Origin of the sequence: Streptomyces sp. CB01881 (assembly GCF_002953255.1) — a bacterium.
In the GTDB taxonomy this organism is placed as follows: Bacteria; Actinomycetota; Actinomycetes; order Streptomycetales; family Streptomycetaceae; genus Kitasatospora.
Genome location: NZ_CP026498.1, coordinates 7,648,274 through 7,704,718 on the forward strand (window position 1 = coordinate 7,648,274; position 56,445 = coordinate 7,704,718).

Annotated in this window: 53 protein-coding genes and 5 pseudogenes (1 of these 58 running past the window's edge); 39 read left to right on the plus strand and 19 right to left on the minus strand. The window is 71.0% G+C overall.

From position 1 onward, the window contains the following. The 5 genes and pseudogenes from C2142_RS40300 to C2142_RS23430 all read left to right on the plus strand — a co-directional run. Positions 1-926 (plus strand): annotated as a pseudogene (locus tag C2142_RS40300) (hypothetical protein); the annotation flags it as partial. Between the two features lie 227 nt (positions 927-1,153). Beyond that, on the plus strand, positions 1,154-2,146 hold the full coding sequence (locus C2142_RS23415; protein ID WP_148644449.1) for a malate dehydrogenase: 993 nt from the start codon (positions 1,154-1,156) through the stop codon (positions 2,144-2,146). 94 nt (positions 2,147-2,240) lie between these two features. Further along, on the plus strand, positions 2,241-3,563 hold the full coding sequence (locus tag C2142_RS23420; RefSeq protein ID WP_148644450.1) for a hemolysin family protein: 1,323 nt from the start codon (positions 2,241-2,243) through the stop codon (positions 3,561-3,563). Between the two features lie 30 nt (positions 3,564-3,593). Further along, positions 3,594-4,634 (plus strand): tryptophan--tRNA ligase, encoded by a 1,041-nt coding sequence (gene trpS, locus C2142_RS23425; protein ID WP_148644451.1) that lies wholly within the window; start codon positions 3,594-3,596, stop codon positions 4,632-4,634. Next, entirely contained in the window at positions 4,631-5,185 is a 555-nt protein-coding gene (locus C2142_RS23430; RefSeq protein ID WP_241002741.1) for a 2'-5' RNA ligase family protein, read from the plus strand. Before trpS ends, C2142_RS23430 begins: the two co-directional genes overlap by 4 nt. A gap of 7 nt (positions 5,186-5,192) precedes the next feature. On the opposite strand, the gene C2142_RS23435 is transcribed toward C2142_RS23430, so the two are convergent. Then, a complete protein-coding gene (locus C2142_RS23435) occupies positions 5,193-7,691 on the minus strand; it encodes a CDP-glycerol glycerophosphotransferase family protein (RefSeq protein WP_162002525.1) in 2,499 nt (832 codons plus the stop codon). Positions 7,692-7,971: 280 nt separating this feature from the next. Further along, on the minus strand, positions 7,972-11,544 hold the full coding sequence (locus tag C2142_RS23440) for a bifunctional glycosyltransferase family 2 protein/CDP-glycerol:glycerophosphate glycerophosphotransferase (RefSeq protein ID WP_148644453.1): 3,573 nt from the start codon (positions 11,542-11,544) through the stop codon (positions 7,972-7,974). Between the two features lie 275 nt (positions 11,545-11,819). Between C2142_RS23440 and C2142_RS23445 the strand changes: the two are divergent. Then, positions 11,820-12,674 (plus strand): annotated as a pseudogene (locus tag C2142_RS23445) (glycosyltransferase); the annotation flags it as partial. Between the two features lie 212 nt (positions 12,675-12,886). Further along, entirely contained in the window at positions 12,887-13,861 is a 975-nt protein-coding gene (locus C2142_RS23450) for a YihY/virulence factor BrkB family protein (protein ID WP_148644455.1), read from the plus strand. Between the two features lie 23 nt (positions 13,862-13,884). On the opposite strand, the gene C2142_RS23455 is transcribed toward C2142_RS23450, so the two are convergent. Beyond that, complete coding sequence (locus tag C2142_RS23455) at positions 13,885-15,111, minus strand: D-alanyl-D-alanine carboxypeptidase (RefSeq protein WP_241002742.1); 1,227 nt, start codon at positions 15,109-15,111, stop codon at positions 13,885-13,887. A gap of 290 nt (positions 15,112-15,401) precedes the next feature. Here C2142_RS23455 and C2142_RS23460 point away from each other — a divergent pair, with 290 nt between their 5' ends. The 13 genes and pseudogenes from C2142_RS23460 (at position 15,402) to C2142_RS23515 (ending at position 24,044) form a co-directional block, all read left to right on the plus strand. Further along, complete coding sequence (locus C2142_RS23460; RefSeq protein ID WP_148644457.1) at positions 15,402-17,168, plus strand: recombinase family protein; 1,767 nt, start codon at positions 15,402-15,404, stop codon at positions 17,166-17,168. Between the two features lie 644 nt (positions 17,169-17,812). After that, positions 17,813-18,172 carry a hypothetical protein gene (locus C2142_RS23465; protein ID WP_148644458.1) on the plus strand — a complete coding sequence of 120 codons (360 nt, stop codon included), beginning with the start codon at positions 17,813-17,815 and terminating at the stop codon, positions 18,170-18,172. A gap of 10 nt (positions 18,173-18,182) precedes the next feature. After that, positions 18,183-18,350: a hypothetical protein gene (locus C2142_RS23470; RefSeq protein ID WP_153882810.1), complete on the plus strand. Its 168-nt coding sequence runs from the start codon at positions 18,183-18,185 to the stop codon at positions 18,348-18,350. Between the two features lie 30 nt (positions 18,351-18,380). Then, positions 18,381-19,100 carry a hypothetical protein gene (locus C2142_RS23475; protein WP_148644459.1) on the plus strand — a complete coding sequence of 240 codons (720 nt, stop codon included), beginning with the start codon at positions 18,381-18,383 and terminating at the stop codon, positions 19,098-19,100. 1 nt (position 19,101) lies between these two features. Further along, positions 19,102-19,407 carry a hypothetical protein gene (locus tag C2142_RS23480; RefSeq protein ID WP_148644460.1) on the plus strand — a complete coding sequence of 102 codons (306 nt, stop codon included), beginning with the start codon at positions 19,102-19,104 and terminating at the stop codon, positions 19,405-19,407. Positions 19,408-20,128: 721 nt separating this feature from the next. Then, positions 20,129-20,392, plus strand: a complete 264-nt coding sequence (locus tag C2142_RS23485; protein ID WP_148644461.1) for a hypothetical protein — start codon at positions 20,129-20,131, stop codon at positions 20,390-20,392. Next, complete coding sequence (locus C2142_RS23490; RefSeq protein WP_148644462.1) at positions 20,364-20,888, plus strand: DUF6879 family protein; 525 nt, start codon at positions 20,364-20,366, stop codon at positions 20,886-20,888. The genes C2142_RS23485 and C2142_RS23490 overlap by 29 nt, the downstream gene beginning before the upstream one ends. Positions 20,889-20,911: 23 nt before the next feature. After that, positions 20,912-21,118, plus strand: a pseudogene (locus tag C2142_RS42005) (helix-turn-helix transcriptional regulator); the annotation flags it as partial. Between the two features lie 84 nt (positions 21,119-21,202). Beyond that, a complete protein-coding gene (locus tag C2142_RS23495) occupies positions 21,203-21,760 on the plus strand; it encodes a DUF5753 domain-containing protein (RefSeq protein ID WP_346766438.1) in 558 nt (185 codons plus the stop codon). Between the two features lie 96 nt (positions 21,761-21,856). Next, the gene (locus C2142_RS23500; RefSeq protein WP_148644464.1) at positions 21,857-22,213 is read left to right on the plus strand and encodes a hypothetical protein; all 357 of its coding nucleotides are present in this window, start codon (positions 21,857-21,859) and stop codon (positions 22,211-22,213) included. Beyond that, positions 22,210-22,371, plus strand: coding sequence for a hypothetical protein (locus C2142_RS23505; protein WP_153882811.1), 162 nt, complete (start codon positions 22,210-22,212; stop codon positions 22,369-22,371). Before C2142_RS23500 ends, C2142_RS23505 begins: the two co-directional genes overlap by 4 nt. A 237-nt stretch (positions 22,372-22,608) precedes the next feature. After that, positions 22,609-23,094, plus strand: a complete 486-nt coding sequence (locus C2142_RS23510; RefSeq protein ID WP_206670999.1) for a hypothetical protein — start codon at positions 22,609-22,611, stop codon at positions 23,092-23,094. A gap of 68 nt (positions 23,095-23,162) precedes the next feature. Continuing rightward, entirely contained in the window at positions 23,163-24,044 is an 882-nt protein-coding gene (locus C2142_RS23515; protein ID WP_148644465.1) for a phosphotransferase, read from the plus strand. Between the two features lie 152 nt (positions 24,045-24,196). Here the strand turns inward: C2142_RS23515 and C2142_RS40305 are convergent, their stop codons facing one another. Next, positions 24,197-24,448, minus strand: a complete 252-nt coding sequence (locus C2142_RS40305; protein WP_241003257.1) for a hypothetical protein — start codon at positions 24,446-24,448, stop codon at positions 24,197-24,199. A 79-nt stretch (positions 24,449-24,527) separates the two neighbouring features. Between C2142_RS40305 and C2142_RS23525 the strand changes: the two genes are divergently transcribed. After that, entirely contained in the window at positions 24,528-24,743 is a 216-nt protein-coding gene (locus C2142_RS23525; RefSeq protein WP_241003258.1) for a hypothetical protein, read from the plus strand. 73 nt (positions 24,744-24,816) lie between these two features. Here C2142_RS23525 and C2142_RS23530 read toward each other — a convergent pair whose 3' ends face one another. From C2142_RS23530 to sdhC, 4 genes are read right to left on the minus strand one after another with little or no spacing between them, the layout of a single operon-like run. After that, positions 24,817-25,590 carry a succinate dehydrogenase iron-sulfur subunit gene (locus tag C2142_RS23530; RefSeq protein ID WP_148644466.1) on the minus strand — a complete coding sequence of 258 codons (774 nt, stop codon included), beginning with the start codon at positions 25,588-25,590 and terminating at the stop codon, positions 24,817-24,819. Continuing rightward, the gene (sdhA, locus tag C2142_RS23535; protein ID WP_148644467.1) at positions 25,590-27,332 is read right to left on the minus strand and encodes a succinate dehydrogenase flavoprotein subunit; all 1,743 of its coding nucleotides are present in this window, start codon (positions 27,330-27,332) and stop codon (positions 25,590-25,592) included. Before sdhA ends, C2142_RS23530 begins: the two co-directional genes overlap by 1 nt. A 53-nt stretch (positions 27,333-27,385) precedes the next feature. After that, the gene (locus C2142_RS23540; protein WP_148644468.1) at positions 27,386-27,877 is read right to left on the minus strand and encodes a succinate dehydrogenase hydrophobic membrane anchor subunit; all 492 of its coding nucleotides are present in this window, start codon (positions 27,875-27,877) and stop codon (positions 27,386-27,388) included. Between the two features lie 8 nt (positions 27,878-27,885). Then, positions 27,886-28,266 carry a succinate dehydrogenase, cytochrome b556 subunit gene (gene sdhC / locus C2142_RS23545; RefSeq protein WP_148644469.1) on the minus strand — a complete coding sequence of 127 codons (381 nt, stop codon included), beginning with the start codon at positions 28,264-28,266 and terminating at the stop codon, positions 27,886-27,888. Between the two features lie 253 nt (positions 28,267-28,519). On the opposite strand from sdhC, the gene C2142_RS23550 reads away from it, so the two are divergent. Further along, positions 28,520-29,281: a hypothetical protein gene (locus C2142_RS23550; RefSeq protein ID WP_148644470.1), complete on the plus strand. Its 762-nt coding sequence runs from the start codon at positions 28,520-28,522 to the stop codon at positions 29,279-29,281. A 7-nt stretch (positions 29,282-29,288) separates the two neighbouring features. Here the strand turns inward: C2142_RS23550 and C2142_RS23555 are convergent, their stop codons facing one another. The 3 genes from C2142_RS23555 to C2142_RS23565 form a co-directional block, all read right to left on the minus strand. Next, complete coding sequence (locus C2142_RS23555) at positions 29,289-29,774, minus strand: 2-oxo-4-hydroxy-4-carboxy-5-ureidoimidazoline decarboxylase (protein WP_148644471.1); 486 nt, start codon at positions 29,772-29,774, stop codon at positions 29,289-29,291. Between the two features lie 294 nt (positions 29,775-30,068). Continuing rightward, the gene (locus tag C2142_RS23560) at positions 30,069-31,715 is read right to left on the minus strand and encodes an alpha/beta hydrolase (RefSeq protein ID WP_148644472.1); all 1,647 of its coding nucleotides are present in this window, start codon (positions 31,713-31,715) and stop codon (positions 30,069-30,071) included. 69 nt (positions 31,716-31,784) lie between these two features. Beyond that, positions 31,785-32,525 carry an SDR family oxidoreductase gene (locus C2142_RS23565; RefSeq protein ID WP_148644473.1) on the minus strand — a complete coding sequence of 247 codons (741 nt, stop codon included), beginning with the start codon at positions 32,523-32,525 and terminating at the stop codon, positions 31,785-31,787. 138 nt (positions 32,526-32,663) lie between these two features. On the opposite strand from C2142_RS23565, the gene C2142_RS23570 reads away from it, so the two are divergent. From C2142_RS23570 to C2142_RS23605, 8 genes and pseudogenes are all read left to right on the plus strand, one after another. Beyond that, complete coding sequence (locus C2142_RS23570) at positions 32,664-34,253, plus strand: methylmalonyl-CoA mutase family protein (RefSeq protein ID WP_148644474.1); 1,590 nt, start codon at positions 32,664-32,666, stop codon at positions 34,251-34,253. Positions 34,254-34,442: 189 nt separating this feature from the next. Further along, positions 34,443-35,717, plus strand: a complete 1,275-nt coding sequence (locus C2142_RS23575) for an amidohydrolase (protein ID WP_148644475.1) — start codon at positions 34,443-34,445, stop codon at positions 35,715-35,717. Between the two features lie 233 nt (positions 35,718-35,950). After that, positions 35,951-37,009 carry a BMP family ABC transporter substrate-binding protein gene (locus tag C2142_RS23580; RefSeq protein WP_148644476.1) on the plus strand — a complete coding sequence of 353 codons (1,059 nt, stop codon included), beginning with the start codon at positions 35,951-35,953 and terminating at the stop codon, positions 37,007-37,009. Positions 37,010-37,261: 252 nt separating this feature from the next. Further along, positions 37,262-38,887: an ABC transporter ATP-binding protein gene (locus tag C2142_RS23585; RefSeq protein WP_277347340.1), complete on the plus strand. Its 1,626-nt coding sequence runs from the start codon at positions 37,262-37,264 to the stop codon at positions 38,885-38,887. A gap of 4 nt (positions 38,888-38,891) precedes the next feature. Continuing rightward, positions 38,892-40,055 (plus strand): ABC transporter permease, encoded by a 1,164-nt coding sequence (locus C2142_RS23590; protein ID WP_148644477.1) that lies wholly within the window; start codon positions 38,892-38,894, stop codon positions 40,053-40,055. After that, positions 40,052-41,317, plus strand: a complete 1,266-nt coding sequence (locus C2142_RS23595; protein WP_148644478.1) for an ABC transporter permease — start codon at positions 40,052-40,054, stop codon at positions 41,315-41,317. Before C2142_RS23590 ends, C2142_RS23595 begins: the two co-directional genes overlap by 4 nt. Continuing rightward, a complete protein-coding gene (locus C2142_RS23600) occupies positions 41,314-41,715 on the plus strand; it encodes a cytidine deaminase (protein WP_148644479.1) in 402 nt (133 codons plus the stop codon). The genes C2142_RS23595 and C2142_RS23600 overlap by 4 nt, the downstream gene beginning before the upstream one ends. A 129-nt stretch (positions 41,716-41,844) precedes the next feature. After that, positions 41,845-43,117 (plus strand): annotated as a pseudogene (locus C2142_RS23605) (thymidine phosphorylase). Between the two features lie 27 nt (positions 43,118-43,144). Here C2142_RS23605 and C2142_RS23610 read toward each other — a convergent pair. From C2142_RS23610 to C2142_RS23620, 3 genes are all read right to left on the minus strand, one after another. Further along, the gene (locus C2142_RS23610; RefSeq protein WP_148644480.1) at positions 43,145-43,699 is read right to left on the minus strand and encodes a Uma2 family endonuclease; all 555 of its coding nucleotides are present in this window, start codon (positions 43,697-43,699) and stop codon (positions 43,145-43,147) included. 42 nt (positions 43,700-43,741) lie between these two features. Further along, positions 43,742-44,416: an alpha/beta hydrolase gene (locus tag C2142_RS23615; RefSeq protein WP_148644481.1), complete on the minus strand. Its 675-nt coding sequence runs from the start codon at positions 44,414-44,416 to the stop codon at positions 43,742-43,744. Positions 44,417-44,506: 90 nt separating this feature from the next. Further along, entirely contained in the window at positions 44,507-45,796 is a 1,290-nt protein-coding gene (locus tag C2142_RS23620) for an MFS transporter (RefSeq protein WP_148644482.1), read from the minus strand. Between the two features lie 119 nt (positions 45,797-45,915). On the opposite strand from C2142_RS23620, the gene C2142_RS23625 reads away from it, so the two are divergent. From C2142_RS23625 to C2142_RS23635, 3 genes are all read left to right on the plus strand, one after another. Beyond that, a complete protein-coding gene (locus tag C2142_RS23625; protein ID WP_148644483.1) occupies positions 45,916-46,869 on the plus strand; it encodes a LysR family transcriptional regulator in 954 nt (317 codons plus the stop codon). Positions 46,870-46,978: 109 nt separating this feature from the next. Continuing rightward, the gene (locus C2142_RS23630; protein WP_148644484.1) at positions 46,979-48,127 is read left to right on the plus strand and encodes an adenosine deaminase; all 1,149 of its coding nucleotides are present in this window, start codon (positions 46,979-46,981) and stop codon (positions 48,125-48,127) included. 204 nt (positions 48,128-48,331) lie between these two features. Beyond that, complete coding sequence (locus C2142_RS23635; protein WP_148644485.1) at positions 48,332-48,691, plus strand: ATP-binding protein; 360 nt, start codon at positions 48,332-48,334, stop codon at positions 48,689-48,691. 128 nt (positions 48,692-48,819) lie between these two features. Here the strand turns inward: C2142_RS23635 and C2142_RS23640 are convergent, their stop codons facing one another. After that, on the minus strand, positions 48,820-49,002 hold the full coding sequence (locus C2142_RS23640; RefSeq protein ID WP_148644486.1) for a PspC domain-containing protein: 183 nt from the start codon (positions 49,000-49,002) through the stop codon (positions 48,820-48,822). 267 nt (positions 49,003-49,269) lie between these two features. Here C2142_RS23640 and C2142_RS40310 point away from each other — a divergent pair. From C2142_RS40310 to aspS, 3 genes and pseudogenes are all read left to right on the plus strand, one after another. Next, positions 49,270-49,392, plus strand: a pseudogene (locus C2142_RS40310) (MerR family DNA-binding transcriptional regulator); the annotation flags it as partial. A gap of 20 nt (positions 49,393-49,412) precedes the next feature. Then, on the plus strand, positions 49,413-49,562 hold the full coding sequence (locus C2142_RS23645) for a hypothetical protein (RefSeq protein WP_153882812.1): 150 nt from the start codon (positions 49,413-49,415) through the stop codon (positions 49,560-49,562). A gap of 342 nt (positions 49,563-49,904) precedes the next feature. Beyond that, the gene (gene aspS, locus C2142_RS23650) at positions 49,905-51,185 is read left to right on the plus strand and encodes an aspartate--tRNA(Asn) ligase (protein WP_148644487.1); all 1,281 of its coding nucleotides are present in this window, start codon (positions 49,905-49,907) and stop codon (positions 51,183-51,185) included. Positions 51,186-51,325: 140 nt separating this feature from the next. Here aspS and C2142_RS23655 read toward each other — a convergent pair whose 3' ends face one another. After that, positions 51,326-51,790 carry a hypothetical protein gene (locus C2142_RS23655; protein WP_148644488.1) on the minus strand — a complete coding sequence of 155 codons (465 nt, stop codon included), beginning with the start codon at positions 51,788-51,790 and terminating at the stop codon, positions 51,326-51,328. 146 nt (positions 51,791-51,936) lie between these two features. Here C2142_RS23655 and C2142_RS23660 point away from each other — a divergent pair, with 146 nt between their 5' ends. From C2142_RS23660 to C2142_RS23670, 3 genes are all read left to right on the plus strand, one after another. Next, positions 51,937-52,581, plus strand: a complete 645-nt coding sequence (locus C2142_RS23660) for a PhzF family phenazine biosynthesis protein (protein WP_148644489.1) — start codon at positions 51,937-51,939, stop codon at positions 52,579-52,581. Between the two features lie 216 nt (positions 52,582-52,797). After that, the gene (locus tag C2142_RS41685; RefSeq protein WP_162002526.1) at positions 52,798-54,240 is read left to right on the plus strand and encodes a hypothetical protein; all 1,443 of its coding nucleotides are present in this window, start codon (positions 52,798-52,800) and stop codon (positions 54,238-54,240) included. Between the two features lie 56 nt (positions 54,241-54,296). Beyond that, positions 54,297-54,671, plus strand: coding sequence for a ribosomal protein L7/L12 (locus tag C2142_RS23670; RefSeq protein WP_162002527.1), 375 nt, complete (start codon positions 54,297-54,299; stop codon positions 54,669-54,671). 50 nt (positions 54,672-54,721) lie between these two features. Here C2142_RS23670 and C2142_RS23675 read toward each other — a convergent pair whose 3' ends face one another. The 3 genes from C2142_RS23675 to C2142_RS23685 form a co-directional block, all read right to left on the minus strand. Beyond that, positions 54,722-55,267 (minus strand): VanZ family protein, encoded by a 546-nt coding sequence (locus C2142_RS23675; protein ID WP_148644491.1) that lies wholly within the window; start codon positions 55,265-55,267, stop codon positions 54,722-54,724. 128 nt (positions 55,268-55,395) lie between these two features. After that, entirely contained in the window at positions 55,396-55,731 is a 336-nt protein-coding gene (locus tag C2142_RS23680) for a hypothetical protein (protein ID WP_148644492.1), read from the minus strand. Further along, positions 55,728-56,445, minus strand: the 3' portion of a protein-coding gene (locus C2142_RS23685) for a HAMP domain-containing sensor histidine kinase (RefSeq protein ID WP_148644493.1). Its footprint extends 794 nt past the window's final position; 718 of the gene's 1,512 nt are visible here — the last part of the coding sequence; its start codon lies off the right edge, out of view; the stop codon is at positions 55,728-55,730. Before C2142_RS23685 ends, C2142_RS23680 begins: the two co-directional genes overlap by 4 nt.

Consider the following 56,445-nt stretch of genomic DNA (forward strand, 5'->3'; position numbering starts at 1 on the left):
CGGCCCGGGTCTGGCCCTCGGGCGGTGAGCGTCCCGGCTCGTCCAACCTCAACTGGACCGTCGGGCGGACCGTGCCCAACCAGGTGGTGGTGCCGGTGGGCGACGACGGTCGCGTCAAGCTCTACAACTCGTCCGGGGACACGGCACACCTGATCGCCGACGTCTTCGGCTACTACTCCGCGGAGCCCTCCGGCGCAGCCTTCACCGCGGTCGCGCCGTCCCGGCTGCTGGACACGCGGGCGGCGGTGGGGCGTCCGGGCACGGATCCGGTGCCGGCCTTCGGCGAGGTGACGTTGCAGGTCGCCGGTCGTGCGGGTGTGCCGCAGACCGGGGTGAGGGCCGTGGTGCTGAACGTGACGGTGACCGAGCCGAAGGCCGACGGCCACCTGACGGTGTGGCCCTCGGGCGGTGAGCGGCCCGACTCGTCCAACCTCAACTGGACCGCCGGGCTCACCGTCCCGAACCACGTGGTGGTGCCGGTGGGCGCGGACGGCAGGGTGAAGCTGTTCAACGCGGCGGGGGACACGACCCACCTGATCGCCGACGTCTTCGGCTACTACTCCGACGACCCGGCCGCCGCCACCTTCCACAGCGCCGGACCCAAGCGGATGTTCGACACCCGGACCACCGGCGCGGTCGCGCCGGGCGCGAGCACCACGCTCGACCTGTCCGGCAGCCGCGACCTCGCCCACGCCAAGGCCGTGGTGCTGAACGTGACGGTGACCGAGCCGACGGACGCCGGGCACCTGACGGTCTGGCCGTCGGGCACCGCGCGCCCGGACGCGTCCAACCTCAACTGGACGCAGGGCAGGACCGTGGCCAACCTGGTGACCGTCCCGGTCGGCGCCGACGGCAAGGTGGAGTTCGCCAACCGCAGCGGGGGCTCCACCCAGGTGATCGTCGACCTCCTCGGCTACTTCGGCTGACGGGGCGTCGCCCGGTACCGGCGGGCCCCGGGGCATTGCCCCCGGGGCCCGTCCCGTCCCGGCCGGATCCCCGTGGTCCGCTGTGACGTATCAGCCACGCCCGCACACGCGGCGTACGCTTCGCTTTGCGATAACCTGACGCGGGTCTCTCGATGTCGAGAGACCATCCTCGGCTCCAGTGCGCCGGTGTGCCTGGGGCACCTGGCGATTTGCTGGAGAAGGTAGAAATGACCCGCACCCCCGTCAACGTCACCATCACCGGAGCGGCCGGCCAGATCGGCTACGCGCTGCTCTTCCGCATCGCCTCGGGCCACCTGCTCGGCGCCGACGTGCCGGTGAACCTGCGCCTCCTGGAGATCCCGCAGGGCCTCAAGGCCGCCGAGGGCACCGCGATGGAGCTCGTCGACTGCGCGTTCCCGCTGCTGCGCGACATCAAGATCACCGCTGACCCCAACGAGGCCTTCGACGGCGCCAACGTCGCGCTGCTGGTCGGCGCCCGTCCGCGCACCGCGGGCATGGAGCGCGGCGACCTGCTCCAGGCCAACGGCGGCATCTTCGGCCCGCAGGGCAAGGCCATCAACGACAACGCCGCGGACGACATCAAGGTCCTGGTCGTCGGCAACCCGGCCAACACCAACGCCCTGATCGCCCAGCGCAACGCCCCGGACGTCCCGGCCGAGCGCTTCACCGCGATGACCCGCCTGGACCACAACCGGGCCCTCGGCCAGCTGGCCCAGAAGACCGGTGCCGGCGTCGCCGACATCAAGAAGGTCACCATCTGGGGCAACCACTCCGCCACCCAGTACCCGGACATCTTCCAGGCCGAGATCGCCGGCAAGCCGGCCTTCGAGGCCGTCGGCGGCGACCAGGCCTGGCTGGAGGGCGACTTCATCCCGACCGTGGCCAAGCGCGGCGCGGCCATCATCGACGCCCGTGGCGCCTCCTCGGCCGCCTCGGCCGCCAACGCCGCCATCGACCACGTGTACACCTGGGTCAACGGCACCGCCGAGGGCGACTGGACCTCCATGGGCGTCGTCTCCGACGGCTCCTACGGTGTCCCGGCCGGCCTGATCTCCTCCTTCCCGGTCACCACCAAGGACGGCAAGTTCGAGATCGTCCAGGGCCTGGAGATCTCCGACTTCTCCCGCGGCCGCATCGACGCCTCGGTCAACGAGCTGGTCGAGGAGCGCGACGCGGTCCAGGCCCTCGGCCTGATCTGATCCGACCTGCTCCGAGCGCAACAGCGCCGAGCCACGCACGGCCCGCCGTCTCCCTCCCGGGAGGCGGCGGGCCGTCGCTCTACACTGACCCCCCGTGAGTGAAACCATTGAGGACGCGGCGCTCGTTCTCGTCTTCATCATGCTGGGCGGCCTCTTCAACGTCGCCGAGATCTCGCTGATCTCCCTGCGGGAGGGCCAGATCCGGTCGCTGGAGGCGCGCGGCACCCGTCGCGCCGCCCGGGCGGCGCACCTGGCGGCCGACCCGAACCGCTTCCTGGCCGCCGTCCAGGTCGGAGTGACCTGCATGGGCTTCCTGTCCGCGGCCTTCGGCGCGGACACCCTGGCGGGCAAGCTGGCCCCGGTGTTCGTCCGGGCCGGCCTCTCCGAGGGCGTCGCCGACGCGGTCTCGCTGGTCGGCCTGACCCTGGTGATCAGCTACGTCTCGCTGGTGCTCGGCGAGCTCACCCCGAAGCGGATCGGCCTCCAGCGCGCCGACTCCATCGCGCTGCTGGCCGCCCCGGTGGTGGACGTGATGTCGGTGGTGCTGCGCCCGGTGATCTGGCTGCTCGGCCACTCCACCAACCTGATGGTCCGCCTGTTCGGCGGCGACCCGGCCGCCGGGCGCGGGTCGATGAGCTCCGAGGAACTGCGCGGCCTGGTCGCCGCCAACACCGAACTCGGCAGCGACGAAAGGGCGTTGATCGCCGACGTGTTCTCCGCGGGGGAGCGCCAGCTGCGCGAGGTGATGGTCCCGCGCACCGAGGTGACCTTCCTGGACGCCGAGCGCCCGCTCGCCGAGGTCCGCGAACAGGCGAGCTCCTCGCCGCACTCCCGCTACCCGGTGGTCGAGGGCAGCTACGACGCCGTGACCGGCTTCGTCCACGTCCGCGACCTGTACGGGGCCCGTGGCGAGCAGGCCGCGAAGGTCCGCGACCTGGCCCGCCCGGTCAAGCTGCTGCCCGGCACCAAGCGGGTGCTGGAGGCGATGGGCGAGATGCGCCGGGAGGGCCACCACCTGGCCATCGTGGTCGACGAGTACGGCGGCACCGCGGGCATCGTCACCCTGGAGGACCTGGTCGAGGAGGTGATCGGCGAGATCCGGGACGAGTACGACCGGCCGGAGACCGCCACCACCCGCCGGCTGGCCGGCGGCGGCATGGAGCTCGACGGCCTGCTGAACCTCGGCGACTTCACCGAGGAGACCGGCGTCACCCTGCCCGAGGGGCCGTACGAGACGGTGGCCGGCTGCCTGGTCGCCGCGCTGGGCCGGCTGCCGGCCGACGGCGACCAGGTCAGGATCCCGGTCGGCGCCGAGGAGGTGCGCCTGACGGTGGCCAAGCTGGAGGGCCGGCGGATCGCCCGGGTCAGGGTGAGTGCGGTCACACTGGCAGAACCTCCAGGGGCGGACGTTTCCTGAGCGACCGGTGTAACTGGAACAATGGCCCGCATGGTCAACGCAGCGGTCACCGGTCCGGTCAAGGACCGTCCCCGGGTGCTCTCCGGCATCCAGCCCACCTCCGGCTCGTTCCACCTCGGCAACTACCTGGGCGCGGTGCGCCAGTGGGTCGACCTGCAGAAGGAGAACGACGCCTTCTACATGGTGGTCGACCTGCACGCGATCACCGTCTCGCAGGACCCGAAGGAGCTGCGTGAGAACACCCGGATCTCCGCCGCCCAGCTGCTCGGCGCCGGCCTGGACCCGGACCACTGCACCCTCTTCATCCAGTCGCACGTGCCCGAGCACGCGCAGCTCGGCTGGGTGATGAACTGCCTCACCGGCTTCGGCGAGGCCTCCCGGATGACCCAGTTCAAGGACAAGTCCGGCCGGCACGGTGCCGACAGCACCACGGTCGGCCTCTTCACCTACCCGGTCCTCATGGTCGCGGACGTCCTGCTCTACCAGGCCGACGCCGTCCCGGTCGGCGAGGACCAGCGCCAGCACCTGGAGCTCACCCGGGACCTCGCCGAGCGCTTCAACACCCGCTACAGCCCGACCTTCACGGTGCCGAAGCCGTACATCCTCAAGGAGACGGCGAAGATCCAGGACCTCCAGGACCCGGGCGCCAAGATGAGCAAGTCCGCCGCCTCGGACAAGGGTCTGGTCAACCTGCTGGACGACCCGAAGAAGAGCGCCAAGAAGTTCAAGAGCGCCGTCACCGACACCGGCACCGTCGTCTCCTACGACGAGGCCCAGAAGCCCGGCGTCTCCAACCTGCTGCGCATCCACTCCGCGCTCAGCGGCCAGTCGATCGACCAGCTGGTCGAGCACTTCGAGGGCAAGATGTACGGCGCCCTGAAGACCGAGCTGGCCGAGCTGTTCACCGAGTGGGTCACCCCCTTCCAGGAGCGCACCCGCACCTTCCTGGACGACCCGGCCGAGCTGGACCGGGTGCTGGCGATCGGCGCCGAGAAGGCCCGCGAGGTGGCGTCGCAGACGCTGGAGGCGGTCTACGACCGGATCGGCTTCCTTCCGGCCGCCAAGCGGTGACTCCGCTGACGCGACTGCCCGATGGTGAGCGGCTCCCCGAGCTGCTCACCATCGGCGTGTCCGTGAGCGTCCCGGAGCCGTTCGGCTCGGCGATCCAGGACACGCGGGCCGGGCACGGCGACCCGCAGGCCCGGTCGATACCCACGCACGTCACCCTGCTGCCGCCGACCGAGGTGGCGGCCGCGGACCTGCCGAAGATCGAGGAGCACCTGGCGCAGGTCGCCGGCGGGCACCGGCCGTTCCGGATGCTGCTGCAGGGCGGCGGCACCTTCCGCCCGGTCTCCCCGGTGGTCTTCGTCCGGGTCGAGGAGGGCGCGCAGGAGTGCCGGCTGCTGGAGGCGGACATCCGTTCCGGCCCGCTGGCCCGGGAGCTGGCGTTCCCGTACCACCCGCACGTCACGGTGGCGCACGGTCTGCCGGAGGACGTCCTGGACCAGGCGTACGAGCAGGCCAGGGGCTTCCGGGCGGCCTTCACGGTGCCGGGCTTCAGCCTCTCGCGGTTCGACGCCGACGAGGTCTGGCGGCCCTGGCGGTCCTACGCGTTCTCCTGACGGGCGCTCAGTCCCCGCGCCCGAGTTCGAGCATCCGGTCGACCACGCGGCGGGCGGCGGCGCCGTCGTCCAGCCCGCAGTGCGTGTCCCGGAAACGGCGGTAGCGCTCCTCGTACCCGGCGGGCAGGGCGCCGCCGCCGTCGGCGAGTTCGCGCAGCCCGGCGAGCAGCCCGGCCGAGGTGGGGACGAGCGGTCCGGGGGCCTGCGGCTCGAAGTCGAAGTAGAAGCCGCGCAGGGTGTCCCGGTAGTGCTCCAGGTCGTAGGTGAAGAAGAGCACCGGGCGGCCGGTGATCACGAAGTCGAACATGATCGACGAGTAGTCGGTGACCAGCACGTCCGCGATCAGCAGCAGCTCCTGCACGTCGGGGTAGTCGCCGCAGTCGTACAGGAAGCCGTCGCCGGCGCCGGGCAGCGGCTCGCGTACGTGCACGTGCGGGCGGACCAGCAGCACGTGGTCGCCGCCGAGGGCGCGCCGGGCGTGGTCGAGGTCGATCCGCAGGTCCAGCCGGAAGCCGTCGCCGTCGCCGCGCTGCTGGTCCTCGCGCCAGGTCGGGGCGTACAGCACGACCCGCTTGCCGTCGGGGATGCCGAGCCGGCGCCGGACGGCCGCGGCGTGCCCGGCGTCCGGCCGGGCCAGCACGTCGCCGCGCGGGTAGCCGGCCTCCAGGATCTCGCCGTCGTAGCGGAAGGCCCGGCGCAGGATCGGGGTGGCGAACGCGCTGGGGGAGAGCAGCAGGCTCCACTGCGGGGTCTCGCGGTCGAGCGCCTCCAGGTAACCGTGGTCGGCCAGCCAGGGGTTGTCGACGTCGTGGGCGATCCGCTTGAGCAGGGAGCCGTGCCAGGTCTGCACGACCACCTGGCCGGGGCGGCGCTCCAGGAAGTCCGGGAAGTGGGTGTTGCCGACCAGGTAACGGCTGGTGGCCAGCGCCCGGTACCACTCCGGGCTCCAGATCCGTACCGCGCGGACCCCGGCGGGTAGCTCGGCCTGGGCGTCGTCGACCACCCAGAGGTGCTCCAGCGGGGCGCCGCGCCGGGCGAGTTCGGCGTGCACGGCGCGCGGTGAGTCGGAGTAGCCGCGGCCGCCGAACACGTCGTACAGCACGGCCTCGCGCAGCGGCTCGCGGCGGGCGGCGGGGTAGCCGTCGGTGCGCTGGCGGGCCTGGGTCCAGGCGCTGCGCTCGGTGGCGCTGAGCACCGGCGTGGAGTCCACCAGCAGGGTGTCGTGCCAGCGGCGCTGGAGCAGGATCCGCTTGCCGCCGGCCCGGGTGGTGGCGGGCAGGGCCGGCAGGACGGTGGGGGCGGCGATGAGCGGCCGCTGCGGGCCGTGGTGGCCGGCCGGCCGCAGCGAGGCCTCCCAGACGCCCTTGCGCAGCGGCAGAGTGGTGCCGTCGGAGCCGGTGCGGGTGGCGGGGAGCCGGATCCGGAACCGGCCGTCGTCGCCGTGCTCCACCGGGTGGCGGACCTCGCGGGCGGTGCCGCTGTGGCGCAGGACCAGTTCGAGCGGGCCGTCGCAGGGGCAGTGGCCGGTGAGTTCGAAGCCCTCCGCCCGGACCGCTATCCGCTCGACGTAGCCGGCGGCGGGCTGGACGCAGAACTGGAGCCGGCCGTCGGCCAGGTGCTTGAGGTAGAGCGCCCGGTCCTGCCGGCCGGGCAGCGGGTGCTGACCGGCCACCGGACCGCCGCGCTCGTCCAGGGTGAGCTGCTCGGCGGAGCCGTCCGGGCGCAGCAGCTCGGCGTCCCAGTGCTCCAGGTCGGCGGCGCCGCGCCCGTCGGCGGTGAACGGCCGGTACGGCAGGTGGACGGCGAAGGTGTTGCCGGTGCGGGCGACCGGTCGTTCGAGGACGGCGTCGCTCTCCCGGTGGCGCAGCCGCAGGAGGGTCCCGGCCGGACAGTGGTCGGCGGTGCCGCGCAGGTCGAGGCCGTCGGGGTCGGGGACGGCGTGGGTGAGCCGGACGCCGGGGCGTTCGAGCCGCAGCCGCAGCCGGCCGTCGGCGAAGTACGGCTGGAGCCGGACGTCGTGGTCGACCCAGCGGGCGGGCGGGTACTCGCCGGAGCCGCACCAGTACGGGCCGAGGGCGCCGTACTGGCGGCGCAGCCGGGTGGGCCGGGGGCGGGTGAAGAGGGTGGTCTCGATCTGCCAGTCGCCGAGCAGCCACTCCTCGCCGCGGCGCAGCCGGCGCGGCTCGATCAGGGCGGTGAAGCCGGACCAGTCGTGGTTGCGGTCGGGTTGCGCGCTGTCGTCGGTCACCTCGGGCAGCCGCCGGGGTCTGGACCGGAGGTGGACGGGCGGCTCGTCCTCGCCGCGGTGCAGGGTGAGCCAGGTCCAGGCGGAGCCGGGGCGGGCGGTGTCCAGGTCGTCGGGGCGGGCGAAGCCGGTGAGTTCGAGCCCGCGGGCGGTCCAGCGGGCGCGCAGCAGGCCGAACGCGGCGTCCTCGTCGCCCGGGGGCAGGCCGTCGCTCGCCCGGGGGTCGGCGTGCGGCAGGACGAGCCGGGTGAGGACTGGCATGCAGTGGCCCTTCGGGACGGGGTCCCGGTCCATGGCGGTGGTCCGGGAGGCCTTCGTGCCGAGGGGGAGGTCGGACGGGGGCCGAATCGATATCCCATACCGAAAGGACATGCGGGGTCAACTGTACGGTCCGGCGGATTTGCTGGGAGATTCGCTTGCGAAACGTGAGTTCGAGGGCAATGCGGCCGCAAAGGACGGGTACTGCCCAGGTAACTCCCAGAAAGCCCGGAGGCGCCCGTCGCGAACCACGCGTCGGGCGCCTCGGGGCGGTGCCGGCGGACTACTGCTGGCGGAGCATCCCGTCCACCACGCGGGCCGCGGCGTGGCCGTCGTCGAGGTCGCAGTACGCCTCGCGGAAGGCCGTGTACTTGTCGGCGTACTCCGCGGTCAGCTCGTCGACCCGGCCGAGCGCGGAGACCAGCTCCTCCGAGGTGGCCAGCAGCGGGCCGGGCGCCTCCGACTCGTAGTCGAGGCTGAAGCCGCGCAGGTTGTCGCGGTAGTGCTCCAGGTCGTGCGTGAAGAACAGCACCGGCTTACCGGTCGCGGCGAAGTCGAACAGCGTGGCCGAGTAGTCGGTGACCAGCACGTCGGCGATCAGCAGCAGCTCGGCCATGTCGGGGTAGCTGCCGACGTCCCAGATGTAGCCGTTGCCGGCGGCGGGGATCTGGCCGCACATCACGCTGTGCCGGCGGACCAGCAGTACCTGGTCGTCGCCCAGCGCGGCCTTCGCCGCCTCCAGGTCGATCCGCAGGTCGATCTGGTAGCCGCCGTTCGGGCGCCGCCGGTCCTCGCGGAAGGTCGGCGCGTAGAGCACGACCTTCTTGCCCTCGGGCAGGCCGAGCCGCTCGCGGACCTGCTCGGCCGTCTTCTCCCGGTCGGGGGCGAACAGCAGGTCGTTCCGGGGCGAACCGCTCTCCAGGATCTCGCCCTTGAAATCGAACGCACGGCGCAGCACCGGCGCCGCCCAGCTGTTCCCGGCCACCAGCACCGACCAGTTCGGAACCTCGGTGGCGACACCCTTCAGGTAGTTGGCGTCGGTGAACCAGACCTTCTCGAAGTCGTACCCGATCTGCTTCAGCGGGGTGCCGTGCCAGGTCTGCACGACCACCTGGCCGGGGCGGCGGACGAAGAAGTCCGGCAGGTGCGCGCTGGTGACGATGTACTTGGCGGTGGCCAGCGCCTCGAACCACTCGGGGCTCCAGAGCCGGATGGCGTTCGCCGTCTGCGGCAGCTCGGCCTGGAGGTCGTCGCTGCCCCACAGGTGCTCCAGCGGCAGGCCCCGGCGGACCAGCTCCTCGTGGATCGCCCGCGGAGAGTCCGCGTAGAGACCGCCGAGCGCGACGTTGTAGAGCACGGTGTCGCGCACCGGGAGCCGGCGGGCCGTCGGGTAGTCGACGGTGCGCAGCTGGCGCTGGCGGTAGCCGCTGCGCTCCTCGGGCAGCAGCGCCGAGTGCGACTCCAGCGAGAGGCCGTCGTAGTAGCGGCGCTCCAGCACGATCCGCTTGCCGCGCGACTCGACCTCCAGCGGCAGGGAGGTGAAGCAGTCGGGCGAGATCAGCGCGTGCCGGACCAGGACCGTGCCGGCCGGCTCGCCGACCGGGCGGAAGAAGACGTCCCAGGTGCCCTGGGCGAGCGGCACCCGGCCGGCGAAGGAGGCCGTCGGCACCGGCGGCAGCGCGGCCCGGAACCGGCCGTCCGCGATCTCCACCGGGTAGACGTGCTCCTCCTCGCGCCAGTTGTGGCGCACGACGAGCTCCCAGCGGTGGTTGCCGGGCAGCGGGAAGGACCCGCTGAACAGGAAGCCGTCGGCGCCGCGGGAGGCGACCTCGTCCACCACCGGTTGGAGCAGCTGGTCGGAGAACTGGAGGTAGCCGCCGGGGGAGGGCTTGGAGTAGAGCGCGCGGCGCTCGTCGGCCGGGGCGTCCGGGTTCAGCGCGACGTGCAGCTGTCCGGGTGCGTTGCGGTCGTCCAGCGCCACCGGCACGGTGCGGCCGTCGGCGAGCAGCAGGGCGGTGTCCCAGCGGTCGCGGCTGCGCTCGTTGGCGACCGGGTCGAGCTCGGCCCAGGCCTGGCGGACGGCGGTCAGCTCGTCCAGCGGGACGGACGCGGAGAACGGCTGGAGCGTGCCGACCGGGGCGGCGAGCTCCAGCGGGTAGAGCAGCTCGCGGTCGGACTCGACGTGGGTGAGCTTGAGGCGGGCCCCGGCGAGGTCCGGGCCGGAGCGGGCCGCGCCGGACACCTCCACCCGGCCGCCGTGGGCGGCCAGGCCGGTCACGCGGGCCCGGACGGTCTCCACCCGCAGGTAGACGTGGCCGTCCCGGACCCACGGCACGATCCGCACGTCCGCGTCGACCCACTGCGCGGGGAGGTACGCGGCGGTGTCGCTCCAGCCGGCCGAGATCCGGCCCTTGTAGACGCCGCCCTTGCCGGCGCCGGCCACCAGGACGCGCCAGTTGCCGTCCTTCCACTGGCCCCGCTGCTTGAGCTTCTTGGGGTCGAGGGCGACGCTGAAGCCGGCCCAGTCGCAGTTGTACAGGTCGTGCTTGGAGCTGGCGGTGGCCTCGGGGCTGTACAGGGTCTTCATCGGCACGGCGAGCACCCGGCGGCCCTTGGTCTCGCGGAGCACCAGCGTGCGGACCATGTCGAGCTTGTTGGCGGCGCCCAGCTGCTCCGGGTAGGCGTGTCCGGTCAGCTCCAGCTTGCCGCCGACCCAGGCGGACTCGTACAGCCGGCTGCGCATCACCAGCGAGTTGTCCAGCTTGAGCACGGAGGCCGGTACGCTCTTGCGCCCGCCGCGCAGGAACGGGTAGTCCGCGTACGGGCGCAGCAGGCCGCGGGCGGCGACACCGCCGTTGCTCTCGCCCTCGTACTTGATCTGCTCGACGAACTCGTCGATCCGGCCCGACAGGGTCAGGTGGTACTTCAGCCGCAGCGGCGCGCGCAGCTTGCGGACCTGCTCGGGGCCGATCGCCCGGAGCAGCCGGCCGACGTTCTTGAGGTAGGCGTCCCGGTACTCCTTGTCGCCGTCCACGACGGACCAGAAGAACATCGGGATCTCCTCGACGAGGGTGTTCTCGTCGTAGGAGCGCAGGTACTCGGCGAAGCGCGGGTCGGTCTGCTTCTTCAGCCAGCCGCGGACCAGCTCCACCGAGGCGACCCGGTCGACCAGGCCCTTGGGGTTGGTCCGCATCTGCGTGATCGACATCTCGCCGACCTCGCGCTCGCGCCAGTGGTAGATCGGCTCGGAGAGCACGTCCACGCTCTTGGCGAGGTAGTGGTGCGGCACGCTGACCGGGGCGTCCTCGTACAGGATGCCCTCGGGGTAGAGCAGGCCGGCCGCGTCGAAGAAGGACCGGCGGTACACCTTGTTCCACGCCGTGCGGTCGGTGACCAGCGCGGGGATCTCGGTGATGTGGGTCTTGAGCCTGGTCTCCTTGAAGGGCTTCACGTGCCCGCCGGACTGGTAGTAGCCCACCGCGCGGAAGCGCAGCACGTTGCCGGTGACGAAGTCGGAGCCGGTCTCGTCCAGCGTGTTGATCATGAGCTCGTACGCGCTCGGCGGCATCGAGTCGTCGCTGTCGACGAAGCAGAGGAACTCGCCGTCCGGGTCGATGTGCCGGATGCCGGTGTTCCGGGCCGCGCCGAGGCCCTTGTTCACCTGGCGGACCAGCCGGAACCGGGAGTCCTGGGCGGCGTACGCCTCGGCGAGCGCCGCGCTGCCGTCCTTCGAACCGTCGTCGACCATGACGCACTCGAAGTCCGTGAACGTCTGGGCGGCGATCGAGTCGAGGCATTCCACGAGGTAGCGCTCGACGTTGTAGATCGGAACGACGATGGAGAGGCGGGGAGCCATCGGCTACGCAGGCCTTTCTTGGGGAAGGAGCGTGGCAGCCCGTTCGGGGCCTGGCCGCACTTGGAACCGGTGCGTACGTGCCCAGCGATCCTACCTTCCGGCCCCGGAGGCCCTCCGGGGCCGCCGAGGGCGGCCGGGCAGGCCCGGAGCCGCGGCCCCGCACCCTACCCGGCCCCGCGGCGGACCGGCCAGGGTGGGACCGGCCGGGGTGGGACCGGCCGGGGTGGGACCGGCCGGGGCGGACCGGCCGGGCGGGCGGCCACTACTCTGTGCCCATGCCCCGCTTCAGCGTCATCGTCCCCGTCCACCGGGTCCAGGAGTACCTCCCCGAGTGCCTCGACTCGGTGCTCGGCCAGGGCGGCCCGGACTTCGAGCTGATCGCGGTGGACGACCGCTCGCCGGACGGCTGCGGCGCGATCCTCGACGAGGCCGCCGCCGCCGACCCCCGGGTGCGGGTGCTGCACCTGCCGGAGAACGTCGGCCTCGGCCGGGCCCGCAATGCCGGCCTGGAGGTCGCCACCGGCGAGTACGTGATCTTCCTGGACAGCGACGACACGCTGACCCCCGGTCTGCTCAAGGCCGTCGACGACCGGCTCGCGGCCGGCGGCGACCCGGACGTCCTGGTCTACGACTACGCCCGCACCTACGCCGACGGCCGGATCACCCGCGCCGCCTCGGCACACGTCTTCGGCGCCGACTCCCCGGACGTCTTCGACCTCGACCGCCGGCCCGACCTGCTCGACCTGCTCCAGGTGGTCTGGAACAAGGCCTACCGCCGCGACTTCATCACCGGGCAGGGCCTCGTCTTCCCCGCGGGCTACTACGAGGACACCCCCTGGACGTACCCGGCGCTGCTCGCCGCCGAGAGCATCACCCTGCTCGACCAGGTCGGCGTGCACTACCGCCAGCGCCAGGAGGGCGGCAACATCCTGGCCACCGCCAGCCGCAAGCACTTCGACGTCTTCGCCCAGTACGACCTGGTCTTCGCCTTCCTGGACGGCCGCCCCGACCTCGACCGCTGGCGCCCGGTGGTCTACGGCCGGATGCTGCACCACCTCAACACCGTCGTCTCCAAGGCCGGCCGCGTCCCGCCCGGCGACCGCCGCGAGTACTTCCGCCGTGCCGCCGCGCACTGCGCCCGGCTGCGCCCGGCCGGCTACCGGCCGCCGGCCGGAGTCGACGGTGTGCGCACCGAACTGCTCAGCCACGGCCGCTACGGCGCGTACCAGGCCGTCCGCGCACTGGCCCGTGCCCGCCGACTGGTCAGGCGCTGACCTGCCGAACCCCGCGGGGCCGCGGAGCCTGACGGCCGTTCGGGCGAACGGCCGGTATAACCGGTCGCGTGGACTTCCTGACCCGCCTCCCGGTGATCGGCCCGCTCGTGGCGCGGGTGCTGCGCAGCCGCCCTTACCGCGTCTACCAGCACTTCGCCACCGCTCGCGGCAACCGGTTGGCCGGCGCGATCACCTTCTTCGGTTTCCTCGCGCTCTTCCCGCTGCTCACCGTGGCGCTGGCGATCGCGGTCGCGACCCTCAGCGACACCCGGGTCGCCGAGCTGCAGAAGCGTATCTCCGACCAGCTGCCGGGCATCTCCGACGCGCTCAACCTGCCCTCGCTGGTGGCCAACGCGGGCGCGGTCGGGCTGGTCAGCGGCGTGCTGCTGCTGGTCTCCGGCCTCGGCTGGGTGGACACCATGCGCACCTCGATCCGGGACGTCTGGCAGCTGCCGGAGAGCGACACCAACGCCGTGCTGCGCAAGGCCTGGGACTGCCTGGTGCTCTTCGGGCTCGGCCTGGTCTCGCTCTTCTCGCTGGCCGCGTCCACCGCCGGGACGACCCTCGCCGGACGGATCGCCGAGTGGATCGGGCTGGGCACCGGCGGGCCCGGCGGCTACCTGCTGACCGGCGTCGGCCTGCTGATCGCGGTCGCCTCCGACATGGTGCTCTTCGCCTACCTGCTGGCGCCCTTCCCCGGGATCGGCGGCCAGCGGCGGCGGGACGTGCTCCAGGGGGCCCTGATCGGCGGGGCCGGCTTCGAGCTGCTGAAGATCCTGCTCGCCTCCTACCTCGGCTCGGTGGCCGGGAAGAGCATCTACGGCGCCTTCGGCGTGCCGGTGGCGCTGCTGCTCTGGATCAACTTCGTCTGCCGACTGCTGATGTACTGCGTCGCCTGGACGGCCACCGCCGACCCGGCCGCCGCCCGCGACCGGGCCCGCGAACGCGCCCGGGCGATGGTGGCCGCCGCCGACGAGGAGGAGGCGGCGCAGACGCAGGCGCCGACGGAGGCGGGCAAGCCTCAGGCCCGGCCCCAGGAGTGAGACCGGGCCTGACGCGGCGTCCGTCAGCCGGACGACGGGCGGCGGCGTCGCAGCAGGAACAGCCCGCCGGCGCCGCCCGCGGCCAGGGCGACCGTCACGGCTGTCCAGCCCGCCGGGCCGAGCCCGTCGTCGCCGGCGTCGGCGGCGGTCATGGCGGCCGCTGCGGCCGGCGGTGCGGTCGTGGCAGTGGGTGACGGGTGCGGCGGCGGCGCGGGCACCCCGGCGGTGCCGCCCGCCTGCCCGGTCGGCGCCGGCTCGGCGCCCCCGGCGGGGGCCTCGTCCACCAGCCGCCCGACCGGGGTGACCTTGTCGGCGGCCGCGAACCCCCAGTCGAGCAGCGCCGCCGTCTCGTCGTACACCTTCTGATACGTCGACGGGTGCATCACCGTCACCAGCAGGGTGCGGCCGTCTCGTTCGGCGGCGCCGACGAAGGTCGAGCCGGCCTCGGTGGTGAAGCCGTTCTTCACGCCGATCAGGCCCGGGTACTTGCCCAGCAGCCGGTCGGTGTTGGCGATCCCGAAGCTGCCGCGCTGGCCCGTGTTCTTGTCCACCGCGCCGGGGAACAGGGCGTCCCGGGTGGCGCAGTACATCCGGAAGTCGGGGTTGCGCAGCCCGGCCCGGGCGAACAGCGTCAGGTCGTACGCCGAGGAGAGCTGGCCGTCCATGTCGTAGCCGTCCGGCGACACCACCTTGGTGTCCTTGGCCTGGAGCGCGTCCGCACGGGCCTGCATCTCGGCGACGGTCTGCGGGACCCCGCCGTTCATGTGCGACAGGACGTGCACCGCGTCGTTGCCCGAGCTGAGGAACACCCCGCGCCAGAGGTCCTCGACCTTGTACTCCAGGTCCTCCTTGATGCCGACCAGGCTGCTGCCGGCGCCGATCCCCTGGATCTCGGCGTCCGCGACCTTGTGCACCAGGTTGCGGTCGAACTTGGGCAGCACGGTGTCCGCGAAGAGGATCTTCAGGGTGCTGGCCGGTGCGAGCCGCCGATGCGGGTTGCTGGCCGCCAGCACCTCCCCTGACGTGGCGTCGGCGACTATCCAGGACTGTCCGGTGAGACCCGCCGGCAGTGCCGGGGCGCCTGCCTGGGGTGCGACCTGGACACCGGAGAGTCCCAGCCGCTCGCCGCCGATCGCCGCCGCCGGGGGCGGCGGCTCGTGCGGGGCCGCGACGGCCGCCCGGGCGGCGAGGAGCGGGAGGGCCGCGACGCAGGCGGCGATCAGGTGTGCGAGCTTAGGGCGTTTGGGCACCAGCAGACCGTACCCAGTCGAGGTCCCCGTCGTCCGCCCCTCCGGGCCGGTAATCCGCAGGAGGGGGTCACCGTACGCCGAACGGACGCCTGCGCATACTGGGAGGGCACACCTTCTTCACGCCACCGCCCGTTGAGGACCCCCATGAAGCTCAGCCGCCGCACCTCCTGGTTCCTGACCGCCTTCGGCGTCTGGTCCATGATCATCTGGACCACCTTTGATGAGAAGGTAACCTGCAAAGCTTAAGCAAAGCGGAAAGCGCAGGTCAGACGGTGCGGCAAGCTCAGAACATGGCAACCTTTCTCGCCCCGAACATCCCCTCGGACCAACTGGACGTCGTCCGGGTCGGGCTGTACGCCCGTCAGTCCAGCAAGCGGCCGGACGCCTCCGAGGCGTCGCCCGAGGCGCAGCTGAGCGCCGGTCACGCGCTGGTCGCCGCACGCGCCACCAGCAAGTGGCAGGTGGTCCGTGAGTACAAGGACGTGGGGAAGTCGGGGTGGGACCCGAAGGTCGTCCGGCCGGACTTCGAGGAGATGATGCGCTCCGTCGAACGCGGGGAACTGGACGTCATCGTCATCAACGAGCTCTCGCGCCTCACCCGGCAGGGCGCCTACGAGGCCATGACGATCGACAAGAAGCTGCGCGAGTACGGCGTGCGGCTCGTCAGCGTCCAGGAGCCGTTCCTCGACACCAGCAACCCCGTCGGCGAGGCGATCTTTGCGCTCATCGCTGCGCTCGCCAAGCAGGACTCCGATATCAAGGCGGCCCGCACCGCCGGAGCGAAGGAAGAGATCCAGGCCGTTGGCGGGCGGCACTCCTCTACTCCGCCCTTCGGTATGAAGGCCCGCCGAGAGGTGATCGGGAAGCTGACCGTCACCACGCTTGAGCCCAATGAGGATCACTGGGACGAAGCGGAGATGGCCTACGCCGACGTGGTCCGGAAGCTGGTTGACCTCGCGTTCAAGGGTTACGCCTACAACCGCATCGCGGCGACCATGAACAAGGAGGGCACACCCGCCCCCGGCACCACCGTTCAGCGGAACACCGATGCGCGTAAGAAAGCGGTCCAGGAGCGCGGGTTCCCCGGCCGGCAGCGGACCGGGATCATCTGGCGGGCGCAGACCGTGCGTCACATCCTCACGCACCCGTGCATCGGCGGGTTCGCCTCGGTGCGCGTTCCCAAGGGGCCGAAAGGCACGCTGGCCAACGTCATTGCCCGGGATGACTCAGGGGCCCCACTGACGCCGCATACGGGAGTCATCCCCGGCCAGACGTGGCTGGAGCTTCAGGAGAAGATCGGTCAGCGCGGGCTCGCCGAGCGGCAGTACGAGAACAGCGTGCCGTCGCTGTTGTCCGGTTGGAAGTTCTCCCGCTGCGCCAAGTGTGAGGGCTCGATGGGCAAGAGCGGGCGCTACTACATGTGCGCAAACCCCATTGGGCATGGCGGCCTGTCCGTGCAGATCACTCACCTTGACGACTTCGTTGCCCGTCGAGTGTGGGCAAAGATCAGCAATGCCGATCTCTCCGACCCGGAAGACCAGGCATGGCTTGTGGCAGCTGCCGTACGGTTTGCAGAGCAGCAGGACCTTGCCGGAGTCGAGGACGAACGGGCCGAAACGCAGGCACACCTTGACCATGTCCAGCAATCCATCACGGAGCTCTATGCGGACCGGAAGGCAGGCGTCTACAAGGGGGAGCGTGGAGCGGCGGCATTCCAGGGCACCATGCTGCAATACCTGGAATACGAGGAGAAGTGCCTTGAGCGCCTTCGGGAACTGAACGAGAAGTCGGCGAATGCAGTGCAAATCCCGTCGGAGTGGTTTTCCGCTGAAGCTGACCCGCTGGGGCCGGAGTCCCCGTGGGCGGGCTGGGACATCATCAAGCGTCGACAGTTCCTCAACTTGTTCCTCTCCGGCGTAGCCGTAGGCCCTGGGCGGCGCGCCGACCGGTCCGTAATCCCTGTTGCCGACCGAGTGGCGCTGGACTGGCGGCCGACGCCTGCACCCGCAGAACTGGCACACGTCATGGGGCACAACCGCCCCCTGGTGATCATCTGACGAGCCGTCGGAATCGGCCCGGATGGCAGATCTGGTCTGCGATTCGGGCCACAATCATGTTCGGGGCCAGTGGCCCTATGGGCGAACAGCGCAAGAGGCGTTCAAAGCACACAGTCACCAAGCGATACAGAGAGTGACTAGAAGACCCTCAAGCCATGTAGGAATGTAGATATGTAGAGGGTCCTCATTCCACCCTAAGAGCTTTTCAGCCTGCCTCATAGGGAGGGAATGAGAGGCCCCCTACATACCTACATTCCTACATGGCACCCAACGGCGGGACGCGCACACAGGGCCCGGCAGGCTTAGGGGCAGCCCCTCCTTAATCGGCCGCCGTAGATCCACATGAAAGCCGCCTAGGCGCTGTGGCCCTGCCAGGCCCGCAGTGAACCAGCGGCATACCGGAGTACGCCGATGCGCCCGGACAACAATAACTTCACAATTCCGGCGCGCGGATCTTTCTCCCGCGCTGGCTTGACCCGACAGGTCGCCTCTCCTTCCCTGTCGGCGAATCGGTGGTTTCTCGCTTCCGCCGATAGGCCCGGTCTCCGGTCGCCGCTTCCAAAGGTTCGTCGGTCCTTTGGTAGAGCGCGCCCGCAGACCGGGCCTTCTTTTGTTTTCCCACGACATAGCTAGGAGCTACCACCGTGGACCGTCATTCGTTCGTTCAGGACGCCGTGAAGCAGGCCCAGGAGTCCATTACGGCTGAGGCTGCTCAGAAGCTCGCTGAGGCCCCGCAGGAGACCGCCCCGGACCTCTCTGCGGTTAAGGCTCAGATCGGGGCGCGTTACGCCCTTCCCGAGATTCTGCGAGACCGCCTCAACGGCAACAGCGCTGAGGAGCTTGAGGCGGACGCCCAAAAGCTTGCTGGCCACTTCCGTTCGCATCTCCACACCATGCCGACCCAGCTCGTAAAGGGTGCAGGTGCCAGTGAGCCGGAGCCCCCGAAGACCTTCGATCCCATCGCGCTGGCCAAGCGAATCCTTGCCCGCCGATTTATGGGCTGAGGGATCTGAATTGACCGAGCAGTCGGCCAGCGCCCCCGAGGCATTTCCCGACACTTCGAATCTGACGATTCGCGTACTCAACCCGCAGGGCGGCACACAGGCCGATCCGGGATTCGGATGGCATTGGGGACCCAAAGGGCAAGACCCCATTCATGAGAACGACACCGACCTGCGCTGAGGCGTATTCACAGGCGGAGAAACTGACGATATGAACGACAACATCATGACTTCTGCCCAGCTTCGTGAGCGGCAGCTTGGCAATCTCTATGAGCGCGCTCAGCGGGCTCTCCCGGCGTACGTGGACGTCCGGACCCCTATGCCTGTTCTGGACGCTCTCAACGCCCTTGACGGCCTCCGTGAGCGGCAGTACGACGCCGATGATGTCGTGGCCACTGCGCGCGCCGAGCTGGCTGCACTGGACGACAAGGACAATCGCGCGCTGCGGGCGGCCCTCCGGGACGGGAAGGCCGCTCCGAAGCCTTCCAACCGTGCTCCGGCTGAGGCCAAGGTCGCTGAGGCCGAGCGAATTCAGACGGCCACCTATCAGGTGATGGCAGAGGCTGCTTCGGGCGTTCGCACCGCCAGTATTGCCGTCCGTGAGGAATGGCGTGCCGATGTGGTTGCCCAGGTCGAGAAGACCCGCGCGGAAGCGCTGGCGCTGGCGACCAAGCTTGCGGCTTCCCTCGATGAACTCACCATGCTGGCAGGGGCAGTTGAAGACATGGATAGTGACCTGAGCCAGCCATGGGACGCGAATTCGGCCCGCTGGACGATCATGTCTGCGCGAGGGGGCCTGTCCTGGGATTACGACCGCCGGGCGCTTCAGCGCATTGTGGACGAGCGACTGAGCTACACCCCGACGGGCCTCGGTGGCATCCCCGAAATTCTCTCGCCCGACTATGCTGCCGACGCTGAGGAGGATTTCTGAGATGGCCAACCACATGAACGATTCGCTTGCAAAACGGGTCGCGCTGGCCATCCTGAACAATGTGCTCCGCACGGAATCCGGCTGCCTCCTTTCCCTGGGGCGGACCGACGGTCGAGGGAAGGCTAGGATTCAGTACAAAGATGACGGCGGATACCGGCGTACAGCGCTCGCCCACAAGGTGATGTTTCGGGCAGCCGTTGGACCTGTTCCGGATGGAATGCCGGTGCTCCGTAATTGCTGGAATGTGCTGTGCGTTGAGCCCTCGCATCTTTTTGCAGCGGACGGCAGCCGGCCTTACGGAGCGTGACTGAGGGGGTGGCGGGGGACCCCCTCCCCGGTCTCCGGCTACCGCAGCGCCTTAGCACGAATCATCCCCTGTACGAGTCTCCCATTTTTAGGTGATCTTGGAGTCCCTTGGGATTACTGGCCAGAGACCCATTTCGCTGCCCGGAAAGGGCGGGCGCAACGCGCGGGTGCACATGCGGGTGCACATGGGCGCGCACGCGAGGGGGACCAGCCGCTAGAACACCCTTAAATCGCTGCCACAGCGGACCGTGGGCGGGTTTTTAGGCGCGGGTAGGGGAGATGGGCCGCCCCGTTCATTTGAAGCTCTCAAATTCCAGTTTCGCGATTCGACGAAAGGCAACCTTGAAGATCGTTCACCCGCCATGTGGTCGAGAGTGGTCCGGCCAACGCGCGGAGCACTGTCCCCAGTGCTGCCAGACGTTCGCAAGCACCCGTGCTGGCGACACCCACCGGACCGGCTCACATGACGCCCGCATGTGTCTGCCGCCTGCCGCCGCCGGGCTGTGGTTGGACGGCCGGGGCGTCTGGCATCGCACGCCGTACCGGGACCGCTGAGCCACCCCACGCCCCCGTTCTGCCCCTCGCTGGGCAGGGCGGGGGTCTCTTTGTGTTGGGTGACGTGAATCCGGCCGATCGGCTGACATTGCGTCGGCGGAGCGGCATGCTAGGGGCCACGGAAAGCCGTGCAAGATCGCGCAAGTGATGTGACAGGGGAGGTCGCAATGAGCGTACGATTCGTCGGAATCGACCCCAACACGGGCACAGCGAACAGCCCAACCGTGTGGGTGGACGACGCAGACGGCACGATCATGATTCAGGGATTCACGGCGAGTGAATCGCAGATTGCGCAGGTCCTTGAGGCTGGGCACGGGCCGGGGCATGAGAACACCATCCCCGCTCATGAAGCGGTGATTCACATTCCGGCACGGATGGTGCCGATTCTGAGGAAGGCGTGCGATGACGCAGAGCGGTCCCAGCTTCATTGATCTCCTGAAGGAGGTCAAGATCAGTGCTGTCCATCTAGAAATGCGTGATTCGTACGGTGTGTCGGATGAGCGCGCCGATTTCGAGCGGTGGCAGCGGACCGGAGAGCGTGATGTCGACCCCGGCTCTGAGTATTGGGGCCTGTGGGTTGAAATCGTTTCGGGTCTCGTTCGGCAAGGTGTGAGTATTCGGCGTGCGCGGATCGTCTCTGAACCGGTGACGGATTACATTCGTTACGAGTACGCGGGCACTGCCGTCAATATCGGCGCTGGCGAGTCCGTTCGGTGGCTCCCTCGCCGGCGGGCCTCTGATATTGCCCTTCCTGGCAATGACTTCTGGTTGCTCGACGGCAAGGTGGTTCGGTTTGGCCACTTCTCCGGCGACGGCGAATATCTCGGCGATGAAATCACCGACGATCCTCGCACCGCCGAGCTGTGTGAATCGGCCTTCGAAGCTGTCTGGGAGCGCGCCACGCCTCACGACCAGTTCTCCATCTAACTCACTCATCGGATAGCTAGCTCATGGTTCTCTCCCCGTCCTCCAGCGCGCAGGCTGCCCGAGAGGCGGTCGCAAAGCGGCTCAAGGAGCTTCGCCTAGACGCCGGAATCTCCGGACATGAGCTAGCTATTCGGTGTGAGTGGAGCGATTCGAAATCCAGTCGGATTGAGAATTCCAAGACACCTCCCTCGGACGCTGACATTCGAGCATGGTGCGCGGCATGCAATGCGAACGATCAGACTGCCGACTTGATAGCTGCGAATCGCGCGGCAGACTCGATGTACCTGGAATGGCGGCGGGTTCACCGTAGTGGTATGCGCCGGTCGCAAGAAGAGATTATTCCCCTGTTTGAGCGCACCCGCTTGTGTCGCATATATTGTTCCAACGTTGCACCGGGACTGATTCAGACCCGAGAGTATGCGCATGCGCTGATGTCTTCTATTACGGCATTTCAGGGTACGCCGAATGATGTCGACGAAGCCGTGGAGTCCCGGCTTGCAAGGTCGCGATTCCTCTATGAGGGCGATCACCGCTACGCCATTCTGATTGAGGAAACAGTCCTTCGCTACAGGGTGGGCGACAAGGGTGCCATGGTTGGGCAATTGCGGGCGATGCTGGATGTCATGGGTCTGCCGCGAGTTAGCTTCGGGGTGATTCCCTTTACTGCTGAGCGCCACATTTGGCCCTTGGAGGCGTTCCTTGTATTTGACGACAAGCAGGTCACTACGGAACTCCTGTCGGCAATTGTGAACATCACCGCACCCAGCGAGATCTCCGTTTACGACAGGGCTTTTCGGCAGCTGGCGGGCATGGCGGTCTACGGTGCTGCCGCACGTGAGTTGATCAATCAGGCCATTGCTGCACTTGAGTGAGGCCGTGCAAGACGGTGCAAGAAGGTGGAACGAGAACATCGCTCCCTCCTACCGTCGTGGTGACGGCGCATCACATTGTGAGGGGAGCGGCAGCGCATGACCGAGCTGGAGACGGAGGCCGAGCGCCTGCGGCACCATCGCGTAGAGGCGGAGGAAGCGACCGAGGCGCTGGAGACGGCTATCAAGGTCGCGGGCTTGCCGCCGCTCGTCAGCCTCTCGCCGGTCTACGCGGCCAGTGGGTTGCCCGACGGCGCGCACGTCCACATCGGCGGGTGTAGCGCCACGACGGCCCTCGCGCTGGCCGACGTGCTCACGGAGTACGCCAGGCTCACCGGCCGACTGATCGACGGCGGGTCTCAGCGCCTTATGGTTCGCGTGCTCGCCGACCACGGCGTAATGCCTGCGCTGCCAAGCGACGGACTGTACGTCGTAGCAAGAGAGTTGGGCGCATGAGCGCCCCCGTGCAGGCCGAGCCGGCCGGGGCTCCGGAAGAGCGCCCCTTGCTGACGCCGAACGAGCACACCGACCAGCCCCTGACGCCGTCCGAATGGCAGCGCCGGGCGGTACTGCTGGCTCGGGTACGCGCAGCCAACCACCCGCACCGGCGCTGATGGGCCCGTACGCCGTGCCCGTGTTCGGCATTGGCGGCCTCTGGGCGGGCCAGCGCCGGGCGCGCGACGGCTTACCGGCCCCGGTGCCCTGGTGGCAGCAGAACCAGCCCGCGTGGGCCCCACAGACCCCGTCCGCAGCGAGCGACCTGAACAGGGTCGCCGACTGCGAGGAACGGGTAACGAAATCCCAACCCGCATAGGCGGGTTGGGCCCGAACCAGAGCTAGGAGAGTCCGCAGTGACTTCGATCAGCACGGAACGGATCATCGGCCGGTCCCTGGTGGACCCGGCGCTGTTCGGGCGCTTGGCGGCCCGAATCGTCAAGGACGAGGACATGGACCAGGCGCTTGCCGAGCGCGTTACGGACCAGGCCCTTGCTTTCCTGGGGGCGTGCGCCGTCAATCCCAACGCCGGACTGTCCCCGTCGGGCCTGGTGGACATCGGGTGGCACACGTTCATCCTGCACACCGTGGACTACGCCGAGTTCTGTCGCTCGGTGGCCGGGCGATTCCTGCACCACGTCCCGACCAACGGCCGGGACGAGTCCACCAAGGGTGTGAGCATCGCCGCCACGGTGGCCATCATCGAGGCCAGCGGGTACGCCGTGGACTCCGAACTGTGGAGCATGTCCGCCGACTGCTCCGAGGGCAGCGGGGGCGACGGTAGCGACACCAGCGGAAGCGGCAACTGCGCGCAGTGCCACCGTGGTTGCCACAGCAGCTAGGAACTGATCTTCGGCCCGCCCCCTCTGCCATCCGGAGCGGGGCGGGCCCCAATCCAAAGGACCGCACGATGGGCTACGCCTGGAACGATCTGCCGTTCGAGCTGCGGACAGGCATTGAAGGGCAGACCGGTGCGGTGACCGGCGCTGAACCGCCGACGGCGGGGACTGTCTCGGACTTCGCCGCCACCTTGGAAACGACCGGTGGACAGGTGTTCTGCAAGGCTGTCCGCGAGGACAACACCAAGGCATGGATGCACCGCCTTGAGTCGGTCGTGAACACCGTGCTCCCGCCGAACATCGCCCCCCGCATGCTGTGGAAGGTCGAGGCCGCCGGATGGCTGGCCCTCGGCTTCGAGCGCGCTCCGGGCAGGCACGCGGACCTATCTCCGGGTTCGGCCGATCTGCCGCTGGTCGCGCAAACGCTGGAAACGCTCGCCGAGACGCTGACTCCGGCCCCGCCCCTGCGGGCATTCAGCCTGGCCGACCGGTGGTCCGGTCAGGACTTCTGGCACAAGCTGGGCGACCAACACCGTGACCGGCTCGACTCGTGGACGATGGAACGGCTGGACACACTGATCCTGGCCGAACGCGAAGCACCCGACCTGATCGACGGCAAGACCCTGGTACACACCGACCTGACCGGCCCCAACATGCTCGTGGACGGCCACACGGTGCGGGTCATCGACTGGGCATTCCCCGCCCCCGGTTCACCATGGGCCGACACGGCATACGTGGTCATCCGACTGATCGAGGCAGGGCACGCCCCCGCCGACGCAGAGAAGTGGGCCGACAGCGTGTCCATGTGGCGCGAAGCCTCCCCGAGGCCCGTCACGGCCTTCGGAGCGATCCTCACCGGCTTGTGGACCAGCCGCGCCGTCGAAACCCCGGGCGCGCCGTGGGACGGGCTCAGCGCCAACGGGCTGGCCTGGCTGCGCCACCGACTGAGGTAGCTAACCCCTGACCGGCCCGGCTGCCTACGTCCCCCGTGAGGTGGCTGGGCCCCTTGCTCCCGCTGCCGGGGAAGGCACGCCGAGCGCAGCGGGAGCGCCCTGTCCGTGCGCTTCCCCCGTGGCGCATGGGCGGGGCTGCTGCATGCGGTCCCCTACTTGTCGGCGCGACGGGCCGCGAGAATGCCCCGGAGGCCGATGACGCCGACGGCCGTACCGAGGAAGAATGAGGTCACGGCGAGCAGCAGATGGACCCAGAAGAAGGCAGTGGGCTGCGAGTGGTCGCCGTTCACGAACGCTTGCCCGCCGGAGTCCTTCCAGAGGTTCTTAGCGAAGGTCGACCAGATCACCCAAGACCACACGCCGAACGCTGCCAGGAACCAGGAGACGGGACGGCTGAGCTTCATGGGGATGTCCTTCATGCGGGGGAGGCGGTCCCTCCAGTATGTGGCGTGTACCCGTCCGGCCTGCCTTGGGGGTGCCTCGATTCTCCTGGGTAGCTTCCCTTCAACGACCTTCGTCAAGAACCTCTGGAAGGACTCCGGCGGCCAGGCCTTCACCAACGGCGACCACTCCCAGCCCACCGCCTTCTTCTGGATCCACCTCCTGCTCGCCGTGACCTCCTTCGTCCTCGGCGTCGCCGTCGGCGCCGTCGGCGTCCGCGGCCTGCGCGCCACCCGCCGCGAGCCGGCCGCCGGCTGACGGCGGCCGCCCGGAACGACCGAGGGCCCGTCCGATCACAGGATCGGACGGGCCCTCGGTGTTCGGCGGTGGATCAGAAGCGGCGGGTGACCAGCGCCCGCTTCACTTCCTGGATCGCCTTGGTGACCTCGATGCCGCGCGGGCAGGCCTCGGAGCAGTTGAAGGTGGTCCGGCAACGCCAGACGCCCTCACGGTCGTTGAGGATCTCCAGCCGCTGCTCGGCACCCTCGTCACGCGAGTCGAAGATGAAGCGGTGCGCGTTGACGATCGCGGCCGGGCCGAAGTACTGGCCGTCGTTCCAGAAGACCGGGCAGGACGACGTGCACGCGGCGCACAGGATGCACTTGGTGGTGTCGTCGAAGCGCTCGCGGTCCTCGGCGGACTGCAGGCGCTCACGCGTCGGGTCGTTCCCCTTGGTGATGAGGAACGGCATGACGTCCTTGTACGCCTGGAAGAACGGGTCCATGTCCACGACCAGGTCCTTGAGGACCGTGAGGCCCTTGATGGCCTCGACCGTGATCGGCTTCTCCGGGTTGACGTCCTTGATCAGGGTCTTGCACGCCAGCCGGTTGCGGCCGTTGATCCGCATCGCGTCGGAGCCGCAGATGCCGTGCGCGCAGGAACGGCGGTAGGTGAGGGTGCCGTCCTGCTCCCACTTGATCTTGTTGAGCGCGTCCAGGACGCGCTCCTTCGGGTCCAGGGTCAGCTGGTAGTCGACCCACACCGGGTCCGGGTGCTCCTCCGGGTTGAACCGGCGGATCCGGAAGGTGACGGTGATCAGCTGGACACCGCCCGCCTCGGCCGCGTCCAGAGCGGCCGAGTGCTTCTCCACAGTCGGAGTGCTCATCAGTACTTACGCTCCATCGGCTGGTAGCGGGTCGTGACGACCGGCTTGTAGTCGAGGCGGATGGAGGTGGTGCCGTCCTCGGCAACCTCCTGGTACGCCATGGTGTGCTGCATGAACTTCACGTCGTCACGGGTCGGGAAGTCCTCGCGGTAGTGGCCGCCGCGCGACTCCTCGCGGGCCAGCGCGGAGACCGCCAGCACCTCGGCCAGGTCGAGCAGGTTGCCCAGCTCGACGGCCTCCAGCAGGTCCGTGTTGTAACGGAAGCCCTTGTCCTGGATGGCGACGTTCTTGTACCGCTCACGCAGCGCGGCGATGTCCTCGACCGCCTGCTTCAGCGTGGCGCCGGTGCGGTAGACCATGGCGTTGGTGTCCATGGTCTCCTGCAGCTCCTTGCGGATCTGCGCCACGGACTCGGTGCCGGTGGACTCGCGCAGGCCGTCGACCAGCGCCTGCACCTTCTCGGCCGGGTTCTCGGGCAGCTCGGTGAAGTCCACCGTCTGCGCGTAGTCGGCGGCGGCGATGCCGGCCCGCTTGCCGAAGACGTTGATGTCCAGCAGCGAGTTGGTGCCCAGGCGGTTGGCGCCGTGCACGGACACGCAGGCGACCTCGCCGGCCGCGTACAGGCCCGGGACGATGTCGGTGTTGTTGCGCAGGACCTCACCCTCGACGTTGGTCGGGATGCCGCCCATGGCGTAGTGCGCGGTGGGCTGGATCGGGATCGGGTCCGTGTAGGGCTCGATGCCGAGGTAGGTGCGCGCGAACTCGGTGATGTCCGGGAGCTTGGCGTCCAGCTGCTCCGGCGGCAGGTGGGTGAGGTCCAGGTAGACGTGGTCGCCGTCCGGACCGCAGCCGCGGCCTTCGCGGATCTCGGTGTAGATCGCGCGGGAGCAGACGTCACGGGACGCGAGGTCCTTCATGACGGGGGCGTAGCGCTCCATGAAGCGCTCGCCGTCCTTGTTGCGCAGGATGCCGCCCTCGCCGCGGGCGCCCTCGGTGAGCAGGATGCCCATGCGCCAGATGCCCGTCGGGTGGAACTGGAAGAACTCCATGTCCTCCAGCGGCAGGCCGCGGCGGTAGACCAGGGCCTGGCCGTCACCGGTGAGGGTGTGGGCGTTGGAGGAGACCTTGAAGAACTTGCCGGTGCCGCCGGAGGCGAACACGACCGACTTGGCCTGGAAGACGTGGATCTCGCCGGTGGCCAGCTCGTAGGCGACGACGCCGGCCGTCTGGCCCTCGTTGATCAGCAGGTCGAGGACGTAGAACTCGTTGAAGAACTCGACACCGTGCTTGACGCAGTTCTGGAACAGCGTCTGGAGGATCATGTGGCCGGTGCGGTCGGCCGCGTAGCAGGAGCGGCGGACCGGGGCCTCGCCGTGGTTGCGGGAGTGGCCGCCGAAGCGGCGCTGGTCGATCCGGCCCTGCTCGGTGCGGGAGAAGGGCAGGCCCATCTTCTCCAGGTCGAGGACGGCGTCGATGGCCTCCTTGCACATGATCTCGGCGGCGTCCTGGTCGACCAGGTAGTCACCACCCTTGACCGTGTCGAAGGTGTGCCACTCCCAGTTGTCCTCCTCGACGTTGGCGAGGGCGGCGCACATGCCGCCCTGGGCCGCGCCGGTGTGGGACCGGGTGGGGTAGAGCTTGGTCAGCACCGCGGTGCGGCTGCGCTGGGTCGACTCGATGGCCGCGCGCATGCCGGCGCCGCCGGCGCCGACGATGACGGTGTCGTACTGGTGAATCTGCATGGGGGGTTAACTCGCCTCTGGCCTCTGCCGATTGCCGATTAAATGCTGAGTCGTCAGATGTTGGGGTCGAAGGTGAAGATCACCAGGGTGCCGAGCAGCACGGTGAAGACCGTGGCGGCGCCCATGAGGCCCTTCAGCCAGAGCCGGGTGGAGTCCTTCTCGGCGTAGTCGTTGATGACCGTCCGCATGCCGTTGGCGCCGTGCAGCATGGCGAGCCAGAGCATCAGGAGGTCCCAGCCCTGCCAGAACGGCGAGGCCCAGCGGCCGGCCACGAAGGCGAAGCCGATCTTCGAGACGCCGCCGTCGAGCACCAGCATGATCAGCAGGTGGCCGAGGATCAGCACCACGAGGACGATGCCGGACAGGCGCATGAAGAGCCAGGCCAGCATCTCGAAGTTGGTGCGGGTGCGGCGCGGGGTCTTCTTGGTCCGCTGGCGGGCCGGCTCGATGACGAACTCGTCCGCCGGGTTGCCGGTGCCGAGACCCTTGCCGGTGTGCGCCTGGACGGAGGGGACCACCAGGGCGTCGGAGATTTCCGTGGACATGTCTCAGATCACTTCCCGAACCAGGTGAGCAGGGTGTGTTCGAGGATGTTGTAGAAGGAGCCGGCCAGCAGGACGACCCACACCCCGACCACGGTCCAGAGCATCTGCTTCTGGTACTTCGGGCCCTTCGACCAGAAGTCGACGGCGACGACCCGCAGGCCGTTGAGAGCGTGGAACAGGATGGCGGCCACCAGGCCGTACTCCATCAGGTTCACCAGCGGCGTCTTGTACGTCTGAATGACGGAGTCGTACGCCTCGGGCGACACTCGCACCAGCGCGGTGTCCAGGACATGAGCGAACAGGAAGAAGAAGATGAGGACGCCGGTGACTCGATGAGCCACCCAGCTCCACATGCCTTCCCGGCCGCGGTACAACGTTCCAGCCGGCACGGAAAAACCCTCCGGAAGCGATTGGGGGCTCGGCCGGCTTCGGTGTCGGTCAGCCCGGCCGGGTACGGTCCACCGGCCGCGAGCATCCTATCGACGCCGTCTCGGTAACCGCCTCCGGGGGCCCGAGGTGTGATCAATCAGGCACGACTGGCCTAGTCGGGCGGGAACTGCGCTCCGTTCGGGGACCCAGGGTGACCGTCCGGTTGCGCTACGGTGGCGGCCCCTCCCGCGCCGACACCCTGCCGAGGCCGCCGTGCCGCTCCGCCAGCCCCGCCCGTCCGCCCCCGCCGTCGTCTGCGCCCTGCTGCTCGTGGCGGGCTGCACCACGGTCGGCGGCTCCGCCGACCGGGCCGGGCCGGGGCGCGAGCTGTCCGCCGCCGAGCTGCGGGCGGCCGCGGTGGCCGACGCCGACCTGGGGCCCGGCTACACGGTGACGGTGATGACGTCGGGGCACGGTGAGACCGGGTCGGGCGGTGCGCGGGAGGTCTCCGGCCTGCCGGCCTGCCAGCCGCTGCTGGACGCGGTGACCCCGGCCGTTCCGCCGGGCGCCGCCTCGGCCTCTCCCGGGCCGGGGGCCCCGTACGCCGAGACCGATCTGGGGGTGGCGCGCGCGGCGGACCCGCAGGGCGGCGTGTACGGGGGGCTGCTCGGTTACCGGGCCGGGCGGGCGGCGCAGCTCCAGGCGGAGCTGGAGAAGCTGTTCGGCCCGTGCGCCTCGTTCACCTCCACCGCGCCGCCGCCGGTGGACAAGGCGCGCAAGGGCGTGCGGACCAGGTACCGGCTGAGCCGGGAGGACGCGCCCACGCCCGGGGGAGCCGACGCGGTGACCGGGTTCACCCTGACGAATGAATCGGGTTCGGTGATGCTCTCCCGGCGTGCGGTGCTGGTCCGGGTCGGCCCGGCGCTGGCGGTCTTCACCACGGTGGGCGTCGGCGCGGAGCCGGCCACGGCACCGGACGAGCGGATCGTCCGGCAGCAGGTGGCGAAGCTCCGCGCCGCGCAGGCGAAGAGGTGAGCCGGGTTCAGCGCGCGCCGGCCTCCGAGTGGGTGGCGACCAGGTGCTCCAGCCGGGTCAGGGCGATCCGGCGCAGCTCGTCCGAGGCGATCAGCCGCTCCTCGTCCGGGTCGTTGGCCAGCCGGGTGCGGATGGAGGTGAGCACGGTGTCGAGCATCTCCTCGGGGGCGACGCCCTCCAGGCAGACCACGAAGACGTGCCCGAACCGCGCCTCGTACGCGGCGTGGGCCGCCCGCAGCGCGGTGTGCGCAGCCTGGCTGCCGGGGGCGCGCATGCCGAGGAGCGGCTGCGGCATCCAGCTCTCGTCCGCCAGCGCCTCGGCGAGGTCCGCCGGGCGCAGGTCGTAGGAGGCCTCGCTGGCGGCGGCCAGCAGGGACTCTATGTCGGGGTAGGGCCGGTGCGCGGTGAGCCGCAGGGCCCAGCGGTGGCTGCCGCAGCAGGCCAGGAGGGCCTCCTCGGCGGCGCCGGCGTCGGCCTCGTTGAAGCGGTGCAGTCCGAGGAGAGTCGGCTCGGAGCTGGGATCGAGCCGCTGCGGCGGGATGTCGCTGGCCAGCGGGTCCTCCTCGTGAGGGCGGGAAGGTGCCGGTGAAAGGGGAGGTGGAGCAGGTGAAGTATCGGACTGCGGGGCGGCGTCCAGCGCCCGCCGGGCAGTGACTCAACGGTAGTTGAGCAGTCATCAGTTGGGGAGGGCGCACGCGGAATTCATCCGATCGAGCTATCAAGTTGTGACGTTGACACCTCGGTGTCAGCGCCCTCCCCGTCCTCATCTGCTAATAACGCCGGCATCTCAGGAACAACGCGTCCCGGCCGCCGGCAGCTTGCCGTCGACCAGGTAGGCCTCCAGTGCGGCGTCGATGCAGGTGTTCCCCTTGCCGAACGCGCCGTGGCCCTCGCCCACCCGGGTCAGCAGGGTGGCGGCGGCGAAGCCCTTGGCCAGCGCCTCGGCGGAGGCGTACGGGGTGGCCGGGTCGCCGGTGGAGCCGACGACCAGGATCGGGTCGGCGCCCTCGGCGCGGATCGTGTGCGCCTTCTCCGGGGTCTTGAACGGCCAGTACGCGCAGCCCGGCTCGCTGTAGTCGTCCACCGTGACGCCCCTGGAGAACAGCGGGGCCTCGGCCTGGAGCTTGGCCACGGCCTGCTGGGCCTTCTCGGGGGTCGGGGCCGGGGCGGCGTTGTCGGCGCACCTGATCGCGCCGTTCGCCTCCTCCATCGCGTTGTAGTGGCCCTTCGCGTCACGGCCGTTGTACTCGTCCGCGAACGCCAGCAGGGCGTCGGCCTTGTTGGCGACCATCGCCCAGCCGAGCGCGTTGCGCAGGTACTGCCAGGTCGTCTTCTCGTCGCCGTACAGCAGCTGGGTGGTGCCGGTCCAGGCGAGGTCCCGGCCGAGCTTGCGGCCGTCCTTGGCGGTCATCGGGTGGTCGTGCAGGCCGTCGAGGAAGTCGGCCGCCTTCTTGGCGGCCTTGGCCGGGTCCTTGCCGAGCGGGCACTCGGCGGCGTGGTTCTGCACGCAGTCGGCGGCGAAGCGCTCGAAGGACTTCTCGAAGCCGACCTGCTGGTCGATGCCGTGGTCCAGCTGGTCCTGGGCGGGGTCGACGGCGCCGTCCAGGATGAGCCGGCCGGCGTTCTTCGGGAACTCCTCGGCGTAGACCGCGCCGAGGTAGGTGCCGTAGGAGACGCCGAGGTAGTTCAGCTTCTTGTCGCCGACGGCCGCGCGCAGCACGTCCAGGTCCCGGGCGGTGTTGCGGGTGCCGACGAAGGGCAGCAGCTTGCCGGACTTGGCCTGGCAGGCCGCGGCGTGCTCGGTGGCGTTCTTGACGTGCTCGGCCTTGCGGACCGCAGGGTCGAGCGGGTCGTCGGCCTCGTTGCGGGCGTCCTTCTGCTTGTCGTCGAAGCAGACGACCGGCGAGCTGTCGCCGGTGCCGCGGGGGTCGAAGCCGATCACGTCGAAGCGGTTGTGCAGGGCGCCGTCGAAGTCCTTGGCGCCGTACTTGACCATCTCGATGCCCGAGGCGCCGGGGCCGCCCGGGTTGACCATCAGCGAGCCGACCTTCTGGTCCGGCTTGGCGGCCGGCAGCTTGATCATCGCGATGTCGAGGGCGTCGGCGGCGGGGTGGGTGTAGTCGAGCGGGACGTGCAGCTTGCCGCAGAGCAACCCGGATATGTCGATCTTGGCCTGCTCGGCCTGGGGGTCGGCCGGGCAGGCGGCCCAGGCGATCTGCTGGCCGTAGAAGGACTTGAGCGCCGGGTCGTCCGCCCCGGTGGGCGTCGGCGTCGGCGTCGGGGTCGCCGTCGGGGTGGCGGCCGGGGAGGTGGCCCCGGCGGCCTGGTCCTGGGCGGGCTTGGTGCTGTCGTTGCAGGCGGAGCTGAGGAGCAGGGTGCCGGCCGCGAGTGCGGTCAGCAGAACCCGCGGGCGGGAGGCCCGGAGAGATTTCATCGCACGTATGTACCACTCTGGGGTGACACGTCCGATCACTGCCCCCCCGGGCTGCCCGCCCGTCCTGCGTCAGGCCCGGTGCACCTTGTGGTTGGCGGCCTGGGCGCGCGGGCGGACCACCAGCAGGTCGATGTTGACGTGCGGGGGCCGGGTGACCGCCCAGGCGACGGTGTCCGCGACGTCCTCCGAGGTCAGCGGCTCGGCGACGCCCGCGTACACGGCCGCCGCCTTCTCCTCGTCACCCCGGAACCGGGTCACCGCGAAGCCCTCGGACCGCACCATGCCGGGCGCGATCTCGATCACCCGGATCGGCTCGCCGCACAGCTCCAGCCGCAGCGTCGCCGCGATGGTGTGCGCCGCGTGCTTGGCCGCCACGTAGCCGCCGCCGCCCTCGTAGGCGGTCAGCGCGGCGGTGGAGGAGAGGACGAGGACGGTGCCGTCGCCGCTCGCCCGCAGCGCCGGCAGCAGGGCCTGCGTCATGTGCAGCACGCCGAGCACGTTGACCTCGTACATCGCCAGCCAGTCGGCCGGGTCGCCGGTCTCCACCGACTCGGCGCCGATCGCCCCGCCGGCGTTGTTGACCAGCACGTCCACCCGGCCGATCGCGGCCGCGAAGGCGTCCACGGCCGCCCGGTCGGTGACGTCCAGGGTGTACGCCCGGCCGCCGGTCTCCTTGGCCAGGGCCTCGATCCGGTCGGTCCGGCGGGCGGTCAGCACCACGTCGAAGCCCTCGGCGGCGAGCCGGCGGGCGGTCGCGGCGCCGATCCCGCTGCTCGCACCAGTGACCACGGCCACCTTCTGTTCGGTCATTGCCACTCCTCGGAAGCGTGGGGTCGGAAGCGATTCGGTCGCTCACCCGATCATCTCAACGGTGTCGGCGCCGCCCGTCACCGCCTAGATTCGAAAGGGACGAGTGTGCACCGCCCCGCCGATCCCGCGGAGGACACCATGGCAGCCGAGCCGCGCCGCACCGAGTCGGGCTTCCCGTTCGCACCGCTCTACGGCCCCGGGGACCTGGCCGGCTGGGACCCGCGGGAACGCCTCGGCAGCCCGGGGGAGTACCCGTACACCCGGGGCGTCTACCCGACGATGTACACCGGCCGGCCGTGGACGATGCGCCAGTACGCCGGCTTCGGCACCGCCGCCGAGTCCAACGCCCGCTACCGCCAGCTGATCGCCGGCGGCGGCACCGGTCTCTCGGTCGCCTTCGACCTGCCCACCCAGATGGGCTACGACTCGGACGCCCGGATCGCGGCCGGCGAGGTCGGCAAGGTCGGGGTGGCGATCGACAGCGTCGAGGACATGGGCGTCCTGTTCGACGGCATCCCGCTGGGCGAGGTCTCCACCTCGATGACCATCAACGCGCCCGCCGGCCTGCTGCTGCTCCTGTACCAGCTGGTCGGCGAGGCCCAGGGCGTCGCGCCGGCCCGGCTGACCGGCACCGTGCAGAACGACGTGCTGAAGGAGTACATCGCCCGCGGCACCTACATCTTCCCGCCGAAGCCCTCGCTGCGGCTGGTCGCGGACGTGTTCCGGTACTGCCGGGCCGAGATCCCCCGCTGGAACACCATCTCGATCTCGGGCTACCACATGGCCGAGGCCGGGGCGGGCCCCGCGCAGGAGATCGCCTTCACCCTCGCCAACGGCATCGCGTACGTGCGCACCGCCGTCGCGGCCGGCATGGCGGTCGACGACTTCGCGCCCCGGCTCTCCTTCTTCTTCGTGGCCCGCACCACCCTGCTGGAGGAGGTGGCCAAGTTCCGCGCCGCCCGCCGGATCTGGGCCCGCGTCATGCGCGAGGAGTTCGGCGCGCAGGACCCGCGCTCGCAGATGCTCCGCTTCCACACCCAGACCGCCGGGGTGCAGCTGACGGCGCAGCAGCCCGAGGTCAACCTCGTCCGGGTCTCGGTGCAGGCGCTGGCGGCGGTGCTCGGCGGCACCCAGTCGCTGCACACCAACGGCTTCGACGAGGCGATCGCGCTGCCCACCGAGAAGTCCGCCCGGCTGGCGCTGCGCACCCAGCAGGTACTCGCCCACGAGACCGACGTCACCGCCACCGTCGACCCCTTCGCGGGCTCGTACGTGGTCGAGTCGCTGACCGACGAGGTGGAGGCCGCCGCCCTCGCCCTGATGGCCAGGGTCGAGGAGCTGGGCGGCGCGGTGGCCGCGATCGAGGCCGGCTACCAGAAGGCCGAGATCGAGCGCACGGCCTACCGCGTCCAGCAGGAGACCGACTCGGGCGAGCGGACGGTCGTCGGCGTCAACCGCTTCCGGCTGGACGCCGAGGAGCCGTACCAGCCGCTGCGGGTGGACCCCGCGATCGAGGAGCAGCAGGCCGGGCGGCTGGCCCGGTTGCGGGCCGGGCGGGACTCCTCGGCGGTCGCCCGCTCGCTCGGCGCGCTGCGCCGGGCGGCCGGGGGGCGCGACAACGTGCTGTACCCGATGAAGGAGGCGCTGGCCGCCCGGGCCACGCTCGGCGAGGTCTGCGACGCGCTGCGCGAGGTGTGGGGGACGTACACGCCGGACGAGCGGTTCTGAAGGATCGTCACACCGCCGCGGCGCGGGCCGTGACCGCCGGCGCGGGCGGTCGTTGCACAGGACACGCAACCCGGGGAAGGCGGCTAAAACGAGATGTCATACCCACCTGCTCGGCCGGTATGCGCCCATCCGGGGACTACTTTCGGGGAAGTCGGGCCAAATCCCCCCAACAGGCCTACTCTTGTTGAGATGAACCGTCCTGAGTCCGCCCAGTCGGCCGTCACGCTCACCGCTGCCCGCCCCTCCGCAGACCTGCGCGGCCGGGTCAGGGCGCTGGAGCCGGAGCTGATCGCCTTCCGCCGCGATTTGCACCGGCACCCGGAGCTGGGACGCCAGGAGTTCCGCACCACCGGCCTGCTGCGCGACCGGCTGACGGCGGCGGGCCTGGCCCCCCGGGTGCTGCCCGGCGGCACCGGGATGACCGTGGACATCGTCCCGGACGGGACCCCGCGCGGCGCCGAGTTCCTGGCGTTCCGCGCCGACATCGACGCGCTGCCGATCGACGACGCCAAGACGGACGTCCCGTACCGCTCGACCGTCCCCGGCCGGGCGCACGCCTGCGGCCACGACGTGCACACCTCCGTGGTGCTGGGCACCGCCCTGGTGCTGGCGGAGGCCGCTCGCACCGGCGAGCTGCGCCGGCCCGTCCGGCTGGTCTTCCAGCCGGCCGAGGAGGTCATGCCGGGCGGGGCGCTGGACGTGATCAACGCCGGCGGGATGGACGGCGTCGGCCGGATCTTCGCGGTGCACTGCGACCCCAAGGTGGAGGCCGGGCGGATCGGGCTGCGCACCGGGGCGATCACCTCGGCCTGCGACCGGCTGGTGCTGCACCTGGACGGCCCGGGCGGTCACACCGCCCGCCCGCACCTGACCACCGACCTGGTGACGGCGATCGCCCGGATGGCCGCCGACCTGCCGGCCGCGCTGGGCCGCCGGATGGACCCGCGCTGGGGCGTCAGCCTGGTCTGGGGCCGGATCGCCTCCGGCTCCGCGCCCAACGTGATCCCGCAGCACGCCGAGCTGGAGGGCACCGTCCGCTGCCTGGACCTGGCCGGCTGGCGCGAGGCGCCGGACCAGCTGCACGAGCTGATCGCCAAGCTGGCCGAGACCTACCGGGCGAAGTGGACGCTCGACTACCACCGCGGGGTGCCGCCGGTGGTCAACGAGGCGGTCTCGGTGGGTCTGCTGGAGGCCGCCATGACGGCCCGGTTCGGCCAGGACGGCCGCCAGGTGGTGGAGGAGACCGAGCAGAGCCTGGGCGGCGAGGACTTCTCCTGGTACCTGGAGCACGCCCCGGGTGCGCTGGCCCGGCTGGGCGTCCGCGCCCCCGGCGACGCCACCGTGCGCGACCTGCACCAGGGCCGTTTCGACGTGGACGAGCGGGCGATCGGGATCGGCGTGGAGCTGTTCGTGGCGTTGGCGCTGGACGGGGGGCCCGGCGGGCGGCAGGTGGACGGGGAGTAAGGCTCACAGCGGCCCGGTTTGCCTGAAGTCTGGCTTTATGTCCGGTTACGTAAACTGGGCTGGGCCAGTTTCAGTCACCGTCCGCCAGGGGAGAGGGGAGCCGGGATGGTTGTCAGACCACGGTTTGATAACAACCCGAATGCTCCGGCGGCCCGTAACACAACCGTGTTCTACGCGCGTTACGGTGGCGTCCGACCACGCTAATCGGGTGCGTGTGAGAAGGAGATATTCCCTTGCGCCGTTCAACTAAGCTCGCCGCGGTTGTGCTCTCGGGTTCCCTGGGCATTGCCTCGCTCGCCGCTTGCGGCGCAAAGAGCAACGACACCAACACCTCCTCGGGCTCCTCCGAGGGCGGCCTGAAGGTCGGCATGGCCTACGACATCGGCGGCCGTGGCGACCAGTCGTTCAACGACTCCGCCGCCCGTGGCCTCGACAAGGCCAAGGCCGACCTCGGCGTCTCCGTCACCGAGGCCGACGCCAAGACCGGTGAGGCCGAGGCCGACAAGGAGACCCGCCTCAAGAACCTGGTCACCTCCGGGTACAACCCGATCATCGCGGTCGGCTTCGTGTACCAGGCCGCGGTCGAGAAGGTCGCCAAGGAGAACCCGAACACCAAGTTCGCGATCATCGACTCGGCCTCCGACACCCAGCCGAGCAACGTCACCTCGCTGACGTTCTCGGAGCAGGAGGGCTCGTACCTGGCCGGCGTGGCCGCCGCCCTCAAGAGCAAGACCAAGCACATCGGCTTCATCGGCGGCGTGCAGTCCGAGCTGATCAAGAAGTTCGAGGCGGGTTACAAGGCCGGCGCGAAGTCCGTCACCCCGGACATCGCGATCGAGACCACCTACCTCACCACGCCCCCGGACTTCTCCGGCTTCAACTCGCCCGACAAGGGCAAGGAGGCCGCGAACGGCCAGCTGGACAAGGGCGCGGACGTCATCTACTCCGCGGCCGGCTCCTCCGGCAACGGCTCCATCGAGGCCGTCGCCAACGCCGGCAAGCTGGCCATCGGCGTCGACTCCGACCAGGCCGCCCAGCCGGCCCTGGCGAAGTACAAGAACAGCATCCTCACCTCGATGGTGAAGAACGTCGACAAGGCCGTCTACGCCTACATCGAGTCCGCCAAGAAGGGCTCCCCCTTCACCGGCGTGAAGAACTTCGACCTGAAGGCCGACGGCGTCTCGCTCGCCACCACCGGCGGCAAGATCGACGACATCCAGGGCAAGCTCAACGACGCCGCCACCGCCATCAAGAGCGGCGCCACCACCGTCCCGACCGACCCGTCCAAGTAAGGACGCGGCGGGACGTCGCTGCCGCTGCCACCTGCCCGGCAGCGCAATGATTGACACGGCATCAGGGAGGGGCCCGGCAGGGTGCGCTCAGTGCGCACCCCCGGGCCCCGTCCTGTACCTCATCGTTTTTTCTTGGCCCTCCAGCGCAACGACGCGCCTCCAGACCACCAGGAGATCGCCATCACCGCATCCGACCCTGCCCTCAACAAGGGCGGTACCCCCAGCGCGGGGACGGCGACACCGGCCGTCGAACTGCGCGGCATCACCAAGCGCTTCCCCGGTGTCGTGGCCAACCACGACATCAACCTCACCGTCCGCACCGGCACCGTGCACGCCCTCATGGGTGAGAACGGCGCCGGCAAGTCGACGCTGATGAAGATCCTCTACGGCATGCAGAAGCCGGACGAGGGCACCATCGCGATCAACGGCGAGCTGTGCGAGTTCAACACCCCGGGCGAGGCCATCGCGCGCGGCATCGGCATGGTGCACCAGCACTTCATGCTCGCCGACAACCTGACCGTCTGGGAGAACGTCGTCCTCGGCGGCGAGAAGCTCTACGGCATCGGCGCCAAGGCCAAGGCGAAGATCAAGGAGCTCTCCGACCAGTACGGGCTGGGCGTGCGCCCGGACGCCCTGGTCGAGGACCTCGGCGTGGCCGACCGCCAGCGGGTCGAGATCCTCAAGGTGCTCTACCGCGGCGCCAAGATCCTCATCCTCGACGAGCCCACCGCGGTGCTCGTCCCGCAGGAGGTCGACGCGCTCTTCGACAACCTGCGCGAGCTCAAGGCCGAGGGCGTCACCGTCATCTTCATCTCGCACAAGCTGCACGAGGTGCTGGCGGTGGCGGACGCGATCAGCGTCATCCGGCGCGGCACCACGGTCGGCGACGCCGACCCGGGCACCGTCTCGGCGCGCCAGCTCGCCGAGATGATGGTCGGCGCCGAGCTGCCCTCCCCGGAGAGCCGCGAGTCGACCGTCACCACCAACGAGATGCTCGACGTCCAGGGCCTGCGGATCGCCAAGACCGACGCCGAGGGCATCGAGCGCGTGGTGCTGGACGACATCTCGCTGCGCATCCACAAGGGCGAGATCCTCGGCATCGCCGGCGTCGAGGGCAACGGCCAGGCCGAACTGGTCGAGGCCATCATGGGCATGCTCCCGCTGGACGGCGGGACGGTCACCCTGGACGGCAAGGACCTCTCCGGCTCGCTCACCCGCTCCCGCCGCGAGGCCGGCATCGGGTACATCCCCGAGGACCGCCACCGGCACGGCCTGCTGCTGGAGGCCCCGCTCTGGGAGAACCGGATCCTCGGCCACGTCACCGAGAGCCCGAACTCCAGGGGCGTGCTGCTCGACCCGGCCGCCGCCCGCAGGGACACCCAGCGGATCGTCGACGAGTACGACGTCCGCACCCCCGGCATCGAGGTCACCGCGGCCTCCCTCTCCGGCGGCAACCAGCAGAAGCTGATCATCGGCCGCGAGATGAGCCACCAGCCCAAGCTGCTGATCGCCGCCCACCCCACCCGCGGTGTGGACGTCGGCGCGCAGGCGCAGATCTGGGAGCACATCCGGACCGCCCAGCGGGCCGGCCTCGCGGTGCTGCTGATCTCCGCCGACCTGGACGAGCTGATCGGCCTCTCCGACACCATCCGGGTGATCTACCGCGGCCGTCTGGTCGCCGATGCCGACCCGGCCACCGTCACCGCCGAGGACCTGGGTACCGCCATGACCGGTGCGGCCCGCGGCCACATCGAGTCCGAGGCGGACGCCGTGGAGGAGTTCCACGCCACCCTGGCCGAGGGCACCGAGGCCGCCGCAGGGGACGACGCCCCGTCCGAGACCCCCACCGACACCGCCGACCCGCAGGCGGGGGAGTAGCCACATGACCAGTCCCAACCCCGCCGCCCCCGCGGCCAAGAGCTCGCTGGCGCAGCGGTTCAGCGTCGAGAAGATCGTGCTCGCCCTCGCGGCGCCGGTGCTCGCCGTCGTGCTGTCGGTGGCGATCTGCTCGGTCCTGCTGGCGACCTCGGGCAAGAACCCGTTCGACGCCTGGAACGTGATGGTCACGTTCGGCACCAAGGCCGACGGCCAGGTGCTGATCCTGAACCGGGCCACCACGTACTACCTGGCCGCCGCGGCCGCCGCGTTCGGCTTCCGGATGAACCTCTTCAACATCGGTGTCGAGGGCCAGTACAAGGTCGCGGCGCTGTTCGCGGCGTACGTCGGCAGCCGGCTCGACCTGCCGTCGTTCATCCAGATCCCGCTGCTGCTGATCACCGCCATGCTGGTCGGCGGCCTGTACGCGAGCATCGCCGGTCTGCTGAAGGTCTTCCGCGGCGTCAGCGAGGTCATCTCGACCATCATGCTGAACGCGATCGCGATCGCCATCGTCGGTCTGCTGCTCGTCCCCGGCATCTTCGCGCCGGAGAAGGGCGGCACCACCAACGCGATCCAGACCGCCCCGGTCTCGCAGTCCAGCCACTTCTTCGCGCTGGACACCAACGGCGGCCCGCTCTACGGCTTCCTCTTCATCGCGATCCTGGTCGGCGTGGCGTTCCAGTTCACCCTGACCCGCACCCGCTTCGGCTTCGACCTGCGGGCCACCGGCCGCTCGGAGTCCGCGGCCACCGCGTCCGGCGTGAACGTCAAGCGCATGATCGTCATCTCGATGCTGGTCTCCGGCGCGCTGGCCGGCCTGATCGGCCTGCCCGAGCTGCTGCAGAACTCGTACTACTTCGGCCAGAGCTTCCAGCCCGGCCTCGGCTTCCTGGGCATCTCGGTCGCACTGCTGGGCCGCAACAGCCCGATCGGCATGGCCTTCTCGGCGCTGCTCTTCTCCTTCCTGGACACCACCGGCGCGCTGCTGCCGAACCAGGGCGGGTTCCCGCAGGAGATCGTCCCGGTCATGCAGGGCACCATCGTCATCTGCGTCGTCGTCGCGTACGAGCTGGTGCGCCGTTACGGCCTCAAGCGCCAGCAGCAGAAGGTCGGCGCCGAACTCGCCGCCCAGGCCGCCGCCAACGAGAAGAAGGAGGTGTCGGCATGAGTACCGCCACCGCTGCCCGTGCGAAGGCGCCGGGCGCCCCCGCCAAGAAGCGCAAGATGTCCTGGCCCGTGGTGCTGCTGCTGATCGCCGGCGCCCTGGTCCTCTTCTCCGCCGTGGGCGTGGCCACCGGCAACCACTCGCTGACCTCCTCCGGGCAGGTCACCGCCGCGCTGAGCGCCGCCGTGCCGATCGGCATGGCCGGTCTCGGCGGTCTCTGGTCCGAGCGGGCCGGCGTGGTCAACATCGGTCTCGAAGGCATGATGGTCGCCGGCACCTTCTGCGGCGCCTGGGCCGGCTACCTGTACAACCCGTGGGTCGGCCTGCTGGCCGGCATGCTCGGCGGCGCGCTCGGCGGCCTGCTGCACGCCGTCATCACCGTCACCTTCGGCGTCGACCACATCGTCTCCGGTGTCGGTATCAACCTGCTGATCCCCGGCATCTGCGCGTACGTCAACCGGATCTACTACAAGGACTACATCTCCGTCGGCGCCGGTGCGAACCAGTCCCCGCCGGCCGATCCGCTGCCGTACATCACCATCCCCGGTCTCTCCTCGTGGCTGAAGGACATCGAGACCAACCACTGGTTCCTGGTCTCCGACGTCGCGGGTGTGCTCGGCGGCCTGGTCACCAACATCTCCGTGGTGGTGCCGCTGGCCGGTGCGCTGATCGTGGCCACCTACTTCATCCTCTGGCGCACGGTGTTCGGCCTGCGCCTGCGCTCCTGCGGCGAGAACCCGACCGCGGCCGAGTCGCTGGGCGTCAACGTCTACAAGTACAAGTACTACGCGGTCGTCGCCTCCGGTGCCTTCGCGGGCCTCGGCGGTGCGTACCTCTCGCTGGTCGCCGCGCACTTCTACAAGGACGGCCAGACCCTCGGCCGGGGCTTCATCGGCCTCGCGGCGATGATCTTCGGCAACTGGCTGCCGGGCGGCCTCGCCATGGGCGCCGGCCTGTTCGGCTTCACCGACAGCCTCCAGCTCCGTGACCCGGAGTCGGTGCACGTGCTGATCCTGACGGTCGCGATCGCGATGTTCCTGCTCGCGTTCTGGCACGTGTACCGCCGGAAGCTCACCTCCGCGGCGATCACCTTCGTGGTCTCCGGCGGCCTGTTCGCCTGGTACGCGACCACCGACGAGGTGCAGCGCCCGCTGATCGTCGCCACGCCGTACGTGATCACCCTGGTGGTGCTCTCGCTGGCCTCGCAGCGGCTGCGGATGCCGAAGGCGGACGGCCAGATCTACCGCAAGGGCGAGGGCAAGTGACGTCCGCGGCGACCCCGGCGGTCGACTGGGAGGCGCTGCGCGCGGCCGCGCGGGAGGCGATGGGCCACGCCTACGCCCCGTACAGCAAGTTCCCGGTCGGCGCGGCGGCGCTGGTCGACGACGGGCGGCTGGTCACCGGCTGCAACGTGGAGAACGCCTCGTACGGGCTCGGCCTCTGCGCCGAGTGCGGCCTGGTCTCCGCGCTGTACGCGAGCGGCGGCGGCCGGCTGACCGCGTTCACCTGTGTGGACGGGGACGGCCAGCTGCTGATGCCGTGCGGCCGTTGCCGCCAGCTGCTGTACGAGCACGGCGGTCCGGACCTGCTGATCGAGCTGCCGTCCGGCGTGAAGCCGATGGGTGACGTCCTGCCCGACGCGTTCGGGCCGGAGCGGCTCTAGTCTTTGCCTTTGTTACGCGCGTAGAGTGTCGCGAGTGGGTCGTAATCCGGCCACCTCGCGACACTCTTCGCTTTTCACAGCCTTTCGAACTCACAGCTTTCGAACCCCTCCGGTAGCAATGGAGCAGCCATGGACGCCATCTCCGTCATCAGGACCAAGCGCGACCGCGGAGAGCTGAGCGACGCTCAGATCGACTGGGTCATCGACGCCTACACCCGCGGCCACGTCGCCGACGAGCAGATGTCCGCCCTCGCCATGGCCATCCTGCTCAACGGCATGAACCTGCGGGAGATCAGCCGCTGGACCGACGCGATGATCCGCTCCGGCGTCCGGATGGACTTCTCCTCGCTGGCGCAGCCGACCAGCGACAAGCACTCCACCGGCGGCGTCGGCGACAAGATCACCCTGCCGCTCGCCCCGCTGGTCGCCGCCTGCGGCGCCGCCGTCCCGCAGCTCTCCGGCCGCGGCCTCGGCCACACCGGCGCTCGACAAGCTGGAGTCCATCCCCGGCTGGCGCGCCCTGCTCTCCAACGAGGAGATGCTCCAGGTGCTGCGCGACGCCGGCGCGGTGATCTGTGCGGCCGGCGACGGCCTCGCCCCCGCCGACAAGAAGCTGTACGCCCTGCGCGACGTCACCGGCACCGTCGAGGCGATCCCGCTGATCGCCTCCTCGATCATGTCCAAGAAGATCGCCGAGGGCACCGGCGCGCTGGTGCTGGACGTCAAGGTCGGATCCGGCGCCTTCATGAAGAACCTCGACGACGCCCGTGAGCTGGCCCGCACCATGGTCGGCCTCGGCACCTCGGCCGGCGTCAACACCGTCGCCCTGCTCACCGACATGTCCACCCCGCTCGGCCTCACCGCGGGCAACGCGCTGGAGGTCCGCGAGTCGGTCGAGGTGCTGGCCGGCGGCGGCCCCGCCGACGTCGTCGAGCTGACCGTCGCCCTGGCCCGCGAGATGCTCGCCGCGGCCGGCGTGCACGGCAAGGACCCGGCCGACGCGCTGCGCGACGGCTCCGCGATGGACCACTGGCGCCGCATGATCGCCGCCCAGGGCGGCGACGTCGACGCCCCGCTGCCCGTCGCCCGCGAGCAGCACGTCATCACCGCCCCGGCCTCGGGCGTCCTCACCACGCTGGACGCGTACGCCGTCGGCGTCTGCGCCTGGCGCCTCGGCGCGGGCCGCGCCCGCAAGGAGGACCCGGTGCAGGCCGGCGCCGGCGTCGAGATGCACGCCAAGCCCGGCGACACCGTGGTGGCCGGCCAGCCCCTGCTGACCCTGCACACCGACACCCCCGAGCGCTACGACTACGCCGTCGAGGCGCTCGCCGGCGGCATCGAGGTCTCCCCGGCCGGCACGGCGTTCACCCCGAACCCGATCGTGCTGGACCGGATCGCGTGAGCCGCACGTCTGCTCACGTACGCCTGATCAGGCGTACGTGAGCAGACTGCTGGTGTCGAGGGTCCACGGGCCGACGGTGATGGTGTCGCCGAAGGCGAACTCCTTGCGCGAGGTGTAGCCGGGCTCCGAGTGCACGATGCCGGTGCCGGTTCGGGGGTCGACGATCAGGTAGAACGGAATGCCCATGGCCGCGTAGTCGTGGACCTTGGCCTGGTAGTCGTTCTTGGGATTGGACTTCGAGACGATCTCGACGACCAGCAGGACCTCGTGCGGTAGGAGCGCAGGCTGGTCGCTTTCGAGGACCTTCTCGGAGAACACCATCAGGTCGGGATTCCGCAGTCGGCCGAGCCCGGCGTCCTCCAGATCGGCGCCAGGGTGCGCGATGTGACCCGGATGCGTCTGCGGGAGCTGGGCGTTGAGTTGCCGGGCGATTCGGATCACGGCGAGCTCGTGCTTCTTGACTGGCGACATCATCATCATGATTTCGCCGTCGGCGATCTCGACCTTCCCTATCCCGGGGATCTGCGGCAGCTGATCGGCGATCTCTCGCAACCGGGCGTACACAGCAGGATCGATGCTCATATTGCGGAGTGTATCGATGCACGCCGACGGCCGGGGCGGGCATCACCCGGCGGCGGCGAGGGTGATCTTGAGGAACTCGTCCGGCGCCTCGCGGACCAGGTCGTGGCCGACGGGGAGGGTGTGGACGGTCCAGGCGGGGTCGTTGCGGACGCGGGCGACCGTCTCCAGGAACGGGGTGTCCGGGAAGCGCTCGGCGTGGATGTAGGTGCGGCGGGTGACGGCGTCGGCCGCACCGGTGAGGGTGACCGGCTGGAACAGGCTGGCCAGCGGGTGGACGGTGGCGCGCGGGTCGAGGAACGGGCTGAGGCCGACCACGGTGGAGCCGTCGCCCGCGGCGGCGCCGGCCAGGTAGCGCTGCTTCCAGACCTCGTTGACGATCTGGTAGGCCGACTCGCCGTCACGCGGGACGAAGGCGTCCGCGTAGACCAGCGCCCCGATCCGCTCCGGCGCCCGGTCGGCCACCCCGGAGGCGACCATCCCGCCGTAGCTGTGCCCGACCAGCACGACGTCGGTCAGCTGCTCGGCCTCCAGCGTCCCCAGTACGTCCCGGATGTGCGTCTCCAGGTTGACCGCCGCGTTGTTCAGGTGCCCGCGCTCGCTCACCCCGGTCAGCGTCAGCGGGTACACCTCGTGCCCGGCGGCCCGCAGGCCGTCGGTGAGCGGCCGGTACCACCAGGCGCCGTGCAGCATGCCGGGGATGAGAACGAAGGTCGCCATGGTGCTTTCCTCTGGTCGGGCCGGCGGGACGAGGGGAAGGCTATGGCGGATACCTGACACCCTGCGTCAGGTATCCGCCGTGAGGTGCGGTCAGTGGGCGGCCCGGACACCGCGGCGGGCGGTGTGGGCCTGGCGGGTGGCGTAGAGGGTGACGGCGGCGGCGAGGGTCATGGCGGTGAGGCCGACGGCGGCGGCGCCGGACCAGCCGGTGGAGTGGTAGGCGTCGGCGCCGACGGTGCCGCCGAGGCTGTTGCCCAGGTAGTAGGCGATCAGGTAGAGCGCGGAGGCCTGGGCGCGGCCCTCGGTGGCGGTGCGGCCGACGGCCGAGGAGGCGGTGGCGTGGCCGGCGAAGAAGCCGGCGGTGATCAGGACCAGGCCGAGCAGGGCGCAGAGCAGCGAGCCGGCGAGGGAGAGCAGCAGGCCGGCGGCGGTCACGCCGATGGCGACGTAGAGGGCGCCGCGGCGGCCGAGGCGGCCGGAGAGGCGGCCGGCGGCGGCCGAGGTGCCGGTGCCGACCAGGTAGACCACGAAGATCGAGGCGGCGACCGACTCCGGCAGGTGGAACGGCGCGGAGACCAGGCGGTAGCCGACGGTGTTGTAGACCGCGCCGAACACGGCCATGAAGAGCAGCCCGAGCGCGTACAGCCGGACCAGCAGCGGGTTGCGCAGGTGCCGGCCGACGGTGCGGGCGAGGGCGCGGGCGTCCACCGGGGCCGGGGTGAAGTGGCGGGCGGCGGGGATCAGCAGCCGGAAGGCGAGCGCCGCGAGCAGCGCGAGGGCGGCGGAGGCGGCCAGGCCCCAGCGCCAGCCGAAGCCGGCCGCGACCCAGCCGGAGAGCAGCCGGCCGCCCATGCCACCGATGCTGTTGCCGGCCACGTACAGGCCCATCGCGGAGGCGAGGGCGCTGGGGTGCACCTCCTCGGCGAGGTAGGCCATCGCGGTGGCGGGCAGTCCGGCGAGGGCGGCGCCCTGGAGGACGCGCAGGACGACCAGGGTGGTGAGGTCCGGGGCGAACGGCAGGGCGAGGGCGAGGGCGGAGGCGGCCAGGGTGGAGGCCGTCATCACCGCGGTGCGCCCGTACCGGTCGGAGAGCGCGCTGGCCGGGAGCAGGGCGAGGGCGAGGCCGAGGGTGGCGGCGGACGCCGTCCAGCTGGCCTGGCCGGGGGTGAGGTCGAGGTCGGCCGAGAGGACCGGCAGCAGGCCCTGGGTGGAGTAGAGCAGGACGAAGGTCGCGACACCGGCGGCGAAGAGGGCGAGGTTGGCGCGTCGGAAGGCGCGCTGCCCGGGGCGGTGGCGGTCGTCCGCGGTTGCGGTGCGGAGGGACGGCTGGGCGAGGGCATCCGGAGTGGCCACGGATGCCCCGGTACTGGAGGGCTGCATGACGTCGACGTTAGGCCTGCCCCAGCTGATGCGTCCAATACATGATCGGCCGATAATCCATACGTCAGCGCATGAGTCGAGGTCGTCGTGGTGAAGGTGGCGCAGAGGTGACGGACGGCATGGCGGAACCCGGGCTGCCCCACCGGCTCGCCGAGTTGGGGCCGGAGGAGCCGGCCGCCCTGCTGGCGCCCCGGCTGGCCCAGTTCGCGGCGGTGGCCCGGCTGGAGCACGTGACGCAGGCGGCCGCGCTGCTGGGCGTGCCGCAGCCGACGCTGTCCCGGGCGGTGGCCCGGCTGGAGGCGGAGCTGGGCGTGGACCTGCTGGCCCGTCAGGGCCGGACGGTCCGGCTGACCAGGGCCGGGCGGCTGCTGCTGGCCTCGGTGGAGCGCGCCCTGGCCGAGGTCGAGCGCGGCGCCGAGGCAGCCCGGGCGGAGGCGGACCCGGCGGCCGGGCGGGTCGCGTTCGGCTTCCTGCACACCATGGGGACGGACGCCGTCCCGGCGCTCCTGCGGGGGTTCCGGGCGGCGCACCCGCAGGTGCGCTTCCAACTGGTGCAGGACTACGTCGGCGCGATGCTGGAGCGGCTGCGCGCCGGCGAGCTGGACCTCTGTCTGGTCGCGCCGGTGCCCGACGACGACCCGGCGCTGGTGGCGCGGCGGCTGGACGAGCAGCGGCTGAACCTGGTCGTCCCGGCCGACCACCGGCTGGCCGGGCGGCGCCGGATCCGGCTGGCCGAGGTGGCCGAGGACCCGTTCGTCGGGCTGGAGCGCGGCTACGGGCTGCGCGCGATCACCGACGGGTTCTGCGCGGAGGCCGGCTTCGTGCCCCGGATCGCGTTCGAGGGCGAGGAGGCGGAGACGCTGCGCGGCCTGGTCGCGGCCGGGCTGGGGGTGGCGCTGCTGCCGCCCGCGCTGGTGCCGCGGCCGGGGGTGGTGGAGCTGGAGGTGACGGCGCCGCGGACCAGGCGGGCGATCGGGCTGGCGTGGGCGGCGGGCCGGCCGCTGACCCCGCCGGTGGCGGCGTTCCGGGACTTCGTGCTGTCGCGGCGGGGGCGGTTGTTGCAGCACGACTGAGGCCTCCGGCGGCGGCGGATCGTCCAGTCGGTGGAATTCCAGGTGCACATCGGCCGAACCGGCGTGTGGGGTGTGGCCTGTCTACGCGCGTAGGAGCTACACTCCCGCAATGGAGAACCAGATCCCTGTCACCACCGCGGGCACCGGCCCCCGGATTCCCGCCCCCGACCAGATCACCCGCGCCCCGAAGGTGCTCCTGCACGACCACCTCGACGGTGGGCTGCGCCCGGAGACCATCGTCGAGCTGGCCGCCGCGGTCGGCTACGAGGGCCTCCCCACCAACGACCCGAAGGAACTCGGCGAGTGGTTCCGCGAGGCCGCCGACTCCGGCTCGCTGGTCCGCTACCTGGAGACCTTCGCGCACACCTGCGCCGTGATGCAGACCCGCGAGGCGCTGATCAAGGTCGCCGCCGACTGCGCCGAGGACCTGGCCGCCGACGGCGTCGTCTACGCCGAGGTCCGCTACGCCCCCGAGCAGCACCTGGAGGCCGGCCTGACCCTCGACGAGGTCGTCGAGGCCGTCCAGGAGGGCTTCCGCCTCGGCGAGGCCAACGCCCGCGCCGCCGGCCACCGCATCCGCATCGGCACCCTGATCACCGCGATGCGGCACGCCGCCCGCTCCTCCGAGATCGCCGAGCTGGCCAACCGCCACCGCGACTCGGGCGTCGTCGGCTTCGACATCGCCGGCGCCGAGGCCGGGTACCCCCCCACCCGCCACCAGGCCGCCTTCGACTACCTCAAGGGCGAGAACAACCACTTCACCATCCACGCGGGCGAGGCCTTCGGCCTGCCGTCGATCTGGGAGGCCCTGCAGTGCTGCGGCGCCGACCGGCTCGGCCACGGCGTCCGCATCGTCGACGACATCACGGTGAACGAGGACGGCAGCGTCGAGCTCGGCCGGCTGGCCGCGTACGTGCGCGACAAGCGCATCCCGCTGGAGATGTGCCCGACCTCCAACCTCCAGACGGCGGCGGCCACTTCGTACGCCGAGCACCCGATCGGGCTGCTCAGCCGGCTGAAGTTCCGGGTGACGGTCAACACCGACAACCGCCTGATGAGCGGCACCAGCATGAGCCGCGAGTTCGAGCACCTGGTGGAGGCGTTCGGCTACACGCTGGGCGACATGGAGTGGTTCACGGTGAACGCGATGAAGTCGGCGTTCCTGCCGTTCGACGAGCGGCTGGCGATGATCAACGACGTGATCAAGCCGGGCTACGCCGAGCTCAAGGCGGAGTGGCTGTTCAGCGCCGGCTCCTGAGGGTGACCGGCATGGTCGGATGAACGCCTTTGTCCCGTAAGGGCGTTGGCGTTCATCTGACTACCCACTCGTGTGGGTTAACCGCCTTTGATCCTCGTGCGATCCAATCACTACGGTGTGCCAGTCACCGCCGACCGGCCGTGGCGGCGGAACCCGCTGCCTGCCGTGAATGTCGGCCACCGACGAGGATCCAAGGGGACGAACATGAAGCAGGCCACTCTCAAGGCCGCCGGCGCCGCCGTGCTCGGCATCGCCATTGCGGCGGTCGGCGCAGGCAGCGCGTCCGCCGACCCCGCTGCGGCGGGTGGCCTCGGGCTTCCCACCGGCGCGGTGACCAACCCGGCCGTCACCGGCGCCGTCGTCGACACCGCCGGCAAGCTGCCCGGCGGTGACAAGGTGGCCGGCACCCTCGGCACCCTCGGCACCCTCACCCCGAGCGCCGGCCAGGCCGTCGCCCCGGCGGCCGACGCCCCCCGCGCCGCCGTCCCGAGCGTTCCCGGCCTGGGCAGCACCCCGCTCGGTGGTCTGACCCAGACCCTGCCGCTGCCCGGCCTCGGCGGCTGACCCGCCCGTCGCGCGGAGGGCCGCCCGTACCCCGGTGATCCCGGGGTACGGGCGGCCCTCCGGCGTTCCGAGGGCTTGCGGGTGCTCCAGGGGCTCCCGGTTCCGCAGGGGCGCAGGCCGTCCCGCGGTCACGGCTCCTGGGGGAGCAGCAGCCAGAGCGCCAGGTAGATCAGGAACTGCGGGCCGGGCAGCAGGCAGGACGCCAGGAAGATGATCCGGACGGTCCACGGCGCCAGGCCGAAGCGCTCGGCGATCCCGGCGCAGACGCCGGCGATGACGCGGTTGTGACGGGGGCGGGCGAGGCGGCTCATGGCGGTCTCCCTGGTCTTCGCGCCTGGTCCGGTCCCTCCGGTCGGCGTACTTCCATGCTCCGCCGCGGCGGCCGCCGGATCCTCAGCCTGGATGGCGATCCCGGCCCGGACCTCCGTCACCTGGAAGACGGACGGACTCTCGGGGTTCACGTCAGGGGCGCCCCGGAGGCCCGCCGCTTCCGGACCGCGCCGGAGGGCCGCTGCTTCCGGACCGCTCCACGCGCAGGCGCTTGCCTCTGCCCCTGGGGCAGGGGCAAGAGTGGGGGCATGCACGAGGACTTGGTCGGTATCGGGGAGCTCGCGGCCAGGACCGGGCTGAGCCACAAGGCGCTGCGGCTGTACGGGGACCGGGGGCTGCTGCCGCCCGCGCACGTCGACCCGCGGACCGGGCCGTCCGCCGGATCCAGTCCGTGGTCAACACGCGCTTCCCCGGGACCGAGCTCCAGGTGGACGGCGTCGTCGGACCCCGGACCGGGCACAGGATGATCCAGATCCTCCGCGACGACTGGACGATCGACCGCGGCTACGCCGACCGCTGCGCCCAGTTCCTCCCGGGCTGACCCGCGCACGGGGCGGGCGGCCGCACCGGCCGCCCGCCCCGCATTTTGCCTTGCGCGGACGGTGGCGCGATGCCTACTCTCCCTGCAACGCGTCGAGGGAGACGAGTACCTCCAGGACCCGCGAGCCGAGAGAGCCGCCACCAGCTGTGAAGGCGGCCTCGCGTCCGGGAGGGAAGACACTCCTGAGTGCGGGGAGGAAATGCCCCGCCGGCCGGCCCCCGTCACCGGGCCAGCAACGAGGCCGCCGTCCTCCTCGGGCGGCGGCGAAGGTGCGGTGGTACCGCGAGTCCCCTTCTCGCCCGCACTTCCAAGGGATCACCACGACGCCCCCGGAGGGCCGCGATGATCCACCCGACGACCGCCCGTGTCCTGGCCGCCGGACTACCCGGCCACATCGGCGAGTCCATCGAACTCTGCGGCTGGCTGCACCGCCGCCGCGCACTGAAGTCCGTCACCTTCCTCGTCCTGCGGGACCGCTCCGGGCTCGCCCAGGTGGTCGCCCCCGAGGGGGAGGCCGACTTCCCCGTGGAGACGGTGCTGCGGGTCCGGGGCACCGTGACCGCCAACCCCCAGGCGCCGAACGGCGTCGAGCTGACCGCCCCCACCGTCGAGGTGCTGTCCAGCCTCGCCGAGGCGCCGCCGTTCAGCCTCTACCGCCCGGACGTCCAGGCCACCCTTCCCGTCATCCTCGACGGCGCGCCCGTCACGCTGCGGCATCCGCGGCTCGCCGCCCCGCACCGGATCTCCGCCGCCTCGGTGGCCGGGTTCCGCGCGGCGCTCGACAGCCTCGGCTTCACCGAGATCCAGACGCCGAAGGTGGTCTCCTCGGCGACCGAGTCCGGCGCCAACGTGTTCGGCCTCGACTGGTTCGGCCGGCCCGCGTACCTCGCCCAGTCGCCGCAGTTCTTCAAGCAGGCCATGGTCGGCGTCTTCGAGCGCGTCTACGAGACCGGGCCGGTCTTCCGCGCCGAACCGCACGACACCGCGCGCCACCTGGCCCAGTACACCAGCCTCGACGCCGAACTCGGCTTCGTCACCGACCACCGTGAGGTGATGGCCGTCGTCCGCGAGGCCGTCGCCGGGATGCTGGAGTCGGTGAAGACCCGGGCCGCCGGCGCCGTGGAGCTGCTCGGGGCGGAGCTGCCCGTCGTCCCGGCGGAGATCCCGCAGATCCACTTCGCCGACGCGATGCGGCTGCTGGGCGCCGACGAGCCGGACCTCGCGCCCGCGCACGAGCGGTGGCTCGGTGAGTGGGCGCTGCGCGAGCACGGCAGCGAGTTCCTCTTCGTGGTCGGCTACCCGATGCGCAAGCGGCCGTTCTACACGCACCCCGAGCCGGGCCGGCCGGAGTACTCCAACAGCTTCGACCTGCTCTTCCGCGGACTGGAGCTGGCCACCGGCGGTCAGCGGCTGCACCGGTACGAGGACTACCTCGCCGCGCTCGCCGCCCGGGGCGAGTCGCCGGAGCCGTACGCCGCCTACCTGCGCTGCTTCGCCCACGGCATGCCCCCGCACGGCGGCTTCGCCCTCGGGCTGGAACGGTGGACGGCGCGGCTGACGGGGGTGGACAACGTCCGCCGCACCACGCTCTTCCCCCGGGACCTGCACCGGCTCACGCCGTGACCGGCCCCTCCGCCCGTCGCACAACCGCGACGGGCGGCCGGACCGGGGCCGCCGGGCGGTACGGCCGCTCCTGATGCTCTCCGCGCTCGTCCGTCAGGGGGAGCGGCGCCCGGTCCGAGTTCTCCGTGCCGGCCCGGGGATCAGACGGCCGGCGGCTGCGGGGCCTGCGGCTGGACGGGCGGCGCGGCCGGTGCCGGAGCAGCCGGGGCGCCCTGCGGCGGGACGGGCGCCGACTGGGCATACGGGTTGTACTGCGCGCCGGGGCCGAACTGCGCGTTCGGGTCGTATGGTGCCGCGCCCGGGGCCGGCTGCGGGACGGGCGTGTTGCCGCGCGCCAGCAGCGACTTCACCGCGTTGGCTATCAGCAGCAGCGGCAGGACGAACGCCTGGAAGAACATCCGGTACTCGCCGCCCTCGAAGACGAACGCGAGGTAGTACGCGTAGCCCGCGAACGCCATGCCGGCGAGCACGTTGACGGCGCGCCAGCCACCGCTGAGCCCACCGCCGATGTTGATGGCGCCGAGGACGACCATGGCGATGCCGCTGATCGCCAGCAGGACGACATACCAGGAGAAAAGGGGCTCGGCGCTGAAGTCGAGATTCACGGAGGCATTCCTGTGGGGAGAGGGGGTGAGGAGCGACTGCTGATGGGGACGAGTGCGCACAGTACTGGAGCCCGCCGACATTCGTCCCCGCCTTTTCATCACGGATCATTGGCCGGTCCGCGCCACGGCCGTGGTTGGCTGGGCGGATGACTGACTATGAGGTCCTTCGCGTCTTCTGCGGCCCCGACGGTGCGCACGGCAACGAACTCGGTGTGGTCCGCGACGGTGCCGCCCTTCCCGGCGAGACGGACCGGTTGGCACTCGCCCGCGAACTCGGCTTCAGCGAGACCGTGTTCGTGGACGACGCGGTGCGCGGCGCCGTCGACATCTACACGCCCAGCGTCCGCCTCCCCTTCGCCGGCCACCCGTGCGTCGGCGCGGCCTGGCTGCTCGGGGTGGACCGGCTGGTCACCGCCGCCGGCGCCGTCGGTGTGCGCCACGACGGCGAGTTCACCCGGATCTCGGCGCGCCCGGAGTGGGCGCCCGGGCGGACGACGAAGCAGTACGGCTCGGCCACGGAGGTGGACGCCCTGGACGTCCCGCCGCCGGGCGAGTGGATCTACGCCTGGGCCTGGCAGGACGAGGCCGCCGGCACCGTCCGGGCGCGGGCCTTCCCCGGCCGCGGCGACGGGATCGACGAGGACGAGGCCACCGGCGCCGCCGCCCTGCTGCTGACCGCCGAGCTGCGGCGCGACCTGACGATCACCCAGGGGCGCGGCTCGCAGATCGTCACGGGGCTGCGGGCCGGGGGCCTGATCGAGGTGGGCGGCAGGGTCCGCGTGGCCGGATAGCCGGGGTGGGGGCGCAGGCCGCCCCCACCCGACCTCTCCCGTTCTTCTCCCGGGACGGAAACCCCTTCACGGATGGATCACACCGTCCGATAACATGCCGTCGTTGCTCAGGGTTTGGGGGCGAAGCAGCAGCAGGGGAAATGGCGATCGGCGGCCCCTCACACCCCGGGACCCACCTTCTGCCGGGTACTGCCCGTCTTCTTCCGTGAGGTCCCATTGCGTACTCAGCACCGCAGATTCCTTGCCCTGGCCGCGGCGACCGCCGTGGCCTCCGGCACGGGCCTGGCCGCCGCCCAGGGCGCGCCCGCGGCCCCGGTGTCCGCCGGGGCGACCCAGGCCCCCGGGACCCCCCAGGCCGGCGGAGTCACCCAGGCCCCCGGGGCCACCCGGGCCGTCGGGACCGCCCAGAACCAGAACGACCCGGTGTTGATCACGCTGGACGGGTTCCCCGGCACGCTCACCGCCGGAGCCCCGGCGGTCGAGTTCACCGCCACCCTCAGGAACTCCGCCGACCACGAGGTCGCCACGCAGAGCGGGTTCACGGTGGCGGACGTCGACGCGGGGATCAGGGAGACCCAGCTCAGGCTGGAGTTCCAGGCACCCGGCAGCACGGAGTGGAAGACCCCCCGGCTCCACGCCGGCGCCAACGTCGGTGCCATGTGGGACCTGGAGGCGTTCGGCGGCGAGCCGCACCTGCCGGCCGGAGCCTCGGTCACCTACCGGCTGCGCCTCGCCGTGACCGCCGACGCCCGTGGCGGCAGGGCGAGCGCGCTCTTCCGCAGCACGGTCACGGACCCCGGGCTGCCCGCGTGGCAGCAACCGTCCTACGCCATCAGCCCGCTCGGCTCCTTCACCATCGCCCCCGTCGGAACCCCGACCACGCCGCCCCCGGCTCCGGTCCCGGTGCCCGGTGCCCCGACGCTCGGCATGGACGGGGTGCCGGCCATGTTCACCGGGGGAGCACCCGCCCAGCCGTTCGGGCTGACGATCGCCAACCACAGCGGCAGGGACATCCGCTTCCTCCCGCAGGTCGCGTTCCAGGGCAACGACGCGCTGACCGCGGCGACGACCCGGCTCGACTTCCAGACGCCCGAGGGCGAGTGGCTGGCCGCCACCGACGAGGGGCAGAGCGAGCCCGGCCAACTGCGGCTGACGCTCCGGGCGGGCGGCCAGGAGCTCACCGTCATCGCCCTGCACGACGGCGAGTCGCGGACGGTGAACGTCCGGCTCGCCTTCACCGGGGACGTCCCGAACAGCACCGCCCAGGTGCTGTTCACCGGCTCCAGCATCCCGCTCGCCCCGGGCGGTACGGAGGTCCGCCACTCGGGCCCGGCGGTCGACTTCGGCATCGCCGCCGCGGGCGCCCCCGGCAGGTCGTCCACCCCGGCGCCGCCCGCCGCCGGCCCGGCCGCCCCGGCCGGGGTCCGGTCGGAGACCCCGGCCTCGTCGGGCGCCGCGGTCGTCCCGGTGTCCCGGTCCACCGGCTCGGTGGCGGGCCCGGCGGCCGTCGCGGCCGCTCCCCAGACCACCAAGCTCGCGTCGACCGGCGGCGGCACGAAGGCCGAGCCGATGGCGATCACCGGCGCCACCGCGGTGGCGATGGGCGTGGGCCTCCTGGTGGTGGCGGGGCGCCGGGCCACGCGGTCGTCCCGGAACTGACGGTCCCGGGGCCGGGGCACCGCGGCCCGCCGATCGAGCGCCACAGCGGGGGGAGCGTGGAGGAACCCGAGTTCATCGCCGTGCTGACCGACGCGGGGGAGCGGCGGATCGAGGTGATCCGGGCCGTCCGCTCCCTCACCGGTCTCGGCCCCTGGCAGAGCAGCTTGCTGCTGGAGGACCTTCCGGCCACCGTCGGGGCGGGGTGCCTGCGTGACCTGGACGGCTCCCTGGCCCGGCTGCGGGAGGCGGGTGCGCAGGCCACGGCGCGGTGCCGTTCGTGCGGGCGGGACGCGCCGCAGGACGGGACGCTGATCGATCCCGGGCCGTGCGACGCGTCGGCCCCGTGGGCCTACTACTGCCCGGCGAGCCGCACACCCCCTCGGTGGGGAGTGGTGGACGGGTACTTCGTGGAGCTGCCCGACGAGCCGTGACCGACGAACCGTGACCGACGAGCGGTCACCCCCTCGAAGGTGCCGCCCCCTCAGCGGACGGGGGAGGAGACCGGCTCCGCGTAGACGGCGGCGGGCGCGGCCGGGGCCGGGGCCGGGCGCGGGGTCGCCGGCGGTGCGGCCGGGTGGCGGCGGGCGGCGTGGAGGACCAGCGAACGGGAGGCGGGGACCAGGGCCAGGTGGGCGGCGGCCACGCCGACGACGGCGAACAGGATGTGGTCGACGTCGAGGACGTGCCCCGGGGTCCAGGAGGAGAGGAACTCCAGCGCGGTGGCCAGCAGGGCCGAGGCGCCGGTGGTGCGGAGGAAGGACGGCAGCCAGGGGGCCCGGAGGCGGCCGCCGGCCAGCGGGAGCAGCACGCCGAGCGGGGCCAGCAGCAGCAGTTCGCCGAGGAGCTGCCCGGCGGTGGAGAAGCGGAGCGACGCCAGCGGCGTCAGGTTGGCGTCGTAGACCCAGGCCACCGGCAGTGGCCGCAGCACCAGCCATCCGGCCAGCACCAGATGGAGGGTGAGTCCGACGAGGCCCGCCATGCGGAGGGAACGGTGGACGGCCGCCGCCGGCCCGGTCTCGGTCCGCACGCCGGAACGCTCGTCGCGTGTCCTGGTGCCATCTCGCTGCACGCGGGGAAGGACGTGAGCCGGTGGCACGGCGGTTCCACGCGAGGCGTGAACATTCCGGCGCACGCCCGCGAGGCCGGCCGCACCGGTCACCGGCAGGTCGCGGACGCCGCTGCGGACGGTGTCGGCAGCGCGCTGAACGGGTTGTCCGTCGGGGCGCTGGGCGAGACGACGACCGGCGACGGCGAGGGCTTCGCGCCCGGCTTCGGCGAGGTGTGGGCGGCGGGGGCCGTCGGCCCGGCGGGCGAGGGGGTGGCCAGCGCGGTGGGTATCTGCGGCGCCGTCGGGCAGGCGGTCCGGCTGGCCGGCGCGCCCGCGTCCACCGGGACGGGGGTCGGTCGGATCCCGCAGCCGGTGGCGAGTGCGAGCAGCAGCACCGCGCCGGTGGCGCAGGAGGCGGACAGACGGAACGAACGGGCGCTCACTGCGCACTCTCCTCGGAAGCGGCGGCCGGCGGAGGCGGCGGGGTCAACGGCAGCGTCAGCGTGAACACCGCCCCCACCTCCCCGTTGGCGGCCGTGATCGTCCCCCCGTGGATCTGCGCGTTGGCCATCGCGATCGACAGCCCCAGCCCGCTGCCCTCCGAGCGGGCCCGCCCCTTGTCCGCCTTGTAGAACCGGTCGAAGACGTGCGGCAGCACGTCCTCGGGGATGCCGGGACCGCTGTCCGAGACCTCCACCGTGATGGCGTCCTCGCTCTCACGGACCTTCACCCGCACCGGCGAGCCGCCGTGCTTGAGCGCGTTGCCGATGAGGTTGGCGAAGACGACGTCCAGCCGGCGCGGGTCGACGACGGCCCGGACGCCGCGCGGGGCGTCCAGCTCGACGGCGTCGTACCAGGCCCGGCCGTCGATGCAGGACATGATCAGGTCGGCGATGTCCACCTCGTCGGCGACCAGCTTGGCGGTGCCTGCGTCGAAGCGGGTCACCTCCATCAGGTTCTCCACCAGGTCGGAGAGGCGCCGGGTCTCACTGACCACGAGCCGCACCGCCGGTTCGATCATCGGGTCCAGCGACTCGGCCTCGTCCTCCAGGATGTCCGTGACGGCGGTCATCGCGGTGAGCGGCGTGCGCAGCTCGTGCGACATGTCGGCGACGAACCGCCGGCTCTGTGCCTCGCGTGCGCTGAGCTCCTCGACC

Bases quoted from the DNA above. Each gene is read 5' to 3' on its own strand.
- C2142_RS23415 (WP_148644449.1), top strand. From the start codon at position 1,154: ATGACCCGCACCCCCGTCAACGTCACCATCACCGGAGCGGCCGGCCAG.
- trpS (WP_148644451.1), top strand. From the start codon at position 3,594: ATGGTCAACGCAGCGGTCACCGGTCCGGTCAAGGACCGTCCCCGGGTG.
- C2142_RS23435 (WP_162002525.1), bottom strand. From the start codon at position 7,691: ATGCCAGTCCTCACCCGGCTCGTCCTGCCGCACGCCGACCCCCGGGCG.
- C2142_RS23440 (WP_148644453.1), bottom strand. From the start codon at position 11,544: ATGGCTCCCCGCCTCTCCATCGTCGTTCCGATCTACAACGTCGAGCGC.
- C2142_RS23460 (WP_148644457.1), top strand. From the start codon at position 15,402: ATGGCAACCTTTCTCGCCCCGAACATCCCCTCGGACCAACTGGACGTC.
- C2142_RS23475 (WP_148644459.1), top strand. From the start codon at position 18,381: ATGAACGACAACATCATGACTTCTGCCCAGCTTCGTGAGCGGCAGCTT.
- C2142_RS23480 (WP_148644460.1), top strand. From the start codon at position 19,102: ATGGCCAACCACATGAACGATTCGCTTGCAAAACGGGTCGCGCTGGCC.
- C2142_RS23485 (WP_148644461.1), top strand. From the start codon at position 20,129: ATGAGCGTACGATTCGTCGGAATCGACCCCAACACGGGCACAGCGAAC.
- C2142_RS23490 (WP_148644462.1), top strand. From the start codon at position 20,364: ATGACGCAGAGCGGTCCCAGCTTCATTGATCTCCTGAAGGAGGTCAAG.
- C2142_RS23495 (WP_346766438.1), top strand. From the start codon at position 21,203: ATGCGCCGGTCGCAAGAAGAGATTATTCCCCTGTTTGAGCGCACCCGC.
- C2142_RS23500 (WP_148644464.1), top strand. From the start codon at position 21,857: ATGACCGAGCTGGAGACGGAGGCCGAGCGCCTGCGGCACCATCGCGTA.
- C2142_RS23505 (WP_153882811.1), top strand. From the start codon at position 22,210: ATGAGCGCCCCCGTGCAGGCCGAGCCGGCCGGGGCTCCGGAAGAGCGC.
- C2142_RS23515 (WP_148644465.1), top strand. From the start codon at position 23,163: ATGGGCTACGCCTGGAACGATCTGCCGTTCGAGCTGCGGACAGGCATT.
- C2142_RS40305 (WP_241003257.1), bottom strand. From the start codon at position 24,448: ATGAAGCTCAGCCGTCCCGTCTCCTGGTTCCTGGCAGCGTTCGGCGTG.
- C2142_RS23530 (WP_148644466.1), bottom strand. From the start codon at position 25,590: ATGAGCACTCCGACTGTGGAGAAGCACTCGGCCGCTCTGGACGCGGCC.
- sdhA (WP_148644467.1), bottom strand. From the start codon at position 27,332: ATGCAGATTCACCAGTACGACACCGTCATCGTCGGCGCCGGCGGCGCC.
- C2142_RS23540 (WP_148644468.1), bottom strand. From the start codon at position 27,877: ATGTCCACGGAAATCTCCGACGCCCTGGTGGTCCCCTCCGTCCAGGCG.
- C2142_RS23560 (WP_148644472.1), bottom strand. From the start codon at position 31,715: ATGAAATCTCTCCGGGCCTCCCGCCCGCGGGTTCTGCTGACCGCACTC.
- C2142_RS23565 (WP_148644473.1), bottom strand. From the start codon at position 32,525: ATGACCGAACAGAAGGTGGCCGTGGTCACTGGTGCGAGCAGCGGGATC.
- C2142_RS23570 (WP_148644474.1), top strand. From the start codon at position 32,664: ATGGCAGCCGAGCCGCGCCGCACCGAGTCGGGCTTCCCGTTCGCACCG.
- C2142_RS23575 (WP_148644475.1), top strand. From the start codon at position 34,443: ATGAACCGTCCTGAGTCCGCCCAGTCGGCCGTCACGCTCACCGCTGCC.
- C2142_RS23590 (WP_148644477.1), top strand. From the start codon at position 38,892: ATGACCAGTCCCAACCCCGCCGCCCCCGCGGCCAAGAGCTCGCTGGCG.
- C2142_RS23595 (WP_148644478.1), top strand. From the start codon at position 40,052: ATGAGTACCGCCACCGCTGCCCGTGCGAAGGCGCCGGGCGCCCCCGCC.
- C2142_RS23610 (WP_148644480.1), bottom strand. From the start codon at position 43,699: ATGAGCATCGATCCTGCTGTGTACGCCCGGTTGCGAGAGATCGCCGAT.
- C2142_RS23615 (WP_148644481.1), bottom strand. From the start codon at position 44,416: ATGGCGACCTTCGTTCTCATCCCCGGCATGCTGCACGGCGCCTGGTGG.
- C2142_RS23620 (WP_148644482.1), bottom strand. From the start codon at position 45,796: ATGCAGCCCTCCAGTACCGGGGCATCCGTGGCCACTCCGGATGCCCTC.
- C2142_RS23625 (WP_148644483.1), top strand. From the start codon at position 45,916: ATGGCGGAACCCGGGCTGCCCCACCGGCTCGCCGAGTTGGGGCCGGAG.
- C2142_RS23630 (WP_148644484.1), top strand. From the start codon at position 46,979: ATGGAGAACCAGATCCCTGTCACCACCGCGGGCACCGGCCCCCGGATT.
- C2142_RS23635 (WP_148644485.1), top strand. From the start codon at position 48,332: ATGAAGCAGGCCACTCTCAAGGCCGCCGGCGCCGCCGTGCTCGGCATC.
- C2142_RS23640 (WP_148644486.1), bottom strand. From the start codon at position 49,002: ATGAGCCGCCTCGCCCGCCCCCGTCACAACCGCGTCATCGCCGGCGTC.
- aspS (WP_148644487.1), top strand. From the start codon at position 49,905: ATGATCCACCCGACGACCGCCCGTGTCCTGGCCGCCGGACTACCCGGC.
- C2142_RS23660 (WP_148644489.1), top strand. From the start codon at position 51,937: ATGACTGACTATGAGGTCCTTCGCGTCTTCTGCGGCCCCGACGGTGCG.